Consider the following 56,165-nt stretch of genomic DNA (forward strand, 5'->3'; position numbering starts at 1 on the left):
AAGATCACTCGCTCAGAAGCTCTGCTTTCTTCGCGTCCGTCATCAAACGGGAGGCGAATTATGCGATGCGACCCGCACCCTCGTCAACCCCCTCATGCAATTAATTTCAAAAAGTTGAGAAGCCTCTTTTTCGCCGCGTCGAGTCTTGCAGTAGTCCTGATGATTCAGCAATTGAGCGTCGCGAGTTGCACGCGAAGAAGGGTGGCCGAAAAGATGGGTAACACCGGCAATATCCAACAGGCGAAAGCAACCCGGCCACAGCTCAATCGCCGTGAGCGAAAGCTATGCCTGAAACCCGTGTGTGGAGAAGCGCAGACCGACGCGCGAAAGGAATTGCGGAAAAACTCAGGGAGCTAGAAATAGCTAAAACCTTGGTGGGCCGGGTCGGAGTCGAACCGACGGTGTCCTTTCGGAGGCGGATTATGAGTCCGCTGCCTGCAACCAGCACGGCGTCCGGCCCTAACAAAAAGACCCGGTCTGAAGGCCGGGCCTATTCGCTGATGGGTGCACATACTACACGAAAACGGGAATCCGTGACCGCTTCGCTTCGCCTCAGCAAAACGACCAGGAAACCCTATCCGCAACAACTGCCGGATGCCCTTCGATCAATTCCCTTCAAGGAACGACTTCAGCTTGTCCGAACGGCTCGGGTGACGCAGCTTGCGTAGCGCCTTCGCCTCGATCTGACGAATCCGTTCACGCGTCACGTCGAACTGCTTACCGACTTCTTCGAGCGTGTGATCGGTACTCATCTCGATACCGAAGCGCATGCGCAGCACCTTAGCCTCGCGCGGCGTCAGTGAGTCGAGCACGTCCTTCACGACATCGCGCATGCTGGCGTGCAACGCGGCGTCAGCTGGCGCAACCGTGTTCGTATCTTCGATGAAGTCGCCCAGATGCGAATCGTCGTCGTCACCGATCGGCGTTTCCATCGAGATCGGCTCCTTCGCGATCTTCATGATCTTACGGATCTTGTCTTCCGGCATTTCCATCTTTTCAGCCAGGGTTGCCGGATCCGGCTCGAGACCGGTTTCCTGCAGGATCTGACGCGAGATGCGGTTCATCTTGTTGATCGTTTCGATCATGTGAACCGGAATCCGGATCGTACGCGCCTGGTCCGCGATGGAACGCGTAATGGCTTGACGGATCCACCACGTGGCGTAGGTGGAGAACTTGTAGCCGCGACGGTATTCGAACTTGTCCACCGCCTTCATCAGGCCGATGTTGCCTTCCTGAATCAGGTCGAGGAACTGCAGACCGCGGTTCGTGTACTTCTTCGCAATCGAGATCACGAGACGCAAGTTCGCCTCGGTCATTTCACGCTTCGCCTGACGCGCCTTCAATTCGCCAGCCGCCATCTGACGGTTGGTTTCCTTCAGGTCCTTCAGCGGCAATACGACGCGCGCTTGCAGGTCGAGCAAACGTTGCTGCTGTTCGCGGATCGCCGGAATGTTCCGTGTGAGGATCCCGCTATACGCGGGACCTTCGCCCACGATCTTGTCGGCCCATTCGAGATCCGTTTCGCTGCCCGGAAAACGCGCGATGAATTCGGCACGCGGCATGCCGCACTTGTCGACCACCGTATGCAGAATCTGACGCTCGACCTGACGCACTTCGTCCACTTGCGCGCGCAGCGTGTCGCACAGACGCTCTACGGTACGCGCGGTGAAGCGGATCGTCATCAGCTCGTTCTGGATCGTTTCCTGCGCTTTCAGATAGGACTTGGACTTGTAGCCTTCCTTCTCGAACGCACGACGCATCTTGTCGAACCATTCGCTGATGAGGGCAAACTTCTCAAGCGACGCACGCTTGAGCGCTTCCATCTGCGCCGCGTTGGCCGTGGCTTGCGCCGTACCGTCGTCTTCTTCCTCGTCTTCTTCGGCTTCTTCCTCGGCTTCCGCGTCTTCGCTCTCGATCGCTTCCGCTTCCTGCGCCGAGAAGCCGTCCGCGTCTTCCGCGTTGGCGTCGATCAGGCCGTCGACCAATTCGTCGATACGGATTTCCTCGTTCGCGACGCGCTCAGCCATTGCCAGAATGTCGGCGATCGTGGTCGGGCACGCGGAGATGGCCATCACCATGTGCTTGAGGCCGTCTTCGATCCGCTTGGCAATTTCGATTTCGCCTTCACGCGTGAGCAGCTCGACCGTCCCCATTTCGCGCATGTACATGCGGACCGGGTCGGTGGTGCGGCCGAATTCGGAGTCGACGGTAGAGAGCGCAACTTCCGCTTCCTCTTCCACTTCGTCGTCCGAAGAAGCGGCGGGCGCGTTGTCGTTCAGAAGCAGCGTTTCAGCGTCCGGCGCCTGCTCGTACACAGCCACGCCCATGTCGTTGAACGTGCTGATGATGCCTTCGATTGCCTCGGTTTCGGTGAAGTTGTCCGGGAGGTGATCGTTGATTTCCGCGTACGTGAGGAAGCCGCGCTCCTTGCCGAGCTTGATCAGCGCGCGCAATTTGGAGCGGCGCTCCTCGAGTTCCTCGACGGTGCCCGGCTGCGACGACGCGAACGCGTCTTTCAGCAGTGCTTTTTCCTTTGCACGACGGTCGCGAGCCTTGACCTTTTCCACCTTGCCTGGAACGGCCGCAGGAGTTTCTTCGCTCTGGGTTGCCTCGTCATCGACGGGTACTTCGTTCAGCTTTTTCGTCATGGAGTTCGCCGTACCGGCTGTAGTCTCGACTCGCGGCTGTTGGACAACAGCCGGTTGAACCGTGGATACTGGAGTCTCGCGCTCTACCGCATCGTCCTGCGCGGCAGGCGCTTCCCTTGCGCTTCTGACACCCGGCCGTTTTGTGGCCGGTGGTGGTACAGCTTTCGCCGCCCTGACCGGCTCCGCTCGCGCAGCGGAAGTGGTCGAGGATTTCTTCCCGGCTGCAGGTGTGACGCTTGCGGCAGACGTTTTTGTGGGGGAAGAAGCTAACTTGGCCTCAGTGACCTTTCTGGTCGGCTCGTTCGAACCTGTGCCCGTTGCTTTTTTTCCGCCTGGTGTCTTTGCCATCGCAATCGCCTTTTCGCCTTTGCTAGGAAAACCATTGAAAAAACAAACCGCTGGAAACCTTTTATTATAGCACCTAGGCTTCCGCCATCCCGCCTACAGCCCGAGCTGGCGCTTCATGTCAGCCCGCTTCTGATTCAGGCCTGTCAGCTCCGCAAACTCCTCCGGCGTGTGCCGGGATTGCCGCGAAAGCTGCTCGAGACGATCGCAGTAAGCGTCGTATCGCATCTTCAGGATCGCCGCTTTCAATTCCTCTCCGACGATCCGCTCCTGCTCGCGCCGCTCCTCGATAACGGTCGCATCTTCCGGATCCTTCAGCAGCAAATCCCGGACGTTTTCATCATAGTCCAGAATTTTGCGAAAGATTTCCTCGAAAGTTGGGGCGTTTGCGCCGTTTCGCAATAGATCGGACAGCAACTGAAATTCCGCCGAATCGCCCAGTGCGCGCGCATGCGTCGTCACTTCTTCGAACAGTTCGCCGTGACGGGTAACGGTCAGAAGCGCCTGTTCTGCCTCCTCGTCGAGCACCGCCACCGTCCGCGGATACATCACCAGATTGCGCAGCGTTTTTTCTTCGATCCCGGTCACACTGCGCCGGTCTTTGCGGGCCGGCGCTGAACGGGCTGCCGCCGCGATGCGCGCGTCGACTTCGCACAAAGCGGCCACTTCATCGAACGGCACGTCGAGCCGGTCGGCGAACATGTGCATGATCTGCGCACGCAGCGCGTTGGCCGGCAGTTGCTGCAACAGAGGCTTCGCGTCGAACAGCGCGCGGGCCCGGCCTTCCGGCTGATCCAGCTCCTTGCCGGCCAGCACCTCGTTCAGCATGAATTGCGACAGCGGCATGGCGCGCTCGACCTGCCCGGCGAACGCCTCGCTGCCGAATTCGCGCACGTAGCTGTCCGGATCGTGCTCGGACGGCAGAAACAGGAACCGAATGGTCCGGTTGTCCGCCGCGTGGGGCAGGCAGGCATCCAGCGCGCGGCGTGCGGCGCGGCGGCCGGCGGAATCACCGTCGAAGCTGAAGATGACCGTGTCGGTCTGGCGCATCAGTTTCTGCACATGAATCGGCGTGCAGGCCGTGCCGAGCGTGGCAACCGCGTTCTGGAACCCCAATTGCGCCAGCGCGACCACGTCCATATAGCCTTCGACCACCAGCACATAATGCTGTTCGCGGATTGCCAGACGCGCCTCGAATAGGCCATATAGCTCGCTGCCCTTGTTAAATAAGGGCGTTTCGGGCGAATTCAAATATTTAGGTTCGCCGCCGTCCAACACACGGCCGCCGAAGCCGATTACCTGCCCCTTCACATTGCGTATCGGGAACATGATCCGCTCGCGAAAGCGGTCGTATCGGCGGTTCTGCCCCTGCACATCAGACTTTTCGCTGACGATGACAAGACCCGCTTCGACCAGCGAATCGTCCCGATAGTTGGGGAATGCGGGCTCAAGGTTCTGCCAGCCGTCCGGAGCGTAGCCAAGGCCGAAGCGGGCGGCGACCTCGCCGGTCAGGCCTCGTTTCTTCAGATACTGAATCGCGACCGGTGCGCTGCGCAGCTGCTTGCGATAGAAATCGCAAGCAGCCTGCATGACATCGGACAGGGCGGTGGTAACCGCCTTGGATGCCGCCGGCGAATACCCGCCGGAACCACCACCGCCATATCCCGGCGAAGGCTCATTCGGCACCGTCAAGCCGACCGACTGCGCCAGTTCGTTAACCGCCTCTGGAAACGTGGAGCCGACGTGTTCCATCAGAAAGCCGATGGCCGTACCATGCGCGCCGCAGCCGAAACAGTGATAGAACTGTTTAGTCGGACTAACCGTAAACGAAGGGCTTTTCTCGTTGTGAAACGGGCACAGTCCCATGAAGTTCGCGCCGCCCTTTTTCAACTGCACATACCGGCCGACCACGTCGACGATATCGACGCGGTTGAGCAGGTCCTGCAGGAATGACGGTGGAATCACAGTGAATGGCGCTACCTGAAAGGCTCAAGGCTGCGCCCCGTCGAGCGACGGCGCGCGCAGACCGGAAATAGGGGAATTACTTCGCGAGCGCGGCTTTGACTTGCGCCGAGACGGCGGTCATGTCGGCACGGCCGGCCAGCTTCGGCTTGAGGACGCCCATCACTTTGCCCATGTCTTGCGGGCCGGCGGCACCCGTTTGCGCGACCGCGGCCTGGACTTCGGCAACGATCTCGGCCTCGGACATCTGCTCCGGCATATAGGCGGACAAGATGGCCAGTTCAGCCTTTTCCTTGTCTGCCAGATCCGTGCGGCCAGCGGCTTCGAACTGGCTGATCGAGTCTTTGCGTTGCTTGATCATCTTGTCGATGACGGTGGTGATCGCGGTGTCGTCGAGCGTGACGCGCTCGTCGACTTCGCGTTGCTTGATCGCGGCCAGCAGCAGGCGGATGGTGCCGAGACGCTCGGTCTCGCGCGCCCGCATGGCAGCTTTCATATCGTCGTTGATCTGGTCCTTGAGACTCATCACTCACCTGAATGCGTTGAAATTGAAAAACCGGCCGGCTCATTGCACCAGCACGCCGCGTACAACACGAATACCCGCTTGGGACTGCTTCCTCAAGCGGGTTGGCGCAATTTTGCGTAGTGAATGCGACCCTGCCGGCTGGCCCGAAGGGCCGTGTTTTCCGTGATGGCACTTGCTGTGCCGTCACCCGTTGAATGTCGCCGCTCCGTTTGACAGGAACCGCGGCAACGCCAGAATCAGTAGAACTTCTTTGGCAGCATCTGGCCACGCAGACGCTTGAAATGACGCTTAACCGCCGCCTTCTTGCGCTCGGCCGTAGGCTTTTCGTAAAACTCGCGGGCGCGAAGTTCCGTCAGCAACCCGTTTTTCTCAATCGTGCGCTTGAAACGGCGCAAGGCACCTTCAAACGGCTCGTTGCCTGCTCGCTGTCTCGCTGTCTTTTACGCGGATGATCGTCATTTTTCAATAACGAAACTTTGTAAAGGTTCAGGAGTATAGCAGAGCTTTCTCACAAAGCCACTCCGCCGTCAAGCCCCCAGAGCATACTCCGCGGCCGCCTGGCCGGCTGCCACGCCCGAGGCCCACGCCCATTGAAAATTGTAGCCGCCGAGCCAGCCAGTCACGTCAACCGCTTCGCCGATGAAGTACAGCCCCGGCGCGCGGGCGCTCATCATCGTCGACGACGACAGGTCGCGCGTGTCGACGCCGCCGCGCGTCACTTCGGCCTTGCGATAGCCTTCCGTGCCGTTCGGGGTGAGCGTCCAACGCGACAAAGCCTCACCGACGCGGCGCAAGGTCTTGTCTGGCAGATCGGCCACGCGCGCCTCGGCGGGAATCTGGTGGGTTTCCAACCAGACATGGGCGAGCCGTTGCGGCACCCATTCCGACAGCAGGTTGGCGATCTGGCGCCTGGTGGCGGTTTTCGCTTCGAGCAATGCGGTCGTGGCGTCCTGCTCGGGCAGCAGGTTGATTTGAACCGGCTCGCCTGGCTGCCAGTAGCTCGATATCTGGAGAACCCCCGGGCCCGACAGGCCGCGGTGCGTGAGCAACAGGTCTTCATTGAACTCGGCGCCGGTCTTTTTGTTGCCGGTCGCCAGTTGCACTTCGAGCGATACGCCGGATAGGGCCGAAAACGGCTCCCAGTCGGCTGCGGCGAACGTCAGCGGAACCAGCGCGGGACGGGTGTCGATCAGCTTGTGGCCGAATTGCCTGGCGAGCCGGTAAGCGAAATCCGTGGCGCCGATCTTGGGGATCGACAGGCCGCCGGTCGCGACCACGAGCGCACGCGCCGTGATCGGACCCGACTGGGTGTCCAGCGTGAATCGTCGGTCCGCATCCTGACGAACTTGCTCGACCGACAGCGGCGTGCGCCACGCGACGCGGCCCGCGTCGCATTCGTTCTTCAGCACATTGATGACCGCGTCGCTCGACTGATCGCAGAACAGCTGTCCTTTGTGCTTCTCATGCCACGTCACGTGATGACGCTTGAGCAGCGCCATGAAATCGCGCGGCGTATAGCGCGCCAGCGCCGAGCGGCAAAAATGGGGATTGGCCGACAGATAATTGGCCGGGCCGGCATACAGATTCGTGAAGTTACAACGACCGCCGCCAGAGATGCGGATTTTCTCCGCGAGACGCTGCGAGTGGTCGATCAGCACCACGCGACGACCGAGTTGCCCGGCCACGGCCGCGCACATCATGCCGGCCGCACCCGCGCCGATTACTGCGATATCGAAGGATTCCATGGGGCCGCATTGTACCTGCGCGCCTGCGGCCCCCCTGCCCGCACTGCTATACTTTCAAGCTTGCCTTTTCACTTTTTGGACGTGCCCACGCGTCCGATCAAGCTCATCCATCATGCTCGTTCTCGGCATCGAAAGCTCCTGCGACGAAACCGGTCTCGCGCTCTACGACACAGAGCGGGGGCTGCTCGCGCACGCGCTGCATTCGCAAATTGCGATGCACAGGGAGTACGGCGGCGTGGTGCCTGAACTGGCGTCGCGCGACCATATCCGCCGGGCGTTGCCGCTGCTCGAAGAGGTGATGGAGCGAGCCGGCACGGTGCGCAGCGACATTGACGCGATCGCTTACACGCAAGGCCCGGGGCTCGCGGGCGCGCTGCTGGTCGGCGCAAGCGTCGCGAATTCGCTGGCAATGGCATGGGACAAGCCGACCATCGGCATCCACCATCTCGAAGGGCATTTGCTTTCGCCGCTGCTGGTGGATGAGCCGCCGCCGTTTCCGTTCGTTGCCCTGCTGGTGTCGGGCGGCCATACACAACTGATGCGCGTGACGGATGTAGGCGTCTACGAAACGCTCGGCGAAACGCTGGACGACGCCGCCGGCGAGGCCTTCGACAAAACCGCCAAACTGCTCGGCCTAGGTTATCCGGGCGGCCCGGAAGTCTCGCGGATGGCTGAATTCGGCACGCCCGGCGCAGTGGTCCTGCCGCGGCCCATGCTGCATTCCGGCGACCTCGATTTCAGCTTCAGCGGACTGAAGACCGCTGTTCTCACCCATGCCAGAAAGCTCGGCGGCGCGAACATCTGTGAGCAGGCGAAGGCCGATCTGGCGCGCGGCTTCGTAGACGCGGCCGTGGAGGTGTTGGTGGCGAAATCGTTGGGCGCGCTCAAGCGGACCAAGCTCAATCGGCTGGTGGTGGCAGGCGGTGTGGGCGCGAACCGGCAACTGCGCGAGGCGCTCTCCGCTGCAGCGAAGAAACGCAATTTCTTCGTGCACTACCCGGATTTGTCGCTGTGTACGGACAACGGCGCGATGATCGCGCTGGCCGGCGCTTTGAGGCTGCAGCGCTGGCCCGATCAATCGGCCAAAGACTACGCATTCACGGTGAAGCCGCGCTGGGATCTGACTTCCCTCGCCCGCTGAACTTCGCGACGCGATGACGCAAAAAAGCCGCTTTGAAAGCGGCTTTTCATTTGCAGCAGGCAAGCGAAAGCGCGCTCAACCCACCCGCTTATCCCGCTCGATCACGGCATACGCGCTGTGATTGTGAATCGATTCGAAGTTCTCGGCTTCGAGCACATACGCGACGATGCGCTCGTCGGCATTCAGACGCTGCGCGACATCGCGCACCAGGTCTTCAACGAACTTCGGATTTTCGTAGGCACGCTCGGTGACGAACTTCTCGTCCGGGCGCTTGAGCAAGCCCCACAGTTCGCACGACGCTTCTTCTTCAGCGATACGAACCAGCTCTTCCACCGCCACATCGCCCGCGAGCTCGGCGTTGATCGTGACGTGCGAGCGCTGATTGTGCGCACCGTACTGAGAAATCTTCTTCGAGCACGGGCACAGGCTCGTGACCGGCACCAGCACCTTCAGGAAGAGACGCGTCGTACCATTGCGGGTCTCGCCCGTCAACGTCACTTCGTAGTCGAGCAGGCTTTGCACACCCGACACCGGCGCGGTCTTGTTCACGAAGTACGGGAACGACACCTCAATGCGGCCGGCCTCGGCTTCGAGCTTTTCGAGCATTGCGGCGAGCATCGTTCGGAACGTGGCCGCCTCGAGCGGCGCCTTGTTCTCTTCAAGCAGCGCGACGAAGCGCGACATGTGCGTGCCCTTCTGATCGGCCGGCAGGTGCACGTCGAGATTCCACGTGCCGACAGTCGGCTGCACCTCGCCGTCTTGCGTGCGCACCATCAACGGATGGCGCACGGCCTTGACGCCGACACGTTGAATCGGGATCTGACGCGTATCGGGCGTGCTCTGCACGTCGGGCATCACAAAGGCGGGATTCATCTGGTTCATATTCTTGTCCTTTCAAGAAACCGCCGGGCCGCCCCAAGTTTTCCGCTCCGCAGGAAGTCCGCCCCGAAAGAAGTCCCCTTGGGGGATTGGCGGATTGCCCCAGCGGGGGCTGTCGCGAAGCGACAGGTTTGAGGGTTCTCGGCGACCGTGCGGATCAGGCTGCGCAACGGCAAACGCCGGCCCCTGCCGGCGCTGGATGATGGACCCGAAGGTCCATCGATTCAAGTTGGAGATTGCTATGTCCGCCGTAGCCGCGGCGTGGCGCGCGGCAGAGCGGTTAGCGACGCAACTAGGCGACGCGCTTCACCGAGGATTGACCGGCGACCGCACCGCTGGAAAGAAAGCGTTCGCGAATCGACCTGGCAATGCCCGCGCCGTCCAGACCACACGCGGAGAGCAGCTTGGCCGGATCCCCATGATCAATGAAGCGATCCGGGAGGCCCAATTGTAGTACGGGTCGCATAACCCCTCTCTCAAGCAGGGCTTCGACGCAAGCCGAGCCCGCGCCGCCCATCACGCAACCTTCTTCAACCGTGACTACGGCGTCATGCGTTTCAGCCAGTTGACGGACCAGCTCGGCGTCCAGCGGCTTCACAAAGCGCATGTTCGCGACCGTGGCGTCCAGTTGCTCGGCCGCGGCCAGCGACGGCGCGACCATCGTGCCGAACGCCAGAATCGCAATACGCTTGCCGGCCGGTTGCGACGTTTCGCGACGGATCTCGCCCTTGCCGAGCGGCAGCGCAGTCATCTGCTTGACGGTTGCCACGCCCGTCCCGGCGCCGCGCGGGTAGCGCACCGCCGTCGGATTCGGCTGCTGCAATGCGGTGTACAGCATCTGGCGGCATTCGTTTTCGTCCGATGCAGCCATCACCGTCATGTTGGGGATGCAGCGCAGGAACGCCAGATCGTACGCGCCCGCATGCGTTGCGCCGTCCGCGCCGACCAGACCCGCGCGGTCGATCGCGAACACTACAGGCAGGTTTTGCAGCGCGACGTCATGAATCAGCTGATCGTAAGCACGTTGCAGGAAGGTCGAGTAGATCGCGACCACCGGCTTCATGCCGTCCGCAGCCAGACCGCCGGCGAACGTCACCGCGTGCTGTTCGGCGATGCCGACGTCGAAGTAGCGATCCGGAAAGCGCTTCTCGAACTCGACCATGCCCGAGCCTTCACGCATTGCCGGTGTAATGCCGATCACGCGCGCGTCCAGTTCGGCCGCGTCGCACAGCCATTCGCCGAACACCTGCGTGTAGGTCTTCTTCGACGGCGCCGTGGACGGCTTGATGCCTTCAGCCGGATTGAACTTGCCTGGGCCGTGATACAGCACCGGATCGGCCTCGGCCAGCTTGTAGCCCTGGCCCTTCTTCGTGACGACGTGCAGGAATTGCGGACCGCGCAGTTCCTTGATGTTCTGCAGCGTCGGGATCAGCGAATCGAGGTCGTGTCCGTCGATCGGGCCGATGTAGTTGAAGCCGAACTCTTCGAACAGCGTAGCCGGCACGATCATGCCCTTCGCGTGCTCTTCGAGCTTGCGGGCCAGATCCAGCATAGGCGGCGCGACGCGCAGCACGCGTTCGACGCCCGCACGGGCCGCGGCGTAGAAGCGGCCCGACATCAGGCGCGCCAGATGGCGATTCAGCGCGCCGACCGGCGGCGAAATCGACATGTCGTTATCGTTCAGGATGACCAGCAGCGGCACGTCGTCTTCGACACCGGCGTTGTTCATCGCCTCGAAAGCCATGCCGGCCGTCATCGCGCCGTCGCCGATCACGGCAATGCCCATGCGATTGTCGCCCTGCAGCTTGCTCGCGACCGCCATGCCGAGCGCGGCCGAGATCGAGGTGCTGGAGTGCGCGGTGCCGAAGGTGTCGTATTCCGACTCGTCGCGGCGCGGGAAGCCCGAGATTCCGCCGAGCTGACGCAGCGTGTGCATCTGGTCGCGCCGGCCCGTCAGGATTTTATGCGGATAGGTTTGATGGCCGACATCCCAGACGATCCGGTCACGCGGCGTGTCGAACACATAGTGCAGAGCAATGGTCAACTCGACCGTGCCGAGGTTGGACGAGAGATGGCCGCCCGTCTGCGATACGCTGTCGAGCACAAAGGCACGCAACTCGTCGGCAAGCGGTTGCAATTGGCGGCGATCGAGGCGGCGCAAGGCTGCCGGGTCGTCGATGGTTTTCAGCAAGTCGTACATCGTCGTTCCATTGTAGGAAAACTTACGCGCCCGCACTTCATACATGCACCTCCTGGCAAAGGTGCGCGGCGGCGGGCTTTCGCGTTCAGCTAACCCGGTTCACCACCAGGTCCGCCAATTCGGAAAGACGCTGCGCGCGCGCGCCAAACGGCGCAATCGCAGCGTGGGCGTCGCCGCGCAGTTGCGCTGCGAGCGCACGCGACGCATCTAGCCCAATAATCGACACGTAGGTCGGCTTGCCGTCCTTCGCGTCTTTACCTGCCGTCTTGCCAAGCGTCGCGGAATCGGTCGTGACGTCGAGAATATCGTCGACGACCTGAAACGCGAGGCCGACAGCGGCCGCATACGCGTCGAGCGAACGCATCGCGTCCGCACTCGGCGTTTCGCCCGCCAGCGCGCCCATGCGTACCGCAGCACGCAGCAAGGCGCCGGTTTTCATCCGGTGCATGGTTTCCAGTTGCGCGCGCGTCAGCGTGTGGCCGACGCTCGCCAGGTCGATCGCCTGGCCGCCGCACATGCCGATCGAGCCGCTCGCCAAGGCCAGTTCACGCACGAGCGATGCCTGCTGCGCCGATGCCAGAGCGTCCGACGTCAACGCGACGAATGCTTGCGATTGCAACGCGTCGCCGACCAGCAGCGCCGTGGCTTCGTCATATTTGATGTGTACGGTGGGTTTACCGCGACGCAGTGCGTCGTCGTCCATGCAAGGCATGTCGTCATGCACGAGCGAGTACACGTGGATCATTTCCAGCGCCGCCGCTGCCGCATCGAGGCATTCGGCGCGCGCGCCGGTCAGCTCGCCGGCCGCGTGGCATAGCAGCGGGCGAATCCGCTTGCCGCCGCCCAATACCGCATAGCGCATGGCTTCATGCAGTTTGGCGGGTTCGGTCGCCTCGCTGGGCAGGTAATGTTCCAATGCCGCTTCGACGCGCTCGAGTACCGAGCGGGTCCATTGTTCGAATGTCATAGGTCGTCCCCGCTTTCCGTAGCGGCTGTGCCTGCGCTATTCATTGGCAACGGCTTGAGCGTCTCGCCATCGAGCACGCGCACCTGCTGCTCGACCTTCTCGAGCTGCTGCTGGCAAAACGCCACCAGAGCCGCGCCGCGCCGGTAGGCGGTGAGCGACTCCTCGAGACTCAGGCTGCCGCCTTCCATGCGCGCGACCAGCCCTTCCAGCTCGGCCTGGGCAGCCTCATAGTTCTCCGGCAACGGCGTGGTATCGACGCCTTCCGCAGGCGCGGCAGCAGTATCTTTCGATGCGGTCTTCGCCATGAATAGTCGCAAAATTAAAACAAGTCGAACATTCTACGGCAAAAGAGACATTTCCGATCCGCTCGCCGCCCGGAGCGGCGCCGCAGCCATCCGCTCCGCTCTAGCAGTCTCGCAGAAAAAAATCGATCGGTCTGCGGCGAAAACAGCGAACTTTCCTGACATTTTTGACCCAAATCAGGCACTTAAGCGCCCCACGAAAGGGGAAACGGGTATAATCGCGGGCTCCCTAAATCGAATCTTCGATGGTTGGGTTGTTCACTGCTTTCACGTCTTCATCGGGAGTGGGAATGTCCAATCTGAGCAATGCATTGCAGTTGCGGTCTGTTCACAGCCAGCTGCCAGTCACGGCTTACTTTGACGAAGCGCTTCTAACGCGCGAAATCGACACCCTTTTCAAGAAAGGTCCTCGCTACATCGGCCACGATCTCATGGTGCCCGAAGCGGGGAATTATTTTGCTTTGCCGAGCGAGAGCGAAGGGCGTGTGCTCGTCCGTAACCAGCAGTCGCAAGTCGAGTTGCTGTCGAACGTGTGCCGCCACCGGCAAGCCATCATGCTCAACGGCCGCGGCCAGACGGAGAATATCGTCTGCCCCCTGCATCGCTGGACCTACGACCTGAACGGCCAGCTTCTCGGCGCACCTCATTTTGCGGATAACCCCTGCCTGAATCTCGGCGCCACGTCGCTGCAGAACTGGCAAGGCTTGCTGTTTGAAGCGCAAGGGCGCGACGTCGCCCGGGATCTGGCGCGGCTCGGCACGAAGCAACACTTCGATTTTTCGGGCTTCATGTTCGATCATGTCGAGGTGCACGAGTGCAACTACAACTGGAAGACCTTCATCGAGGTCTATCTCGAGGATTACCACGTCGCGCCGTTCCATCCTGGCCTCGGCGGGTTCGTCAATTGCGACGACCTGACGTGGGAGTTCGGCGACTGGTACAGCGTGCAGACCGTCGGCGTCCACAAAGATCTGGAGCAGCCGGGCAGCCCGACCTACCGTAAGTGGCACGACGAAGTGCTGCGCTTCCGCGGCGGCAATCCGCCCGAGTTCGGCGCGATCTGGATGGTGTACTACCCCGGCATCATGATCGAGTGGTATCCGCACGTGCTGGTCGTGTCGTGGCTGATTCCGCGCGGTCCGCAGAAAACCACCAACGTGGTGGAGTTTTATTACCCTGAGGAAATCGCGCTGTTCGAACGCGAGTTCGTTGAAGCCGAGCGCGCCGCCTATATGGAAACGGCCCGCGAAGACGATGAAATCGCCGAGCGCATGGACGCAGGCCGACGCGCGCTAATGGAACGCGGCGAATCGCAGGTCGGCCCGTATCAGAGCCCAATGGAAGACGGCATGCAGCACTTCCACGAGTTTTTGCGGCGCGAACTCGGCGCGATCTGATCCGCGCGCTCCGCACTTGATCCACGTTAGATCCGATTCTTGCGCGAGCTGCACCCAAGCATGGAAAGACGGGCTTCGACCCGTCTTTTTTTTGTTTAGACTAACAACATAGCTCGGCCGTCCGCGCGCCGCACCAAGCCGCCGGCCCGCAGTCGCAATCGTCCGTACCGAGGAGACGTCATGCCCCACACTCACTACACCACACTCATTTCCGCGACGAACCTCGCGGAACGGCTGACCGCCGCGCCGGGCAGCGTGTTCGTCATCGATTGCCGTTTCGATCTGGCCGACACCGATGCGGGTGAGAAGGCCTATCTGGCCGGGCACCTGCCGGGCGCACATTACCTGCACCTCGATCGCGATCTGTCAGGTCCGAAGAACGGTACGAACGGCCGCCATCCCTTGCCGGATCGCGCGCGGCTGGTGGAAACGCTGGAGTCTCGTGGACTCAAGCAGGGTCAGCAAGTGGTCGCCTATGACGCGCAGGGCGGCATGTACGCCGCTCGTGCATGGTGGCTGCTGCGCTGGCTCGGCCACGACGCCGTTGCGCTGCTGGACGGTGGACTGCAAGCCTGGCAGGCCGCCGGTCAGCCGCTGATCCAGGACACGCCGGCGCAGAATACCGGCGACTTCAAAGCGGGCGCGCCGCTTTCGGTCACGGTCGATGCCCAGACCGTCGAACGCAATCTCGGTACGAAGGAACGCGTCGTGGTCGATGCACGCGCGAACGATCGCTACCGCGGCGAAAACGAAACGCTGGATCGCGTCGGCGGCCATATCCCCGGCGCGCTCAATCGCTTCTTCAAGGACAACTTCACCGCGGACGGCCGCTTCAAGCCGGCCCATACGCTGCGCGAGGAATTCCACGGGCTGCTGGCCGATACGCCGCCGGAACATGTCGTGCTGCAATGCGGCTCGGGCGTGACGGCATGCGTGAACGTGCTCGCGATGGAGATCGCCGGGATGCATGGCGCGGCCCTGTATCCGGGATCGTGGAGCGAATGGACATCTGATCCGAAGCGGCCGGTTGCAACGGGTCCGAATCCTTAAGCGATAGGTCAAGCGGTACGATTAGCGAAAAGGCCATGGCCGCTCGAAAGCGGTCACGGCCTTTTTTATTCTTCCAGCCAGGCGCATGCCCTCAAGCCACGCCATGCCGCTTGAACCACATCAGCACGCGGCGCCAGCCATCCTCGGCATCGGCCTTTTTGTAGCTCGGCCGATAGTCCGCGAAAAACGCATGGCCCGCGTCGTCATACACGACGAATTGCGAACCGCGTCCTGTCTGCGGACCTTGGGCGATGGCCTGCTTCATCTGCTCGAGCGACCCGGACGAACAGATCCGGCGCGATCGCCAGATAACCCAGCTTGGCAAAGCGCCGGCAGACGTCGGCAATATGCTCGTGCACGCCGAACGTCTCATGGATAACGATGATTACCGGCAGGTGCGTCTTACCCTTGGGCTGCGCACGATACCCCGGCACCAGCATGTCGCCCGAACGCACGCCGGTCTCGCCGGCTTCGAGACCGTCGCTATCGGTATGAATGGTTTGCGCCGACACCGGCAGAACGGCTGCGGCGAAACCTGTGCCGAGCGCAGCCTTGATGAAGATTCGTCGATTGAACGGAACGTGCGGGACCAGGCTGTCGATGTCAGGTTTTCAGCATGCGGCGCTCCTCGGGTGAAGGTCGGTGGCAACAGGATACGCTTCACAGGCATCCTGTTGCACATGCAACCTTCTCACGCGCCTTCAGTGCAGCTTGACCCGCGGCAGCGTGGTGCGCCGCAACCAATGCGCGAAGGTATCGAGCACCATCCGCGCGTAGCCGTGCAGCGCGGCGATATGTAGCCGGTACAGCGACATGTACATGAAGCGCGCGAACAACCCTTCGATCAGCATATTGCCGCCGATCACGCCGCCCATCAGATTGCCGACCGCGCTGAAGTGCCCGAGCGACACCAGCGAGCCGAAGTCGCGGTAGGTAAACTCCGGCAGCGGCTTGTTCTCGAGCCGCGCTGCGAGCGCCTTCATCAGGAAGCTCGCTTGCTGATGAGCCGCTTGCGCACGCGGCGGCACGTTGCGCTCGTTGCCCGGCCACGGACACGCCGCGCAGTCGCCGAGCGCGAAGATTTCGTCGTCGACTTCGGTTTGCAGCGTGCGGCGCACGATGAGTTGCCCCAGCCGATTGACCGGCAGGCCGTCGAGCTGGCTCAGGATGGCGGGCGCCTTGATGCCCGCCGCCCACACGGTCAGATCGGCACGCACGGTTTTACCGCTCGCGGTGCGGATCATGCCGGGCGCGACCTCCGCCACCGTCTCGCCGATCAACAGCCTCACGCCGAGCTTGGTGAGCAGCTCGGCGGTGGCCGTCGACACACGTTCCTGCAAGGCGGGCAAAATGCGCGGCCCCGCCTCGATCAGCACAATGCCGACGTCATGCCGCGGATCGAGCTTATGCAAGCCGTAAGCGGACAACACCTGCGCCGTATTGCGCAACTCAGCCGAGAGTTCGACGCCCGTCGCGCCGCCGCCGACGATCGCTACCTGGATGCGCGGCTCGGAGGAAGGCGACGTACCCGATCCCGATTCGACGGGCTCATGCACCTGATGCTCGGCGCGCATGCACGCCGCGATCAACCGTTTGCGAAAACGCTCAGCCTGGCTGACGGTATCGAGCGCCAGCGAGAACTCAGGCGCGCCCTTCACCCCGAAGAACGCCGTGGTGCTGCCGATCGCGATGATCAGCGTGTCGTATTCGAGCTCGCGCGCGGGCAGCAGCTCGGCGCCATCTTCGTCGAGCACGGTGCCGAGCGTCAGACGTTTGCTCGCACGGTCCAGACCGGTCAGCTCGCCTTGCTGAAACTCGAAGCCGTGCCAACGCGCCTGCGCCGCATATTCGAGTTCCTGCGTGAACGGGTCCATGCTGCCTGCCGCCACTTCATGCAGCAGCGGCTTCCAGATATGGGTTGGATTTCGGTCGACGAGCGTCACTTGCGTGCGCACACCGCCTTTGTTCTTCTTGGGCGCATAGCGGTCGCCTAAGCGTGTCGCCAGCTCCAGCCCTCCCGCGCCCCCGCCAACGACGATAAAACGATGCATTGAACTCTCCGTGTTTGCCGATGGGTTATGCGTCGCGACAGCGCGCATGAAACGAAACGCGCGCGCCGTCTGTCTTAGCGATTGTCCGCGAGCGGCACGGGTTGTCACAAGCCGTCAAAACGCATGTGTGACATGCGCACGACGATATCGCCCATCAAGCGCTCCGTCACATCAGTGTCAATGCGCTTCTTCCCAGTTCAGGCCGGCGCCCACTTCGGCGACAAGAGGCACTTTCAGCGCGGCGACACCGCACATGAGCTCCGGCAAGCGTTTGCGTACCTCTGACAGTTCCGCATCCGGCACTTCGAGAATCAGTTCATCGTGCACCTGCATGATCATGCGCGTGCCGATCTTCGACTCTTCGAGCCACTTTTGCACCGCAATCATGGACAGCTTGATGAGGTCGGCGGCCGTGCCTTGCATCGGCGCGTTAATTGCCGCGCGCTCGGCTGCCTGACGACGCGGACCATTGCCGCCATTGATCTCCGGCAGCCACAGACGACGGCCGAACGCCGTTTCCACGTAACCCTTGGCCTTGGCGCTCAGACGCGTTTCGTCCATATAACGCGCGACGCCCGGGTAGCGTGCGAAGTAGCGGTCGATATACAGCTTGGCCGCATCGCGTGTAATGCCGAGGTTCGCGGCGAGGCCAAACGCGCTCATGCCGTAGATCAGCCCGAAGTTGATGACCTTCGCCACACGCCGCTGATCGTTCGACACTTCAAGCGGCGTCACGCTGAAAATTTCCGCCGCAGTGGCGCGGTGAATGTCTTCGCCTTGCGAGAACGCACGCAGCAACGATTCGTCGCCGGAAATGTGCGCCATGATGCGCAATTCGATCTGCGAGTAGTCCGCGGAGACCAGCTTATACCCCGGCGGTGCAATGAACGCCTCGCGGATACGGCGCCCTTCGCCGGTGCGCACGGGAATGTTCTGCAAGTTCGGATCGTTCGACGCCAGACGACCCGTGACCGCGACCGCCTGCGCATAGTTCGTATGCACGCGACCCGTGGTGGCGTTGACCATGCGCGGCAGCTTATCCGTATAGGTCGATTTCAGCTTCGACAACCCACGGTGTTCGAGCAGGATCTTCGGCAGCGGATAATCTTCGGCGAGCTTTTGCAGCACTTCCTCGTCGGTGGACGGTGCGCCGCTCGGGGTTTTCTTGACCACCGGCAATTCGAGCTTTTCGAAGAAAATCTGGCCGATCTGCTTCGGCGAACCGAGATTGAATTCGCCACCCGCCAGCACGTACGCTTCGCTTTCCAGCTGAATCAGACGCGTGGCGATTTCGCTGCTTTGCGCGCGCAGTTTCTCCGCGTCGATCAGGACGCCGGTGCGCTCCATCTTGCGCAATACGCGCGAGGTCGGCACTTCGATGCCGCGATACACGTGGTCGAGCGTCTTCTCCGCGGCCACTTGTGGATACAAAGCCTGATGCAGACGCAAGGTGATGTCGGCGTCTTCCGCCGCGTATGCGGCGGCCGTTTCCAATGCGACTTCGTCGAAGCCGATCTGCGACGCACCCTTGCCTGCCACCTCTTCGTACTTGATCGTCTTGATGCCGAGATGGCGCAGCGCGAGGCTGTCCATATCGTGCGTGCGATGCGATTCGAGCACGTACGATTCCAGCAGCGTGTCGTGTTCGACGCCGCGCATTTCAATGCCGTAGTTCGCCAGCACTTGCTCGTCGTACTTCATGTGCTGGCCGACCTTCTTGTGCTCGGCACTTTCCAGCCACGGCTTGAGCTTCGCGAGCACTTCATCGCGCGGCAACTGTACGGGGGCGTCCGGGCCGCGATGCGCGACCGGCACATAAGCGGCATGGCCAGGCTCGACCGACAACGAAAAACCCACGATTTGCGCGGTCATCGGATCGAGCGCGGTGGTTTCCGTATCGAACGCGGTGAGTTCGGCCGCGTTGATCTTCTCGAGCCACGCGTCGAACTGCTCCCACGTCTGCACGGTGTCGTAATGGCGTTCGATATCCACGGTGAGCGCCGGCGGCACATCGGTCTCCGGACCTTCCACCGCATCAGCGATTTCTACTTCACGCAGCCACGTCTTGAAGCCGTGGCGCGTGAACACCTCGCGCAGTTCCTCACGCGATTCCGGCCGGCTCTCCAGGCTGTCTTCGATCGACACGATATGGCCGGTCAGATCGCAATTGCGCTCGACGGTGACGAGCTTTTTCGCCATCGGCAGAAAATCGAGCGCACGGCGCAGATTGTCTCCTACCGCACCTTTGATCTCGTCCGCATGTGCGACGATGCCATCAAGCGTTTCGAATTGCGTGAGCCATTTGATTGCGGTTTTCGGCCCGCACTTCTCGACGCCCGGCACGTTGTCGACGGTATCGCCGATCAACGACAGGTAGTCGATGATGCGCTCCGGCGGCACGCCAAATTTGGCGATGACACCGGCGCGATCGAGTTTTTCGTTCGTCATCGTATTGATGAGGGTGACATGATCCGACACGAGCTGCGCCAGATCCTTGTCCCCAGTCGACACGATCACGTTCATGCCGCGCTTTTCCGCCTCGGTGCTGAGCGTGCCGATCACGTCGTCGGCTTCGACCCCTTCGATCATCAGCAACGGCCAGCCGAGCGCGCGCACGGCGACATGAATCGGCTCGATCTGGCGCGAGAGATCGTCCGGCATCGACGGGCGGTTCGCCTTATAGTCGGCATACCAGTCGTCGCGAAACGTTTTGCCCTTGGCGTCGAACACGCACGCGCTATACTCTGCTGTGACTTCCTTGCGCATGCGCCGCAGCATGTTGATCATTCCGTAGAGCGCACCCGTTGGGCCACCCTCGGGCCCGCGCAGATCAGGCATCGCATGATAGGCCCGGTACAGATAACTCGAACCGTCGACCAATAGCAGGGTCTTACCTTCAAGGTTTCGTTCTTCAGGCATTATGACTAAGAGAAAAGTGATTCCGAGTCTGCGATCACTCGCAGATCAAGAGCGCGCAACGGCTAAGAAGGCCCGCGCATCGTGGCAGATGTTCACGATTATGGCAGAGTTTATCGAGGCGACCGAGTACCTCTCGGAGATTCGCCCGGCTGTCAGCATCTACGGTTCAGCGCGCCTGAAACCGAACTCGCCCTACTACAAACTCGCCACGCAAATCGCGCGCAAGCTGTCGGACGCAGGCTTCGCGGTGATCTCGGGTGGCGGCCCCGGCATCATGGAAGCGGCCAACAAGGGCGCTCATGCAGGCAAGGCGCCTTCGGTCGGTTTGAACATCGAACTGCCGCACGAGCAATCGGGCAATCAGTGGCAGGACATTTCGCTGCGCTTCCGCCATTTCTTCACGCGCAAAGTCACGTTCGTCAAGAACTCGGATGCCGTGATCGTAATGCCGGGTGGATTCGGCACGCTAGACGAACTCGCCGAAGTCCTCACGCTGATTCAAACCAAGAAGTCGCGACATGTGCCCATTATTCTGGTCGGCGCCGAGTTCTGGGAAGGCCTGCTTGCGTGGTTCAAGAACTCGCTCACGCCGATGGGCCTGATCAATCCGGCGGATATGGACTTGATGCAGGTGATCGACAATCCGGACCAGGTGCTCGAAGCGGTGTTGAAGTTCTACGAAGACCGCGAAGAAGCCGAACCGCATCCGGCCAAGTCGGATGAAGACCGGATGTTCTACCTGTGATGCCGCGCTTCGCGCTTCGCGCTTAGTGCGCGAAGTGAATGGGTAATGAGCAGCGTACGCAGAATCTAACGGGTGGCCTCCTGGCCGCCCGTTTCCGTTTCATCGGTCTGATCGCCTTGCGCTTGCAACCATTCGCAGAACTGCGCCACCAAAGGCGCATGCGCGACCTCGCGCCTCGCCACCCACCAATAGCCGCGCGCATCGATACGCGGGCCGGCCAGCGGCACGACGAGCCGCCCCGATGCCAGCTCATCCGCCAGCAACGGCAACGGACCTAGCGCCACGCCGAGTCCATCGACCGCTGCCTGCAAAGCCAGATAGAAGTGATCGAACGACTGCTTCTTCCGGCATTTCGCCGTCACCCCTGCCGCCGATAACCAGTTGCCCCACGCATCGGGCCGCGTGTCCGAATGCAGCAGCACGTGCTTCGCGAAATCGTCGGCCGCCTTGATCGGCGAGCGTTGCAGCAGCGCGGGACTGCATACCGGAATCTCGCTCTCGCCAAGAAAATGGGCACCCACGCAGTTCGGCCAATGGGCCGGCCCGCGCCGCACGGCGACGTCGAAGCTGTCCAGCGTTTCGACGGGCGCGTTTGAGGTCGAAAGTCTTAGCTCCACATTCGGCACCTTGCGCTGGAATTGATGCAGCCGCGGCAGCAGCCACTTCATCGCGAAGGTCGGCAGCGCATTCACGCGCAGCACGTGAACGACGCCGGTGTCGCGCAGTTGATCCGTGGCGAGCGCGATGCTGTCGAACGCGGCCTGCACGGTGGTCAGATAGCGGCGGCCGTCGTCGGTCAAACGCACGCGTTTGCCACGCCGATGGAACACCTGCACGCCGAGCCATATTTCGAAAGCCGCGACTTGCCGGCTGATTGCACCGTGCGTCACATGCAATTCATTCGCCGCAGCGGTGAAGCTTTCATGCCGTGCCGCGGACTCGAAGGCGCGCAGCGCTGGAAATGGAGGAAGATTACGAGCCATGCTTGTGATTCTAGATCACAAAGACGCGCTCAAAAATCGTTTTGCTCACCAACGGTTCGGCGCTACCCTTCTGAGCTTGAACTGGAAGCTTAACGATATGGATCACGATCTCACCGCGTCGGAGGCCGCCCTGGCACCCACGCCCACATTGCGGGAAATCTTCGGTGGCTTTCTCGGCCTTGGGCTGATCTCGTTCGGCGGCGCGCTGCCGCTGGCGCGGCGCGCACTGGTCGAACGGCGGCGCTGGCTGACCGGCGCGGAATTCACCGACTTGCTCGGCCTCTGCCAATTCTTGCCAGGCGGCAATGTGATCAATCTTTCGGTAGCGATCGGGATGCGCTTTCGCGGCGTGCCGGGTGCGCTGGCGGGATTGCTCGGGTTGATCGCGGGGCCTTCGCTGGTGGTGATCGGCCTTGGCGTGCTGTATGAACACACGCAAAACGACCCTCACGTTCGACATCTGTTTGCCGGTCTCGCCGCGGCGGCGTCCGGTCTGCTGATCTCGATGGCCGTGAAAATCCTGCTGCCGTTGCGCAATAGACCGATGGGCGCCCTCATCGCGGCGCTCGGGTTCATCGCGATCGCGGTCATGCGCCTGCCGCTTCTGCCAACGATGCTGGTGCTCACGCCGCTCAGCATCTACATCGCGTCGAGGGCCGCACGATGAACGACACGCTCATTTCGCTCGCCGTCATTTTCAGTCAGCTTTCCCTGCTGGCGTTCGGCGGCGGCAATACGATTCTTCCGGAGATGCAGCGTCAAGTGGTGGATGTGCATCACTGGATGCCGGCCAGCGAATTCAGCGCGCTGTTCGCCCTCGCGCAAGCCGCGCCGGGACCGAATCTGATGATCGTCACGCTGGTCGGTTGGCACGTGGCGGGCTGGGCCGGGATGCTGGTGACTTCGGTGGCGAAGTTCGGACCGTCGTCGCTCGTGACGATACTCGCGCTGCATGCGTGGGATCGGTTCAAGGACCGTCCGTGGCGGCGCTACGCGCAATTGGGACTCGTGCCGGTGACGGCCGGCATCGTCGCGGCGAGCGCGGCGCTGATCGCAGAAGCATCGAATCCGACGGCAATTGCGTGGGCGATTACCGCTTTTACCGCCGTGACGGCGCTGAAAACCCGCATTCATCCGCTGTGGCTGCTGGCGGCTGGAAGCTTGATTGGGTTGACGGGGTTTGGGCAGTTCTGAAATTCTCCGGGGGACGGAAACAGCCAACAGGTCACCGCGCAGGAGACAGAATAGGTAGCTCGTGAACTGCGGAATGCAACCCTCAACCTGACGCGTCACCAACTTGGCGTGATGAAGTGCCTGGCGCACAAAACTCCTGCAAACATAGCAGATCGAGAAACGCATTGACCAAACGCAATGTGGCGCCAAAAACCCGTACGGTCAGTGTCGCGGGATTGCGGAGCACAGCTATGCTTATGGATTCAGCTACTGCGCCATCTGCTTATGACCTACCATGCCATTACTGTCACACTTGAAAACATCGGAGGGATAGTCGTCGACAAAGACAAATATGGCAGGAGAACAATCGGAACCGCCTTTAATGTCACAGTTGCGGGAAAACGTCAGTACGCTGTACAAATGCGCGGTGCACCTCGACTTGAAAACGGCATGGTCGTGACGGCTGTACTGCGCGACACGGATAACTGGCAAACACTGGTTGGATGGTTAAACCACTCCACGGGCGAGATTTGCGGCGTCGACTCTCCCGAGACTTCCTTCTGGTGGGTTGTGGCCGGTATCCTGATGTCAACCTTGCTTTATCTTAAATGGATAAACGAAGCTCACAGCGGCGACACTAGCGCGCGCGTCGTAGTTTGGACTATCGCGGTTCTAGCGATAAACGCCTGGTCGCTGTTCTCCTGGCGGAGGTCGGTGAAGGTCTACAGGTTGCTGAAACCCTAAATGTCGGGGTAATTTCAACATCACGGGATAACCATGGCAAAAGTTTCTTCCATCACTTACCGCGCAATGCGGTAAGTGATGGAAAAATAGAAAGGCCGTTTATTCGGAATTCATTAAAGCCACTGCAAACCGTCGCCTGTGGTAGTCGTTTCGATCCAATCTTTCACCGCCTTGCGCCGCAATATGAACAGCGCGCCGAGCCGAAGCCACACACTAAGAGTAATTAGCAAGATAGCCCACAATCCCAATGCTTGCAAATACGGGTGGCCAAATATAGCCCATACAAGACCAAAGGCTCCGATCCACTTAAGCAGATCGCAAGCCCATCTCCGTCTCTTTATTCCATACACAAGCGCCAAGGGATTCGCCACAAGACTTGCGAACACGGCCAGACACCCCTCCCAAGGCAAGAAGCCAGATTGAAGTAAGCCGATTTCCACCCAAGCCTCGCACAGGAAGGCGAGAAAGAATCCGACAAGTGAAACCCAAATACAACGCGGTATTGCTTTCATAGCCATCAGAATTTTACGTTTTTGCAATAATCCATTCCGCTAACTATATCGCTCCAACCCTGCTCTACACTTAGATATCTGCAGTAGTTTTCTTTGTATTGATCCTCGTTGACCGGTGTGAAGCTGCCTGGGACGGGGGTCGCCATAGGCATCAAGCCTTTACCTGAAACACCCTTATCGCTCAGACAAATGAACAACCCCTTTTGTGTCAATATTTCGTCATATGACGCAAGGATGTATCCGCTCCCAGTTTGGAGACTTGACCAATACAGCGATGCACTAGCAACCGACACAGGCTGCGAAATTTGCAGCAAGTTTGACATATAATTACCCAACCATATTGTCGCAGAGTTTATATATGGTTGAAAGGCGGATTGCAAGTCGGCGACGAGGACAAGTCCGCTGATTACTGCTGCAGCGCCAGGACCGATTTCAGCCAAAACAAGCACTGTAACTGCGATTATTCCAGCGGCACTGACGATGGTCAGCACGTCGCCTGTTTGGACCTTTTTGTCCGGATTTTTCCAGTCTGTCACAACCCTTATTAATGCAGACGTCGCATTCATTAGGTTTGTCTGAATACGTATCGGCTTCAGTATCGGAGTGACATTTGTTATGGTCGCAACGACGTTGATGCCGTTCTGCATCACTGACAGCGAATCATTCGGGCTATTTGCTGCGGACATAAACGTCTGAAAAGTAGTCATCGAGTTCGAACCGTTTTCGATAAACTGAAACGCCATTTCTGCTTTTGCCATTTTATTCAGCCTTTGACTCTGTATTCCACGGAGCAATTGAATTCACTGAGGAACTGACGGATGGTGCGGTAGACGGACTCGATCCGACAACATAGCGGTAATAGAGCTGTGTATTGCCTGTTTTGGGCGCATACACCGGCTGGGCGATAAATGATTTTGTCTTTGTGAGAATGACAGGCAGGACATCAATAATCTGTGAAAACCCTTTATCCGTCGCAACCTGGAGACTCGCTGTAATATCACTATTCGGGTCTTCATAATTTATGATGCGCACCCAGAATACCCATGACCCGTCGTCGCGCCTCAATGCAGTCGCGCCGTTTGTTAACGCATATCCGCGCAGCGAAGTGGCTGTAATTTGGGGGGACGGTGGAGCCGCCTTTGCGATTGCGACGTGATGCCAACAAGAGACCATGCACTTGCTCGCAAAAATAATCGTCTGGTAGTCATCGTGTTTATTTAGTTTGGTGGATGTCGCCGTTTGTAATGTAGCTTTCACTACATTTAAAATGTATCGTTGCCGGCGAGGTAATTGACATCAGACAATTCCGAAAGAATTGACGGCTATTGCGGCGGATAGACAGGGCGATCGCATGAATCGTTACAGATAGTGAAGAGCACCCCGTAAGCTTTGTTGAAGGCGCGTGTACTCTTGCTTTTGCGGCCAAGAAAAAACGATGCAACAATGCGTGCTGAAGCGATCCGCGCAGCCGGACGCCGGCTCATGATCTGACGGAGATGCTGGTGGTGGCGCTGCGTGCAATTCTGTCGAGCGTCGATAGCTGGGTAGCGATCCAGACATCCGCCGAAGCGAAGCTGGAGTGCGCATCTGTTCCCGGCGTTGGCCGATCAGGTGGTAACCCCCGACGGCAAGACGGTGCGCGGCGACCAGCGAGCGCTCAACCTGATGTCGGCCTACGGCAATGGCTTGGGCGTGGGACTGGGACAGGTGGGCACGGCAAACAAAAGCAACAGGATCACGGCGATCCCGGAGTTGGTCGACCCTCTAATGGGATTTCCTTCAGGGCGTCGAAAACAGCATGCGCTGGGTACTCGACATGGTCTTTGGCGAAAACGAGTGCCCTATGAGAGTCGAGAATACGGCGCAGAACTTCGCAATCCTGTGCCGTATCGCTTGAATCTGCTCAAGCGCGATACAAACACAAGCGCAGAACTGAAAATACGCCGCCTCAAGGCCCGCGCCAATGATCAATGTCGCGCCACAGCCTGGTCGGCGTGAGAGCTTCATGCGATCGCCCTAGCGCAATCCTCCATATGGCCGATCTGTTCACAGTCGTATTCCGCGAAGCCAACGCAGACTGCTCACTGAAACGCCACTTCCGCAAAACTGCGCAGCTTGCGACTATGCAAACGATGCAGCCCGTTCATCCGTAACAACTCCATCGCCTTCACACCGATCTGCAGATGCTGATCGACCTGCGCGCGATAGAACTGATCCGCCATGCCGGGCAGCTTCAACTCGCCATGCAGGGGCTTATCCGACACACATAGCAACGTACCGTAAGGGACGCGGAAGCGGAAACCGTTCGCGGCGATCGTCGCGCTTTCCATATCGAGCGCAACCGCGCGGCTTTGCGACAAGCGCTGCACCGGCTCGCGATGATCGCGCAACTCCCAGTTGCGATTGTCCACACTCGCCACCGTGCCCGTGCGCATTACGCGCTTCAGTTCGACGCCGTCCAGTTGCGTAACCTGCGCGACCGCGCGTTCCAGCGCCACTTGCACTTCGGCGAGCGCGGGAATCGGCACCCACAGCGGCAAATCGTCGTCGAGCACGTGGTCCTCGCGCACATAGCCGTGCGCCAGCACGTAATCGCCGAGACGTTGTGTATTACGCAGGCCCGCGCAGTGGCCGAGCATGATCCATGCATGCGGACGCAGCACGGCGATGTGATCGGTGATCGTCTTCGCGTTCGACGGCCCGACACCGATATTGACCATCGTGATGCCGCTGCCGTCCGCGCGCTTCAGGTGATATGCAGGCATTTGCGGCAGACGCGGCGGCGCCGTCCCTTCCTGCGCCTGCTCGCCAAGATTTTCGTTGTACGTGATCACGTCGCCCGGCTCGACGAACGACGTGTATTCGCTGCGGTAGGTGCGCAGCTCTTCGTCGTCGGTATGCGCCATCATCGTGCGGCCGAGTTTGACGAACTCGTCGATATAGAACTGGTAGTTCGTGTACAACACATAGTTCTGGCAATGCGTGGGCGAGGTTGCCGTGTAATGCTTCAACCGATGCAGCGAGAAATCCACCCGCGCCGCCGTGAACAACGCCAGCGGATGCGGCTCGCCCGGCAGCGGCTCATACGTGCCGTTGACAATGCGGTCGTCGAGCAGCGCGAGGTCTGGGGTGTCGAATACATCACGCATCAGGAACAGACGTTCGCGATCCAGATCGCCCTCGAGGTGAATGCCTTCAGCGAATGCGAAGTGAATCGGAATAGGCTGATCGGACACGCCGACTTCGATCTGCACGTGATGATTTTTGGCCAGCAGGCGCAATTGCTCGCGATAGTAGTTGCCGAACAGATCCGGCCGCGTGACGGTGGTTTCGAACACGCCCGGACCCGCGACGAAACCGTACGAGCGGCGCGAGTCGATATGCGTGTTGACTTCGGTGCACACTCTGACGAACGGGTAGCAGGCGCGTACCCGGCTTTCGAACAGTTCGTTGCGGCGATAGCGCGCGAAGGCGTCGCGCAGGAACGAGGTGTTCGCTTCGTAGATGGCCGACAGACGCGTGACGGCCTCGGTAGCGTCGTCAAAGGATTCGGTTGGGAAGCTGTTGGCGGGAGTCTGCACCACGCGTTGATTGGTATCGTCGTTCATCTTCATTCACCCCTATTGATGAGACGACATTACCACGGAACCCGTGATCGCCAAATGAGCGCGCCGCGCCTACCACAACTGCCGTAAGAGCGGCCGCAAGTTTGCGGGCACGCCGTGCGAAAGCAGCGCAAAATAAGGCGATCGCGCCCGTGGGCAAGGCTGGATTTGCTAGAATCGGGGCACCATATTGGAGAATCACCATGAAGCCGCTCCTTCCCGTCGCCGTTGCACTGGCCTTGGCCTTTGGCAACGCCGCGATGGCTGCCCAGCCTGTCGATGACACTCCGGCCGCCGGCGCGCCCCAGTCCGCCAACGAACGGGCGGGTCTGCCTGACCTGGAGAAGATCAATCGTCCGGCCGCCGAGGTCAGCTCGAAGGTCGAAATCAACGTCCCGCGCACGCCGAGTTTCCACGAGCGCAGCGGCAACGGCACCGAAATCACCGAGTATCGCGACAAAGGCAAGCCCGTTGAAATCAACGTGCATTCGAACCTCGGCACGCGCTATCAGATGAGCGCGCCGCTCGACACATCGCCCACCGTGCGCGACAACGGCCGCGCCAGCACGCGCTTGCCGTCGGTGAATCTGACCTATTGATGCATGCCGGGGCGGCGGCCCAGCGCAGGCCGCTCTCCTGGATTTGCGCGGCGCGCGTGCGTCGCCTCGGGCTTTCCTCAGCCTGCTTGCCGGTTTTCGGCATCGCGTTGCAACTCGGCGATGCAGCGTCGGAATGCCGCAGCAGTCCTGATTTGCCGTCCTGATCGACCGCGCTTTCTGCAACGCATTTGCCACGCATTTGCCACACTTAGCACTGGCCGCACCGCGCCAGCCCGACCAACCTGACCCGACGTTTCCCGCATGGCTGTCTTCACCGCTGTCACCGAACCCCAACTAGCAGCATGGATGCGTCATTACGATCTCGGCGAAGTCGTCGAGTTTCGCGGCATCCCGTCCGGTATTGAGAACAGCAACTTCTTTCTGACGACGACGCGCGGCGAATACGTCCTCACGATTTTCGAAAAGCTGACGGCCGAACAACTGCCGTTCTATCTCGATCTGATGCAACATCTGGCCGCGCACCGCGTGCCCGTTCCGGACCCGATGCCGCGCGAAAACGGCGCGCTGTTCGGCACGCTGCACGGCAAGCCCGCCGCCATCGTAACCAAGCTTGAGGGCGCGCCGGAGTTGGCGCCTCGAGTCGAACACTGCGTCGAGGTCGGGCACATGCTCGCACGCATGCATCTGGCGGGGCGCGATTACGCGCGCCATCAGCCGAATCTGCGCAGCCTGCCGTGGTGGAAGGAAACCGTGCCGACCATCCTGCCGTTCCTGGAAGGCGCGCAGCGCGACTTGCTGTCGTCCGAACTGGCGCATCAGGAGGCTTTCTTCGCGTCGGCCGATTACGCCGAACTGCCCGAAGGCCCCTGCCACGCCGACCTGTTTCGCGACAACGCGCTGTTTGCGCATGCCGCGCCGGAAACCGGCCATGAGGTACGCCTGGGCGGCTTCTTCGACTTCTATTTCGCCGGCTGCGACAAGTGGCTCTTCGACGTCGCGGTGACCGTCAACGACTGGTGCGTCGACCTCGCCACCGGCAAGCTGGACGAGGCGCGCACCGAGGCCATGCTGCGCGCCTACCAGACCGTGCGCCCATTCACCGTCGAAGAAAACCGCCATTGGGGCGACATGCTGCGCGCTGGCGCATACCGTTTCTGGGTCTCGCGCCTGTATGATTTTCACTTACCGCGCGCGGCCGAGTTGCTCAAACCGCACGACCCCGGCCATTTCGAGCGCATCCTGCGCGAACGCCTGGCCGGCGTTGCACTTCCAGGCATCCATACCTCATGCAACTGATCGAAGTCCCCGCGAAAACCGGCTATGTCTGGTTCCGGCAGGGTATCTGGCTGTTCCGCAAGAACCCGCTCGCTTTTCTGACGCTGTTCTTCACCTACCTGCTGGTCATGACGCTGGCGTCGCAGATTCCAGTGATCGGCGGCGTGCTGCCGCTGATGTTCATTCCGGGCGTCGCGGTCGGGTTTATGGCGGCGTGCCGCAACACCATCGCGGGCAAGCCGGTGTTCCCCACCATTCTGGTGGACGGTTTTCACTCGTACGGCGCCGTCGCCGCGAAACGCCTGCTGGTGCTCGGCGTGCTGTATGTCGTCGCAATGGCGCTGGTGCTGGCCGGCTCGGCGCTCGCCGACGGCGGCATGCTGCTGAAGGTCATGCTCGGCGCCGCCACGTTGGATCAGGAGGCGATCGCCAACAGCAATATCCCGCTGGCGGTGCTCGCCGCATTTGCCTTCTATATTCCGGTGGCGATGATTTTCTGGTTCTCGCCGATTCTTATCGCGTGGCACGACGTGCCGCCCGTTAAGGCGATGTTCTTTAGCATTGTGAGTTGCTGGCGCAATCGCGGCGCGTTCATCGTGTTCGGCGCATTGTGGTTCGCGGTGGCGACGACGGTCTCGTTTGGCTTGTCAGCGCTGATGCAGGCGCTGGGCGCGGGCGACTTCGCATTCGCGATCCTGATGCCCGTCACGATGATCGTTACAACCATGCTGTACTGCTCGTTCTACGCGACCTATCGCGGCTGCTTCGGCGTGCAAACGCCCGAGGCGCCGGACCTGCCGACCACTCCGGCGGCGTGAACCCAAGCTTGCAAGTTCTGCAGGCGCGGGCGCTTTTCTGGTGCCCGCGCCGTTCCACCTCGGAACACAGTCCACATCCGCATTAGGGCGCCGCGCACTCCGGTCGCAGGACACTGCCCGTCTCCCCTGGTTCGTCGAATCCCCAGCCGCACTCGTCAATGCGCCTGGAATTACGGCACAATGGTTTGCGCGCAATCGATTTGCACGCTCTTTTTAAACGAGATGCATCATGACCCAGCGCCCCGCCTTGCCCTTCACGCTCGACGAGCAACTCTGCTTCGCGCTCTATTCGACCTCGCTCGCGATGACGAAAGCGTATAAGCCGCTGCTCGACAAGCTCGGTCTCACATATCCGCAATATCTGGCGATGCTGGTGCTATGGGAAACCGACGACGTCACGGTCAAAGACCTCGCCGCGCGTCTGAATCTCGACTCGGCAACGGTCACGCCGCTGCTCAAGCGCCTCGAGACGCAAGGCCACCTGGAACGGGTCCGCGGCGTCGAAGATGAGCGGCTTGTGTATATCCGGCTCACGAAAGCCGGCACGGCACTGAAGCGCCAGGCACGCGAAGTGCCGGCAGAAATCTTCTGCGCGACCCAGCAAACGCCGGAATTCCTGCTCCGTCTGCGCGACGATCTGATGCGCCTGCGCTCCACCCTCAACGATTACATGGACCACTAGCCGGCTTACCTTGCCTTCAAAGCACGCTATCGGTCTGATGCAAAAATTCATTTGTACACAAATGATTAGTGTACTATCTTTGTCACACGCCGCTTCGATAGAGCTCCCCCCGAATGGCGAGCAAACAGCTAGCGGCAAATAGGCAAATCCTGACAACCCAGACAAAGGAGCAGCAAATGAACATTCTGTACAAAGCAAGTGCAACGAGCACCGGTGGCCGTGACGGCCGTGCAGTGTCGTCGGACAATGCTCTCGACGTGAAGCTGGCCGCACCGCGTGAACTGGGCGGCAACGGCGCAGCGGGTACCAACCCGGAACAACTGTTTGCAGCGGGCTACTCCGCCTGTTTCCTGAGCGCGATGAAGTTCGTCGCCGGCCAGCGCAAGCAGGCTTTGCCGGCCGACACACACGTCGCGGCGGAAGTGGGCATCGGCCCGAACGACAACGGTGGCTTCGCGCTAGATATCGATCTCCGCATCTCGCTGCCGGGCCTCGCCGCGGACGCGGCCAAGGAGCTGGTCGATGCAGCGCATCAGGTCTGCCCGTACTCGAACGCCACGCGCAACAACGTCGCGGTCCGTCTGCAAGTCGCGTAAGCTGCGGCCTTGATGAAGCTGATGATAGGGACGTGAGCGGCGAAGCCGCGCCGCCATGAACAGCGCCCGCACCTTGCAAACAGGTGCGGGCGCTGTGCCGTTTTGCGGATGCGGCACGTAATGTGCGGCGCCGAACCATGCCGTCATTTACCGTCGCCAACCCTGTGAATAACCGCGCAGTTCAGTAATATCGTCGCCTGACAGTTCATTGCGACGGTCGATGCTTCGCCGCGCAGCCATCCACCTCGACTCACGATTCCGATGACACGCGTCCGACGCCTGAACGACACCTTCGATACCGGTCTGGTCTGGTTTCGCCGCGACCTGCGCAGCACGGACAACGCCGCGCTCTACTACGCGCTCAAGCATTGCGAGCGCGTCTGGTGCGTGTTCGTGTTCGACACGACGATCCTGCAGCCGCTAATCGACGTCTGGCGAGTGCGCCATCCGGGTACCCAGCCGCAGGACCGTCGCATCGAGTTCATTCTTGCAGCACTGGGCGAACTGGATCAGGCGTTGCGCGCGAATGGGGGCGGCCTCATCGTGCTGTACGGCGACCCGGCCGATCTCGTGCCCAAGCTCGCCACCGAACTCGGTGTGGATGCGGTCTTCGCGAATCACGACTACGAACCGGTCGCGATCGAGCGCGACGAGACGGTGCGTGAGCGTCTCGCCGAAGCCGGACGTCAGTGGCTAACGTTTAAAGACCAGGTGATTTTCGAGCGTGATGAAGTGCTGACTGGACAGAGCAAGCCGTTCACGGTGTTCACGCCATACAAGAATGCATGGCTCAAGCAGCTGACGGCCTTTGATCTGAAGCCGTATCCGGTGGAAACCTACGCGAACCATCTCGCCGCACTGCCGCCTAAACTGGCCCGCCAGTTGCCGACGCTCGATCAACTTGGCTTCGCGCCAAGTAACCTCGCAGAGCTAAACTTGCCCACCGGCATGAGTGGCGCACAAGGTCTGCTCGACGACTTCCTGTCCCGCATTGACAGCTATGCGGACCGGCGCGATTTCCCTGCCGTCAAGGGCCCGAGCTATCTATCGATGCATCTGCGCTTCGGCACGGTCTCGATCCGCACCCTCGCGCGATTCGCGCACGAGATGTCACTGCAGCCTAATGGACAAGGCTCGGCAACGTGGCTATCGGAGCTTATCTGGCGGGACTTCTACTTCATGATCCTCTCGCATCATCCGAGGCTGGCGAACGGTGCTTCGTTCAAGGAAGAATACGATCGGTTGCGCTGGGAGCAAGGACCGGAAGCGGACGAGGCGTTTGCCGCGTGGTGCGACGGCCGCACCGGCTATCCGCTGGTCGACGCCGCGATGCTGCAACTGAACCGCACCGGCTACATGCACAACCGCTTGCGGATGGTGACGGCGAGTTTTCTGGTGAAGGATCTGGGCGTCGACTGGCGGCTCGGCGAACGCTACTTCGCCGAACAACTGAACGACTTCGATTTCTCGGCGAATAACGGCGGCTGGCAGTGGGCGGCGTCCACGGGATGCGACGCCCAACCGTATTTCCGGATTTTCAATCCGATCACGCAATCCGAAAAGTTCGACCCCGACGGCCGTTTTATCAAACGCTATTTGCCACAGCTTGCGAAGCTGCCAGCTAAATGGATTCACGCGCCGTGGCTGGCGGGCGCGCAGCGGCTCGCGGAATTCGGCGTGTTATTGGGTAAGGATTATCCGGCACCGATCGTCGACCATGCCGAAGCACGGCAGCGCACGTTGGCCCGGTTCGGCAAGTAAGCGTGTACTCAAACCGATTTGATCAAAAACGTCTGGAGGAGACTAATAGATGCGCCGGTCGGCGTCGCTGCATCGTCACGCTGACGTTTGCATTCTGGCGACGGGACAGTTGGGCAATTCGCGCAGCTTAGTGCTGGCTCATCCACGACGGTTGGCGGGGGTTCGCCTCACGGTCCAGCTTGCGCATACGGAATTCCAGATCGTACAGATCCGTGGCTTCGGAGAGGAATGCGTCGGCGCGTTCTCTCGCGAGTTGGTCGGGCGATTTGGTCAGAAACAGGAACAGGCGGCTAAGCAGATACATGGTCAACCTCAACTATGAAGGTAGGCGTCAACGCCTAGGGATAACCCGTATTATAGGGAAAACCCTAGGATTGCGCCACTGTTCATTTCGAAGTGTCGTCCCAGCATTACCGCGCGCCCGCTGAAGCCGTTGGGGCGGTACTTTCTGCGATCCGACCGGAGCCCGTGCGGCGCTGGTGCTTGAAGAATTCCCACACCATGGCGCTTGCATCCGGCCCTTTGGCGGAATGGAACGGCACGGCGTCGTCGCCGCCGCTCCAGGCATGCGCAAGCCCTTGCACGCGGCACAGGCGCACCACACGCCGACCGCCACGCAAAAAGTCGCGCATCACCACACCGCTCTTGCGTTCTTCCCGCACTTCGCCGGATTTGCGCGCGCCATTCTCGTCGACGATCCGGTTCAGCCGAAGAAACTGTATCGCCAACTGGTCCGCGTTGACCGGCGCGACCACATGGTCGGCGTCGCCGTGGACGATGATCGCCGGCATGCCAGGGTATTCGGCCACATTGGCGATCTCGTCGACGAGTTCGGCCGGTTCACGGCGCGCGCCGCGCCGCATCACGTCCATCGCCGTGATGCCGGAGCGGGCCTCGCCGAAAGCGGGGCCAGAATGCAGCGCGACCGCTGCAAAATGTTCCGGATAGTTGACGGCCAGAAGCGCCGTCAGGCCGGCACCGGCGGAGATTCCGGCCACGTAGACCCGCTCGCTGTCGAAACCATGCTGGGCCACGAGGGCATCCACCAGCGAGACCACCGCACGCGCCTCAGCGCCGCCAGCGTTTTCGCTGGCGTCGTACCAATGCCAGCAGCGGTGAGAATGCACATGTTTCGACTGTTCCGGATAAACCACGGCAAAGCCGAAACGGTCTGCCAGTACGTTCATCCGCGTGCCTTCGGCGAATTCATCGATCGATTGGGTGCAGCCGTGCAACATCACGACGAGCGGCATCGTGTCGAGCGCATGGCCGGACGGGATATACAAACCATACTGAAGGTGGTTGACGAGCCGACCGGGCGCGGCGGGCGCCGAATGGAACGAGCGCGTCCATGAGCCGCTCGCCCATGCCGACGCACGCGGCCGAACGCGCGATTCCCGGGCGACCGCGCGCGGAGCCTCGCGTTTTGCAGGTGCGCGCAGGGCGGCCGCGGGCTTGACCGGACGGACCTTGGTCGACGGCTTGCTGGTGGCGGCCCGCGCCGGCCGCGTGGTGGCGCGCCTGGCGGTTTTGTGAACGTGTTCAGTTTGAATGGCGAGCAGCCGTTTGAGACCGCGCAGCCAGATTTTCGATAGACTTTTTGCCATCGGCGGGTGACCTCGCAAAAAGGGACAGGTGTCATTCGGTAGAGCAACACCTTGTTGTGCAATGCACAATAACATCAATCCTCATGCGATGCTGGAGGTCTAAACTGCTGCCGAGAACCGAATTTTCCGCTCGACGAACCTTGCAGCAGCACCAACGTCAAACCTTTGCAAAGCGTGTTCGCCAGCCAACGTCTCATGACAAAAAGCGCGCGATGCGGCAAGTACGGCCGGTAGCCCCGTTTATACTGACGGTGCAATAGTTGACGCAGACCTTTGCTGCGTCGGCCATTTGCGCCGTTCGCGCGCTAGACCCTTACCAACCCGATTCTACGCGGCCTTAGTCGCGCATTTTCCATGCCCGATTTACCTGCCCATCTGTGGTACTCGATCACCAGCCTCGGCAGCGCCGGCATGACGCTGCCGCTGGCGTTCGCCATCGCACTTTGGCTGGCGGTCGGCTACACGTGGCGCATGGCTGCAGGCTGGTTGCTGCTGCTCGGCGCGGCCATCGGTGTCGTGACCGTGACGAAGCTGGCCTTTCTGGGTTGGGGCATCGGCGTGCGCGAACTGGATTTCACTGGTGTGAGCGGCCACGCCATGCTGTCCACCGCCGTCTATCCAGTCGCGCTGTTCCTGATGTTGCTGCCCGCCCGTCCAGTAATGCGTCTGCTCGGCGTCTTGCTCGGCCTTGCCGCTGGCATCGCGGTCGGCTTGTCGCGCGTCGTGCTGAGCGCTCACTCGCCGTCGGAAGCCATCACCGGCTGCCTGGTGGGCGCGCTGGCGGCGGTGGTCTTCGTGCGCATCGCGTGGAATGCCGAACCGGGCCGGCTGTCAGCATTGCCCGTCGCCGCGAGTCTGATGATCCTGGCGGTGCTGATGCACGGCGTGCATGTGCCGACGCAACGCTGGGTCACGCATATCGCACTGAAGGTCTCGGGTCATGAAAGGCCGTTCATCCGCGCCAAGTGGAAAGCCGTGCGGAGTGTTCGCCCCGCCGCGGCGCCGCTGTCGCAAACGCTCAACACGCTTGTGCCGCTGCGCTCGTCCGACGTCTGAAGCCCACTCCCACCGATTCACGAGCCGCTCTATGCGCGCAACTGGATAATCGTCATGGCTACCGTTATAACCTTTCATATATTACGATAGCGTCTTTAACCCGCCGTGCCGGCCCACGCCGGCCATCCAAGCCTTCATGACACTGTCCCGCCGCCTTGCGAAACATGCGCTGTTCATCGCCAGCGCCGTCACCGTTGCCGTCAGCGCCCATGCCCGCGCAGACGAACTGGTGGTCTCCGCCGCCGCCAGCCTGACCAACGCGTTCAAAGCGGTCAGCGAGGTCTTCGAACAGCAGCATCCCGGCACCAAAGTGCTGCTGAACTTCGGCGCGTCCGACGTGCTGATGCAGCAAATCGCCAAGGGCGCGCCTGCGGACGTGTTCGCCTCCGCGGATCAGAAAGCGATGGATAAAGCCGCTGCGGAAAAAGTGATCGTGTCGGCTTCGCGCCAGGACTTCGCCGCCAATTCGCTGGTGCTGATCGTGCCGACCGACAGTCATTTCATGCCGGCCTCGCTGAACGATCTGGCAGCGGCGAATGTGAAGCGTGTCGCTTACGGTGATCCGGCCTCGGTGCCGATTGGCCGCTATGCGCAAGGCGCATTGCAAGCCGCGGGCGTGTGGGACGCTGTGAGCGCGAAGGCCGTGCTGGCAGCGAACGTACGTCAGAGTCTCGACTATGTATCGCGTGGCGAAGTCGACGCAGGCTTCGTATTCAGCACCGACGCCGCGATCATGCCGGACAAGGTCAAAGTCGCGCTGAATGTGCCGACCCAAATGCCCATCACCTATCCGATCGCGCAAGTCGAAGGCAGTCGTCACGCCGCCGACGCGCAGGCCTTTATGAGCTTCGTGTTGTCGCCGGCCGGCCAGGCAGTGCTCGCGAAGTACGGCTTCATGCCCGCGCATCAACTTCACTGAGATTTCGCACGCTCATGCAACAGGCCTGGATTCCGCTCTTGCTGTCGCTGAAAGTGGCGGGCTGGGCCACCGCGCTCAATCTGGTGTTCGGCGTCGCCGCCGGCTTTGGCTTGTCGCGCTGGCGTTCGGGCGCGCGCGATGTGATCGATTCGCTGCTCATGTTGCCGCTCGTGATGCCGCCCACCGTGCTCGGCTACTACCTGCTCGTGTTGCTCGGCCGGCGCGGTGCGATCGGCGCCTGGCTCGACCGGTTCGATATCCAGCTGGTGTTCACCTGGCAGGGCGCGGTGATCGCGTCGACGGTGGTGGCGTTTCCGCTCGTGTTGAAATCGGCGCGCGCCGCCTTCGAAGCCGTCGATCCGCAACTCGAACGGGCCGCGCGCACGCTCGGCGTCAGCGAAATGGCGGTCTTCTTTCGCGTGACGCTGCCGCTTGCCGCACGCGGCATTCTCGCCGGCGGCTTGCTGGCATTCGCGCGGGCGCTCGGCGAATTCGGCGCGACGCTGATGATCGCGGGCAACTTGCCGGGACGCACGCAGACGCTCTCGGTTGCAGTCTATTCAGCCGTGCAGGCCGGCGACGACAGCACAGCCAATTTCCTCGTGCTCGTGACCTCGGTGACGTGCGTCGTGATTCTGTTGCTCGCAGGCCGTCTGGTGCCGCAGCACACGCTTTTGCAGTCCCGCTGATATGCCGCTCGCCGTCGACATCCGCAAGACCTTCGAGAGCGCCGAGCGCCGTTTCACGCTCGACGTCTCGTTCGAGGCGACCACACAGCGCGTTGTCCTGTTTGGGCCCTCCGGCGCGGGGAAGAGTCTCACATTGCAGGCCATCGCCGGCTTGTTACAGCCCGACGAAGGTTCGATCACGCTGCACGACAACGCATTATTCGACAGCGCACGCGGCGTCGACCTGAAACCGCAAGCGCGCAAGATCGCGTATCTGTTTCAGGACTACGCGCTCTTTCCGCATCTGAACGTGCGGCAGAACATCGGCTTTGGGTTGCAGCAGGGCTGGTTCAACCCGCGAGCGCGCATCGCGCATCCGCAAATCGAATACTGGCTCGATGCGCTTGAGTTGAAAAGCGTGGCGGGCAGCCATCCGGCGCAGCTTTCGGGTGGCCAGAAGCAGCGCGTGGCGCTGGCGAGGGCGCTTGTTGCGCAACCTCGGTTGCTGTTGCTGGACGAGCCGTTTTCGGCGCTCGATAGCGCGCTGCGTCAGCGCATGCGGCGCGAGCTGTCGGACCTGCAAACGCGGCTCGATATTCCCATGGTGTTGATCACGCACGATCCCGACGACGTCGCCGCCTTCGGCGATCAGGTGGTGCAGGTCAGCGACGGCTGCGTGCGTGAGAATCAGCCGTTCGCCGGGTACGCGCGCAGCGTGCCTTAACGCAAGCTCGCGCTCAGAGCGTGAGCGATCCTCAAAGCCCCTGAGCATTCCGAGCCCTCAGCGCATTCAGTCCTTCACGCCGAGAATCACGCTCGATGCCTTGAATGCCGCGACCGCGGTCCCACCTTCCGCGAGCCCGAGTGTGTCGACGCTCTCATTCGTCACGACCGCGGTGATAACGGTGCCGCCTTCCAGCACCAACGATACTTCCGCATTGACCGCACCGCGCTTCACGCTTTGGACCGTGCCGCGCAACTGATTGCGCGCGGAAAGTTTCAGCGGTGCGCCATCCTCATGCTCGACAAGCAGCACCACCCACGACGCCTTGATCAACGCGAACGCCGCCGAGCCCACCGCCAGCCCCAGCGTCTCGGTACTTTCATGCGTGACGACCGAGACGATCGGGTGGCCGCCGGTCAGCGTCAGCGACACTTCATCGTTGACCGTGCCGCGCGTGATCGCCGACACCGTGCCATAAAGCTGATTGCGCGCGCTCGTTTTCACGCCGATACGCCCGATCAGCTCCCAATCCGTCGCAAAGCCTTCGACAGCAGCGCCCGCGCGTTCGAGAAAGCGCCGATGCTCGCGTTCGACCGCCCGAAACGTACCGATCAGCTTCACGGCGCGTGGCGTGAGCGTGGTGCCGCCACCGCCTTTGCCGCCGGTCGAGCGCACCACGAGCGGCTCGCCGGCGAGGTTGTTCATCGTGTCGACGGCGTCCCACGCGCCTTTGTAGCTCATGCCGACGGCTTTCGCCGCGCTGGTAATCGAACCGGTCTCGCCAATCGCCGCGAGCAGCGCGATTCGCGACGCGCCGCCGAGCGTTTGCCCGCCCGCCTGAAACCAGACTGAACCGCCGAGTTCGAGGGGTTCGTGGGGCGATTCGGTGCGGTCTGGTGTCATGGCGGCCAAGGGTCGATGGGCGAGGAGAGGACAGCGAACCATTATAGCGACGCAGGCGCGGTGTTTATCTCGTCGGAGTGGGAGTCGAAGTCAGCGTTGAATATTCCGGCAGATAGGCTCGCCCACGGATTCTTTAAGACCGCGCAGTTAAGCATCGCGCGCGGCATCGCCAAACAGCCGGCGGGCAGCGGCATGCCAGTGAATTCAGTGCTGCCCGGGCCGACCTTTTACACCGCGTACTGCGCAATCCCATTCCCGAACGACCAATTTTCCTTCAGCACTTCGACGAGATTGATGAACACATCCTCTCGTCGCAATCCCGGCGACTCCGCCAGTTCATCCGCCATGCGCTTATATAGCGCTTTCTTCTGCTCGAGCGTGCGCGTGTTGTTGAGCGTGATCTGAATCAGCACGAGATCGTCGCTTCGCTCGATGTTCAGATACTGCTTGTCGCACACAAAATTGCTCTCCTCGTGTTCGGTGATCAGCATGAAGATGTCGTCTTTCGGCACATTAAATGTATCCACCAGCGAACGCTGAATGCTGTCCGTCAGCGCCTTCCGGTATTCAGCCGGCTTGCCGGCGCGCAATGCGATTCGTGTGAGCGGCATGATGAAACTCCTTGGTTGCAGTTGATTGGGTAAAGACAGATTAGGCCGACTCGGTCATAATTAAAAGCCATCATTGGCTATTTCATCTATATCCATCTGAAATGAAAGTCCTCGATCTCGATGCAGTGCGCGCCTTTGTGCTGGTCGCCGATCTGCACAGCTTTACTCGCGCCGCCGATGCGCTCGACACCACGCAATCGGCGGTCAGCCTGAAGCTGAAGCGGCTGGAGGCGCATCTGGGTAAGCAGTTGGTCGAACGCACGCCGCGCGTCGTGCGCCTTTCCGCGCACGGCAACGCATTTCTTGGTGCAGCACGCGATCTGTTGAGCGCGCATGAGCGGGCGCTGGGTTCGCTGTCGGTGGAACGACGGCGGCTCGCGTTGGGGCTGAGCGAGCATGTCGCAGGAACGGACCTGCCGCAGCTGCTCGCCAGGCTCAACGCCCACGATCCGGCTCTGGTGGTCGAATTGCACCTGGGCACGTCCGCCGCGCTGCTCGCGCAATTCGACGAACGGCGCCTCGATGCGGTGATCGTTCGCTATGGCGCCGATGAACCGCCGCGCGACGACGCCCAGGGGCTTTTTAGCGAGCCGCTTGGCTGGCTCGCCACGCCGGAATGGCTGCCGCGCATCGGCGAGCCCTTGGCGTTGGCGCTGCTGAGCCCGCCGTGCAACGTGCGCGACATCGCACTGCAAATCCTGAATGAAGCGGGGGTTGCATGGCAGGAGGTGTTCGTGGGCGGTGGTGTGGCGGCCGTCGGGGCGGCGGTGGCGGCCGGTCTGGCCGTGGCGCCGCTGGCGCGCAGAGTAGCGCCGCGCGGTTTGGTCGATGTCGGCGCGCGGCTGGGCTTGCCTCAGCTGCCGGAATCGCGCGTGACCTTGCATTCCCGGGTACGGGATAACCGGTCGATGGAGACGTTACGGCTGATGGCAAATGGGTTGGCAAGCGCTTGAGACATTCGGACGCGCCGCTATAAAAAACCCAAGCAGCTACGGTATATAATTGTCGCCATGCCCATCATTGCCCGGATCGACGGGCTGATCGTGGTCATCTACCCTCACGATCACGCTCCGCCTCATGTTCATGTTCTCGGTCCGGATGGTGAGATTATCTTTATCTTGAATTGTCCCAACGGCCCGGTGTCCATCCGCGAGGCCCGAGGATATTCAGAACGCGAAGCGCGCCGGCTGGCAAAACGCATTAACGAAATGGTGCCGTTCCTGTGCTCCGCCTGGAAAGGAATCCACTCATGAACAGCAGCGAAGAATGGCGGCTTGCGCGGGAACGTGGCGCCGAAACCGCCCGGCGTCCTGCCGCGCGCAGCGCATGCTATAAGCCGCGCACGAAGCGGCTCGAAATCACGCTGACCAATGACATTTCGTTGTTGGTGCCAGTCGCCTATATCGAGGGTTTGCGCAACGCATCGGCAGCGGATTTGCGCTCGATTGAGATCTTCGGTCTCGGTTCGGCGCTCGTTTTTCCGGCGCTCGACGTGGTGGTCTCGGTGCACGGACTCATCGATGGCGTCTTCGGTTCGAAAGCCTGGATGCGCGATATTGGGCGTACCGGCGGCAGCGCGAAATCGGAGGCGAAATCGGCAGCCGCACGCGAGAACGGCAAGAAAGGCGGACGTCCGCGTAAAGTCGCGTGAGGCTGCGCACAGCGGCAACCCTGCCGCGCTGTGAACCGGCGCACACGCGCTGGTTGAGTTGGACCTCAGTGCAGAATGGGCGGGAGCGAGCCGCTGCTGGCGGTGGCAGGATTGGCGGTTGCGTCCGCGGGACCGGCCTTTATGGGTGCCGACCTGGCCGGTGCGCTCGTGTGGACTACAGCCGGTTTAGCCGGGCCTGTTCTAGCCGCGACCTTCTTCACGCTGCCATGCGCTGATGGCCCGGCACCGCTCTTTGACGCCGACGCAACCCGCTGCGCACCATGTCGATCATGCGCCGCGTGCTTCGAACCCGCCTTCGCACCGGCGGGAGACTTGACCTTCGCGTCACGCGTCTTTTTCTTGGCGTGCTTCGCGCTATGCCCGCTCGCCTCGGGCGGATTCCACACTTCCGTATAACCCGCGGCCATTGCCGCGCCCGACACACACCACACGGCAACTGCCGTTGCTATTACTCGAACCCACATTGCATGCTTCTCCTGATCTTCGGCTTCATCGCGAGCCAGGATTATATTCTCTTGTAAAAATCCACATTTAGACTAATATCAATTTACAGTACAGATAAGGACTCACTCGCTCATGGTTCACGCTGCTCGCGCCACCCAACCCGAATCGCCGATCCGCCGGCCCGTTCCGGAACCCACGCTGACGGAAATGTCGGCGGCAGGTCTTCGCGCATTCTTCAATATCGCACGAGACTGGGACTTGAGCGCCGAAGAGCAGATCGTGTTGCTCGGTTCGCCAGGCCGCTCCACCTACTTCAAATGGAAGGCAGCGCCGGAAACGGCGCGCCTCGCGCGCGACACGCTCGAACGGTTGTCGCTGCTGCTCGGCATTTATAAGGCACTGCAGATTCTGCTGCCGCAACCCAGCGCCGCCGACACCTGGATCAAGCGTCCCAACAGCGCGCCGCCGTTCGGCGGCCGCCGTGCGCTGGACCGGCTGCTGGGCGGCAACATCAGCGACCTCGTGGCCGTGCGTCAATATCTCGACGCGATGCGAGGCGGCTGGGCGTGACACAACCGCATTGGCAGCACCGCTGGCGCAGCGCGTCGCTCGACTGGTCGCCCGCGTATCGCGTGATTCCAACACGCTTTCCGGCCGTCAATCTGTTTGACCGGGTCGCCTCGCCGGCAGATTTCGACGCCCTGTACGCGCTCGAAGCGATGACCAACGACCGTCTGCGCACCGAGGTCGGCGAACTCGATCTGGTGCCGCGCAAAGAGCGCCGTTTCGGTCCGGGATATGGACCGATCATGGCCGCACTCACACACCTGAATCCGCTCGGCAGCCGCTTTTCCGACGGCACCTACGGCGTGTTCTACTGCGCCCATTCGCGGACCACCGCAATCGCCGAAACGCGCTACCACACGGGGAAATTTCTGGAGGCGACCGCCGAGCCGCCCATGCGGCAGCAGATGCGCCTGTACACCGTAGCGGCACAAGGCAACGTGGTCGATCTCCGCGGCGATGCGTCACTTGATCTCGCGGTGCTGTCGCCCGACGACTATCTTGCCGGACAATCGCTCGGCCGCGCCGTGCGCGAGGCCGGTGCGCCGGGCATCGCGTATCCGTCGGTGCGGGATGACGAAGGGGAATGCCTCGCCGCGTTCAGAACGACACTGCTGCGCGACTGCCATCACGCGGCGTATCTGGAATACAACTGGAACGGCACGAGCGTCGATATGGTGTTCGAGCTCAATCAGGTCGGCTGAGATCAAGGCAGCGCCAACGCCGCCGCCCCGCTCTCACGCGCCGCCTCGACCGAGATCGACCAGCGCCGCAGCGCTAGGGGCTCCACGATCGTCAGCGTGCCACCCGGCCCAAATGCGCCGGTGTCGATGAACACCTGCGAGCCGACCTGCCGGATGTCGCGCATGGGCGTATGGCCGCAATAGGTCAGCGAAAGGCCACGCTGCCGCAACGGATCGCCATTGCCCAACGCCAGATCGCGGCCCCACAGCAATTGTTGCCGCGCTTCCGCGGAGAAATTCCCGGCGTCGAGCTCGGCGTCCGTGCCAAAGAATTCGGCATGCAGAATATTGAAACGCTCCTTGCCGCTGCCGACCACGCGCACGAGCGGTAGCGTCCGCAGATGCTCGGCGTAGCGCTGCAATTGTTCGTCGGATAAATTCGCCGCCCAGATCCCGCCGATTCCATACCACCACTGGCGCCGCAAGCGCCCATCGGCGACCCCGCATAGCGTGTCTTCGTGATTGCCGAGCACGGCGTAAAACCACGGCTTGTCGAGCAGCGCCAAAGCCTGCTCGGAATGTTCGCCGCGGTCCACCAGATCGCCGACCGAAAAGAGCCGGTCGTGCGCCGGGTCGAACGCCACCTCGCGCAGGAGATAGCGCAATGCATCAACGCAGCCATGCAAATCGCCGACGACAAAGTCGCGGCCGCTGAGGTTGGCCGGGTGATGCTGAACAGAGTTATCGAGTACGGTAGCCATGCGCTCATGATAGTGCGGCTTCCGAAAGTGCGTATGCGCGCCGCCTATCTCTTCCGCGCGTCCCGCGCACCGAAAATGACGCAAAAACGGCGTGTTCCCGGCAGGACTTACCGAAAACACGCCGTCAACGCGGTCGTTATTGCTGCGTGCGCAGCTTGGCGACCTGATCCACCGTCACGGTCGACTGCGGATTGCCGAACTGTTTGGTCACGTAGTTGGTGATGGCGGCCACCTGGTCGTCGGTGAGGTGGGTGCCGAATGCAGGCATCAACACATCCGTCTGTTTTGTCGTACGACTGACGCCGTGCAGGATCACCATCGCCAGATTGTTGGCGTCGCTCGCGCCCACCGCCGAATTGTGAATCAGCGACGGATACGCGCCCGGCGCACTCGCGCCCACGCCTTGCCCGGTCCAGCTATGGCAGGTCGCGCAATTGGCGATAAACAGTTGCGCGCCGTTCACCGCGTTGATCGTGGTGCCGCGCAGCGCGGTGACGTCGTCGGCGGCGGGATTGCCCCACTGGTCGCGCGGACGCGATTCCCCGCCGCTGATCGGCGGCACCGAGTGCAGATAAATAGCGATCGAGCCGACGTCTTCCCGCGTCAGATACTGCGTGCTGTCCGTGATCACGTCGGCCATCGGGCCCGCCGCATTGGCGCGGCCCGGCACCGCACCGGTCGACAGATAGGAAACCAGTTGGTCGTCGCTCCAGTTGCCTACGCCGCTGTTCTTATCAGGAGTGATGTTGTACGCATGCCAGCCGGCCTGCACCGCACCCGAGAACCGCGAACTGGTCTTCAAACCCTGGGTGAAATTGCGCGGCGTATGGCACTCCTCGCAATGCGCGAGACCTCCGACCAGATACGCGCCGCGATTCCACTCGGCACTTTGCTTCGGGTCGGGCACGAAGCGGCCTTCGGTGAAATTGAACATGTTCCAGAACACCATCAGCCAGCGCTGGTTGAACGGGAATTTCAGATCGCTGCGCGGCGGCGCGTAGTGGATCGGCGTGAGCGTCTTCAGGTACGCGCGAATCGCCAGCACGTCCTGATCGGTGACCTTGGTGTACTCCGCATACGGGAAGGCCGGATAAAGCCGCTCGCCGCTCTTGCCGATGCCTTCATGCATCGCACGCAGAAAATCGGCGTCGGTCCATTGGCCGATGCCGGTGTCCGGATCGGGCGTGATGTTCGGCGTCACGATCGTGCCGAACGGCGTGTTGATCGGCAAACCGCCCGCGAACGGGCGCGCCTTGTTCGCGGTGTGGCAAGCGACGCAATCGCCGGCGCGGGCGAGGTATTCGCCGCGTTTCACGAGATCGCTGCCGGCGGACGTGGACGTGGCCGCCGCTGCGGGTTGCGAGGCATCGTCGGCGTGCGCTTGCGTGATCGGCAGTTCGTCGTTGCGCTGCGTAGCGGGCCCATGCGCTTCATGCCAGGCCACGTAAAGCGCGGACACGGAAAACAGCGCCGCCAGCGTCGCCACCCTGAAACGGCGGCGCCGTGCATTCTGCACAAGCGCATTGGCCGGCTGCACGCGAGAGGTGTTCTTCGTCATTGTGGCTCTCCGTTCAGGGCTCAGATTTCACGCTTGAGCTTGTCGGCCAGTTTCATCGACAAAGCCGCGATCGTCAGCGTGCAATTCACCGATGCAGCGGTGGGCATCACGCCGCTGCTGGCGACGAACAGATTGGAGTGATCGTGCGTGCGGCAGTCCGCATCGACGACCGAATCCGCAGCATCGTTGCCCATGATCGTGGTGCCCATGATGTGATTGTTCGGCGCGAAGGTATCGTCGAACGAAACCTCGGCGCCGCCGAACAGCGAGGCGATCTGTGCATACAGTTCGTGCGTGTTCGCGGCGCTCTTCTTCACGTAGTCGTTGATCGAGTAGTAGATCTCGGGCTGCGGAATGCCAAGTGCATCCTTGTGATCCGCCGAGGGCACCACACGGTTCTGCGGTTCCGCCAGATGCTCGTGAAAGCTGTTGATGTTCAGCGTGCGCGCCGCGCGGTCGCGGATCTGCCGGTCGAGCTCGGCGCCGGTGAGACCTTTTTTCAGCAGGTCGGCGGCCACGCCCATAGTCGGCACGCCGTTCGACAGATGCAGCTTCTTCGCTGCGTAATCGGAGCGGAACGCGCCGTCGCGGAAGTTGACGATCGAGGTCATCTCCATCGGCCCGCGTCCCGGCCACAGCGGTTCGTTGGCGAGGAACGTGACACCCGTGCCCGGATGGTCCATCAGGTTGCGGCCCACCTGGTCGGAGCTGTTGCCGATGCCGTGCGGGAATTTGTCAGAGGTCGACATCAGCATCAGCTTCGGCGTTTCGATGCCGTTCGCGGCAAGCACGAACAGCTTGCCCGTCACGCGCGTGCTGTTGCCGTTCGGGTCCTTGTAGTGGACCGCCGTGATCAGCCCTTTGTTGTCTGCTTCGACGCGGTACACCACCGCCTCGGGAATCAGTTTCGCGCCTGCCTGTTCGGCCTTCTCCGCGTGCACCACGCCGTTGTACATCGCGGCGATCGGGCAGATCGGCATGCAGTTATTGTTGCCGCAGCAGGTAGGGCGCGCGTCGTACGGACGGCTGTTGCGCGCAACCGGTTCGGGCACCACCTTGAAGCCCTGCGCATTGAGCACGTCGCTAAAGCGCTGATCCATGTACGAGAGCGGAAGCTGGCTCATCGGATAGGGCCTGGAGCGCGGCGAGCCGAGATCGATCGTGTTGTCCGGGCCCGATACGCCCAATTGCACTTCAGCCGCCGAATACCACGGCTCCAGCGTTTCGTATGGATATGGCCAGTCGCGTCCCACGCCATACAGCTTGTGCAACTGAAAATCCGACGGCAACAGCCGCCAGGCCGCCGCTGCCCAGTGCCACGTCGTGCCGCCCACCAGCCGCAGATACTGTGAGCTGTACGGATAGTCGCCCTTCTGGATCAGGTAATTGTTGGCGGGTGTGTACTCGGGATGCGGCGCGTAAGGCGTCGACGGATACGGCGTCGCGAAGTCGGACTTGGCCGGCGAATTGCGGAAGTTCTCGACAATCTGCCAGCGCGGAATGCGCGGCCCGGCTTCGAGCAGAATCACCGACGCACCGGCCAACGCCATCTGATGCGCGACCAGCCCGCCCGCCACGCCCGAACCGACCACGACGATGTCGGCGGAATTTGAGTTTGCCATTGTTGCCCTCTTCTATGTCGACCGGAGTTGACGCTTTAGCGCGTTACTCCGGTCCCATGCACGCTGATTGTGCTGGCTTATCGTTGCTTGCTGGTTTCGCGTGCCGACGTTTCGTTCTGGTCAACTCAAGCAGGCGACATGGCACGCGCGAGAAGAACGTCGTTCACGCGCCCACCGGCTTCTGCGTCCAGTAGAACGGCACGTCGCGGCAATAAGACGGAATCGTCAGCACGTCCTTGACCGGGTCGAACATTAGCGCTTTTTCATAAGCGACCACGTCCACATGCGGCATCTCGCCTACGAGACCGAGATACCACGCGCGCATGATCGCGCTCACGGATTTCGCGAGCGCCGGCTGGTCGACCTGCAATGCCTGCGTGACGGTATCGGACGGAACGCCGCCATGGCCTTGCAACCACGTATTGAGCGCGGCGACGTTCTGGGTGAACTGGCTATCGGATTTCGCGAGGGCGGTGTAGACGCGTTTGCCGAGCACGGCGTCGAAGCCCGAGCGGCCGGTGAGACGCTGCGAGAGCGCAAGGAAGGCGTCGAGTCCGCCGCCGGCGGGCGCATCGGCGAACGCCGGGGTGATCCACGAGAGCGAGCGGCCCGCACCGGCAAACGCGAGCGCGGCGGCGGTGGCACATGCGCCCAGCACCCATGCCCGGCGCGTGGCCGAAAACGAAGCTTGAAACGAAGACGACTGCGGAACAGGCCGCGAGAGCGAAGTTGACGACGAAAACCCGGCTGAATGCGTCACTTCGTGGTGCGCATCATTGTTCTCCGGAACATCTGTCATGGGGACTCCAGATGGTGAGTCATTCTCAACAGGCAACGCGGCCACGGCGTGATACCGCTGGCGCGCTACATCGATTTCTCTAACCCCAAACCTGGTCTGGTGCCGCTTACGCGGTCTTGTGAACTCGCATAATGCTGATATGAGCCGCATTACGTTGTGCTGATGACAAGCTTGTGAAAACGGCTTATTGCGCGGCTTACTGCGCGGCACGAACTGCGGGAAGCCTGTCCACCTGCCAATCACCTTTCAATTGAAAGCGGCGCGCAAGGCCGTTGCGAAAGACTATAGCCTGTGATGTACCGATTCGACAAATGGTGCTCGAAGCGCGAGTAGAATCCGCGACACAGTCGACCCTCCACTCTTGATTCCATGCTCACAAAATATTTTCCGCGGGTTTTGCGCAATCGGCCGCGCATGCTGATCGCCCTCACCATCGGCGTCGTGGCCGCGCTGGTCGTGCCGGCGCACATGCGTCCCATGGTGCGCGTGCTGGCCGGTTGGGACGCCGCGGTATGGAGCTATCTCGTGCTGATCTGGGTGCACATGGCCTTCGCCGACGAAAGCCGGGTGCGCGAATTCGCAGTGCGAGACGACGAAAACGCCGGTGTGGTGCTGTTCGTGATCTGCGTCGCGACGATCGCCAGTATTGCCGCGATCGTGCTCGAACTAGCCTCGGCGAAAGGCACCGCCGGTGCGTCGACTGCGTGGCACTACCTGTTGACCGGCTTCACGTTGATCGGCGCGTGGTTCATGATCCCGACCATGTTCACCATGCACTACGCGCGGCTTTACTACGACCCTCACGTGAAGGAGACCGCGCTCCTGTTTCCCGATCACCATCTTCAGCCCGACTACTGGGACTTCCTGTACTTCTCGTTCACCATCGCAGTGGCCTCGCAAACCTCGGACGTGGTGCTACGCTCGCGTTCGATTCGCCGCGCAACGCTCGCACAATCGATCCTGTCGTTCTACTTCAATGTCGCCGTGCTCGGCTTGTGCGTGAACATCGCGGCGGGCTTGCTCGGCTCTTAGCCTTTCTTAGCCTTCTTAGCCTTCTTGGCTCTCGTAACGCCTGGCGCCGCTTCGCCTTTTGCGGTCATCGCCGCGCCCTCTCCACGCCCCGTGTAAAACCCGGACGACGCCGCCCGATTTACACGCGGGCCGTCCGCATCCACGGTCGATCCGGCCTTTGGCCGCCCTTCCGGCCTTCCTATACGGCGTAAGCTTTCGTCCCCCTCGCTTCAATCCAAATCGCACTGGCACACCGTTTGCTGTGTCTTGCGAATAGTTCTGGCCGGCTCCCTGCCCTCGACGCCTGGCGTCAAAGCACCCGCTGCTGGCCAGCGGCGTGACGATCTTTGCACTACATTGACCAGTACGCGCCTCGCTTCACGCATCGCGCGGTATCCGGCTCTGGAAGCCAATGAGCGCTGTGATCGCATGCCACTTGCATCCACACCGCAGCAGGACGAATCTGGAAACGACCGATGGAATCTCCAAACGGGTACGCGCCGCGGATCTACTTTTTTCATTCACTTCTCGTTGGACCGCTCGCTGCATGGCCTGCGCAGTTCGCTCACGCGGCCGCGCTGGGCTTCGATCATGCGCTGATCGGCAGCCTCTTCGAGCCCGGGCAAGCCAGTCACGGACAGGTGGTGGGCAACCATGCCCGGCTGCATCCGGTGTTCGAGACCCAGCAACCAGCCACCGAGGCGATCCGCACGCTGGCGGACGCTGCCCGCCAGAACGGCTTGACCTTGCTGGTCGATCTGGTGGTCGATCGCATGGCCGCCGATGGCGCGCTGTACGCCGAACACGCCGGCTGGTTCCATCCATTCGAGTCTGACGAGGCGCGGCTCGATCCGCGCCATGTGCATCGCGAGGACAACGTCGCGTACGCGAATTTCAACGACGCAGGCAGCCGCGCGGCGCTGGTCGACTGGTGGACGCGGCAACTGCTGGCGCTCGCCGATGCGGGTGTCGGCGGCTTCCGGTTCGATTCGCCGCATCGCGTGCCGTCTGCCGCCTGGCGGCAACTCGGCGACGCGGTTCGCGCGAGGCACCCCCACGTGCGTTTCCTCGCCGCAACCCCGGGTCTCGCCCGTGACGATCTGCTCAGCCTTGACGGCGCGGGTTTCGACAGCGTCTTCTCGTCGGTGCGCTGGTGGGACTTCCGCTCGAGCTGGATGGTCGAAGAGCATGCCGCCCTCGCACGCCTCGGCGCACCGATTGCCTTTCCCGAGGCGCCCTACGGCACGCGCCTCGCCGCAGAGTTAAGCGATGTGCACGACGCCGCCATCGTCGAGCGGGCTTACCGGCGCGCGCTGTTCGCGTCGGCTTCCGTCGGCACCGGCTGGATGATGCCGATGGGCTTCGAGTACGGCATCACTGAGCCGATGTCGCAGACGCGCGGTGACGCTTCGCAGTTCGCCGTGGCCTGTCAGTCGAAGCAATTCGATCTCTCGGAACCGATCAGCCACGCGAACGCGGTGGTGCGCACTACGAAGGCGCTACACGCCAACGGCGAATTGCGCCCGCTAAGCGGGCCCGGTGCGCCCGCAGCCGTCTTGTTGCGCGCCGACACACCCGATCTGCGCGATGCCGGCGAAGCCATTCTGATCGCCATCAATCCCGAACTCGGCGCACCCCTGCGTGTCGATCCGGCGCGCTTTCTCACGGGCGTGCCGGGCAATTTCACGCGCTTTGTCCCGCTCGATGCACCCGGGCATGCCTCGCCCGCCACATTGATACCGTTCACGCTCGCCCCCGGCGCGGTCCGCCTGTTCCGCGCGGCAGCCGACAAGCCGATCCGTCTCGCGCCGCCGATCGACAAGGGAAACAGCAAGCGCAGCGGACGCAAGACCGTGCTCGAAGCGATCAACGCGCCGCGCGTGGCGATCGAGAGCGTGACGCCGTCAGTCGATAACGGACGCTTTCCGGCCAAGCGCACGGTGGGCGAGCGTGCCGAGATCAGCGCGGCGATCTTCGCAGAAGGTCACGACAAGATCGCCGCCGCCGTCATCTGGCGCGCCGCCGACGAAACCGCCTGGCACGAAGTACCGATGAGCCCGGCACAGCCGGCCGGCCTCGACATCTGGAAAGCGCGCATTCCGCTGGAGCGCCTCGGCCGCCACGAATTCACCGTGATCGCATGGCGCGACGACTTTGCCTCGCTGGTCGAACATATCCAGAAGAAGCTGAAGGCAGGCCAAACCGTCGAACTCGAACTCGACGAAGCCACGCATCTGTTCGCGCTGGTGCTCGCCGAAGTGGAAACGGCGGAAGGCGCCGTGACCGAACCGCTCGAACATATCGTCAAGGCCTTCACCAAGGCCGATGCCGAAACGAAGCTCGCGTTGATCCTCGCACCGACCACGGCGAAGGCGATGACCGCCGCGCGTCACCGGCCGTTCCTGAGCCGCGATCCGGTCATCTACAAGATCGACGCCGAACGGAGCGCCGCGCGCTTCGCCAGCTGGTACGAAATCTTCCCGCGTTCGATGAGCGACGACGAATCGCGCCACGGTACTTTCGCAGACGTCGTCACGAAACTGCCGCGCATCCGCGACATGGGTTTCGACGTGCTGTACTTCCCGCCCATCCACCCCATCGGCCTCGCGAACCGCAAAGGCCGCAACAACACGCTGAACGCGCAACCGGGGGACGTAGGCAGCCCGTACGCGATCGGCGGGATAGAAGGCGGCCACACCGCCGTGCATCCCGAACTCGGCACGCTCGACGACTTCAAGAAAATGCTGGCCGCCGCGCGCGCGCACGGCCTCGAAATCGCGCTCGACTTCGCGATCCAGTGTTCGCCGGATCACCCATGGTTGAAGGAGCATCCGACGTGGTTCGCCTGGCGCCCCGACGGCACGCTGCGTTACGCGGAGAATCCGCCGAAGAAGTACCAGGACATCGTCAATCCCGACTTCTATGCGCACGATGCCAAGCCCGATTTGTGGCTCGCGCTGCGCGACGTATTCCTGTTCTGGATCGAAGCGGGCGTGCACATTTTCCGCGTCGACAATCCGCACACCAAGCCGCTGCCGTTCTGGGAATGGGCGATCGGCGACGTGCGTGCGCGCTATCCCGACACGATCTTCCTCGCCGAAGCCTTCACACGGCCACGCATGATGAACCGGCTCGGCAAAATCGGCTTCTCGCAGTCTTATACGTACTTCACGTGGCGTGAGTCGAAGCGCGATTTCATCGAGTACATGACCGAGCTCACGCAAACCGGTGCGCGTGATTTCTACCGGCCGAACTTCTTCGTCAATACGCCGGACATCAATCCGCGGCATTTGCAGTCACAGGGACGCTCGGGCTTTCTGATTCGCGCGGCGTTGGCATCGACGCTGGCCGGTTTGTGGGGCGTGTATAGCGGTTTCGAGCTATGCGAGGCCGCCGCGCTGCCGAACAGCGAGGAATATCTCGACTCCGAGAAGTACCAGTTGCGCGCGTGGGACTGGAACCGGCCCGGCAACATCGTCGGCGAGATCAGCGCGTTGAATCGGATTCGCCGCGCGAATCCGGCGCTGCAAACGCATCTCGGCCTGACGTTCCTGCCCGCGCACAACGCCAACATCCTATTCTTCGAGAAGGCAACCGAAGCGCGCGATAACGTGATCCTGGTTGCAATCAATCTCGATCCGTTCAACGAACAGGGCGCGGACATTGAATTGTCGTGGGACACTTTCCAGCAGTGGAACCTGCACGACCATGGCGCGCTGGAAGTGACCGATCAGATGACCGGTGCGCGCTTCGAATGGCACGGCCGCTGGCAGCACGTCCGGCTCGGCTCGGGCCAGCCGTTTTCGATCTGGCGCATCGCGCCGCTCGGCGGCCTGCCCGCGGAGCGCCCGGATGACGCCGACAGCGACTATCACGCAGACGCTGGCAACCCAACCCCCACGGAAGGTGCGACATGAAGCGTGAAGATCCAGCACAAGCAACGTCGCAAGCCCATACGAGCGCCACCACCGGCAGCGCCGCCAAAGCACGTTCGCATCGGCGCGGCAAACCCGCCGCCCTGAGCGACGATCCGCTCTGGTACAAAGACGCGATCATTTATCAGGTGCACATCAAGTCGTTCTTCGACGCGAATAATGACGGCGTGGGCGATTTTCCGGGCCTGATCGCGAAGCTCGATTACATTGCCGAACTCGGTGTGAATGCGATCTGGCTGCTGCCGTTCTATCCGTCGCCGCGCCGCGACGACGGCTACGACATCGCCGATTACCGCAACGTGCATGCGGACTACGGCCAGCTGTCCGACGTGAAGCGCTTCATTCAGGAAGCGCACGCGCGTGGCATTCGCGTGATTACCGAACTGGTGATCAACCACACGTCGGATCAGCACCCGTGGTTTCAGCGCGCGCGCCGCGCCAAGCCGGGATCGAATCATCGCAACTACTACGTGTGGTCCGATACCGATCAGAAGTACCAGGAAACGCGGATCATCTTCATCGATTCGGAACCGTCGAACTGGACGCATGATCCGGTCGCGGGCGCTTACTATTGGCACCGTTTCTATTCGCACCAGCCCGACTTGAACTTCGACAATCCGGCCGTGCTGAAGGAAGTGCTGCAGGTGATGCGCTTCTGGCTCGACATGGGCATCGACGGGCTGCGGCTCGATGCGGTGCCGTATCTGGTGGAACGTGAAGGCACCAACAACGAGAACCTGCCTGAAACGCACGCGGTGCTGAAGAAAATCCGCGCGACCATCGACGCCGAATATCCGAACCGGATGCTGCTTGCCGAAGCAAACCAGTGGCCGGAAGACGTGAAAGAATATTTCGGCGACGAAGACGAATGCCACATGGCATTCCACTTTCCGTTGATGCCGCGCATCTATATGTCGATTGCAAGCGAGGATCGCTTTCCGATCACCGACATCATGCGGCAAACGCCGGATTTGGCCGAGTCGAACCAATGGGCGATTTTCCTGCGCAATCACGACGAACTGACGCTGGAAATGGTCACGGATTCCGAGCGCGATTATCTATGGAACACGTACGCAAGCGATCGCCGCGCGCGGCTGAACCTCGGCATTCGCCGGCGCCTCGCGCCGCTGATGGAGCGCGATCGACGGCGCATCGAGCTGATCAATTCGCTGCTCCTGTCCATGCCTGGCACACCCGTGATCTATTACGGCGACGAGCTCGGCATGGGCGACAACATCCACCTCGGCGACCGCGACGGCGTACGCACGCCGATGCAATGGTCGTCGGATCGCAACGGCGGCTTTTCGCGCGCCGATCCTGAACAACTGGTGCTGCCGCCGGTGATGGGCTCGCTGTATGGCTTCGATGCGGTCAACGTCGAAGCGCAAAGCCGCGATCCGCATTCGCTGCTGAACTGGACGCGGCGCATGCTCGCCACGCGCCGCGCGAAGCAAACCTTCGGACGCGGCACGATCCGCTTCCTGAAGCCGGAAAACCGCAAGATTCTCGCGTATCTGCGCGAGATGCCGGGCGAGCCGCCGATTTTGTGCGTGGCGAATCTGTCGCGCGCACCGCAAGCGGTCGAACTCGATCTATCCGAATTCAATGGCTCGGTGCCGATCGAAATGACCGCCGATTCGGTGTTCCCGGCGATCGGCCAGCTGACTTATCTGCTGACCTTCCCGCCCTACGGCTTCCTGTGGTTCATGCTGTGCGAAGGCGGCCAGCGTCCGACGTGGGCCCAGGCACATTCGGAACCGCTGCCGGAATTCGTCACGATCGTGATCCGCGAAGGCCAGGTCGGCCCGACCCCGGAGAACGTGCGCCTGCTCGAATCCGAAGTGTTGCCGTCGTGGCTGAGCCGGCGCCGCTGGTTTGCATCGAAGGATCAGAAGATGCATGCGGTGCGCCTTGCCGCGCTCACTACGATTCCGAACGGCGGCTTCGCCTTCACTGAAATCGAAGCGGACGTCGGCGATCACACCGAACGCTATGTCGTGCCGATCGCGATCACGTGGGGCGGCGAAACGACCTTCCCGCTGTTCATGCAACTGGCGCTGGCACGCGTGCGCCGCGGCCGCAACGTCGGCCATCTGACGGACGCTTTCGCGCTGCCGATCTTCGCCCATGGCGTGCTGCGCAAGCTGCGCGAACGCGCCGTCGTGACGACCGTGCAGAAGAGCGACATCAACTTCATTCCGACCGAGCGTTTCGCCGAACTCGACGATCTCGGCGAGCGGCCCGAAATCCGCTGGCTGGCGGCCGAACAAAGCAACAGCTCGCTGATCATCGCCGATGCGGCAGTGTTGAAGCTGGTCCGTCGTCTGGTGAGCGGCATTCATCCGGAAGCGGAAATCAGCCGCTATCTGACCCAGCTCGGCTACGCGAATACCGCGCCGCTGTATGGTGAAGTGGTGCGCGTCGATCCCGAAGGCGTGCCGCATACGCTCGCCATCTTGCAAGGCTATATCGACAATCAGGGCGACGCCTGGAACTGGTCGCTCGACTATCTGCGCCGCTCGGTGGACGAGCTCGCCATCGCCGTCGATACGGAAGCGCCATCGCCGGATCGCGACAACGAAGCGATTCTCGTGGAAGGCTACAGCGCGCTGGCGGGCATCATCGGCAGGCGGCTTGGCGAATTGCACGTGGCACTCGCGTCGCCTTCCGACGACCCGGCGTTCGCGCCGGAACCCGCCAGTGCCAAGCAGGTGAAGGCGTGGGTCGACGGTACGCAATCCATGCTCGCCGGCGCGCTAGATCTGCTCGCGCCGCGCGTCGAGCAGATGAGCGATCCGGACACCAAAGCGTTGGCACAAAGCCTGATCGACCGCCGCGCCGCGCTGGTCAACGCCGTCGGCAAGCTGGTGTCGGGCGATGCGGGCGCCCTGCGTACGCGCATTCACGGCGACTTCCATCTGGGTCAGGTGCTGGTGGCGCAAGGCGACGCGTATCTGATCGACTTTGAAGGCGAGCCCGCGCGCACGCTCGAAGAGCGGCGCCAGAAGTCGAGCCCGTTGCGCGACGTGGCCGGGTTGATGC

General features: G+C 61.7%; 50 protein-coding genes, 1 tRNA gene and 3 pseudogenes (1 of these 54 running past the window's edge). 27 read left to right on the plus strand and 27 right to left on the minus strand.

Features of this window, described 5'->3' with window-relative positions; translation table 11 throughout:
- Positions 1 to 372: 372 nt before the first annotated feature.
- From ACAX43_RS00005 to ACAX43_RS00030, 6 genes and pseudogenes are all read right to left on the minus strand, one after another.
- Positions 373 to 460: transfer RNA gene (locus ACAX43_RS00005), tRNA-Ile, on the minus strand.
- A 145-nt stretch (positions 461 to 605) separates the two neighbouring features.
- The gene (gene rpoD, locus ACAX43_RS00010) at positions 606 to 2,996 is read right to left on the minus strand and encodes an RNA polymerase sigma factor RpoD (protein WP_370706380.1); all 2,391 of its coding nucleotides are present in this window, start codon (positions 2,994 to 2,996) and stop codon (positions 606 to 608) included.
- Positions 2,997 to 3,089: 93 nt separating this feature from the next.
- On the minus strand, positions 3,090 to 4,958 hold the full coding sequence (gene dnaG, locus ACAX43_RS00015; protein ID WP_370706381.1) for a DNA primase: 1,869 nt from the start codon (positions 4,956 to 4,958) through the stop codon (positions 3,090 to 3,092).
- Between the two features lie 76 nt (positions 4,959 to 5,034).
- Positions 5,035 to 5,481 carry a GatB/YqeY domain-containing protein gene (locus ACAX43_RS00020; protein ID WP_370706382.1) on the minus strand — a complete coding sequence of 149 codons (447 nt, stop codon included), beginning with the start codon at positions 5,479 to 5,481 and terminating at the stop codon, positions 5,035 to 5,037.
- A gap of 236 nt (positions 5,482 to 5,717) precedes the next feature.
- Positions 5,718 to 5,897: pseudogene (rpsU, locus tag ACAX43_RS00025) on the minus strand (30S ribosomal protein S21); the annotation flags it as partial.
- A 111-nt stretch (positions 5,898 to 6,008) separates the two neighbouring features.
- Positions 6,009 to 7,226, minus strand: a complete 1,218-nt coding sequence (locus tag ACAX43_RS00030; protein ID WP_370706383.1) for an NAD(P)/FAD-dependent oxidoreductase — start codon at positions 7,224 to 7,226, stop codon at positions 6,009 to 6,011.
- Between the two features lie 112 nt (positions 7,227 to 7,338).
- Between ACAX43_RS00030 and tsaD the strand changes: the two genes are divergently transcribed.
- A complete protein-coding gene (gene tsaD, locus ACAX43_RS00035; RefSeq protein ID WP_370706384.1) occupies positions 7,339 to 8,367 on the plus strand; it encodes a tRNA (adenosine(37)-N6)-threonylcarbamoyltransferase complex transferase subunit TsaD in 1,029 nt (342 codons plus the stop codon).
- 75 nt (positions 8,368 to 8,442) lie between these two features.
- On the opposite strand, the gene folE2 is transcribed toward tsaD, so the two are convergent.
- From folE2 to ACAX43_RS00055, 4 genes are all read right to left on the minus strand, one after another.
- The gene (gene folE2, locus ACAX43_RS00040; protein ID WP_370706385.1) at positions 8,443 to 9,249 is read right to left on the minus strand and encodes a GTP cyclohydrolase FolE2; all 807 of its coding nucleotides are present in this window, start codon (positions 9,247 to 9,249) and stop codon (positions 8,443 to 8,445) included.
- A gap of 289 nt (positions 9,250 to 9,538) precedes the next feature.
- A complete protein-coding gene (gene dxs, locus ACAX43_RS00045; protein WP_370706386.1) occupies positions 9,539 to 11,446 on the minus strand; it encodes a 1-deoxy-D-xylulose-5-phosphate synthase in 1,908 nt (635 codons plus the stop codon).
- Between the two features lie 85 nt (positions 11,447 to 11,531).
- The gene (locus tag ACAX43_RS00050; RefSeq protein WP_370706387.1) at positions 11,532 to 12,413 is read right to left on the minus strand and encodes a polyprenyl synthetase family protein; all 882 of its coding nucleotides are present in this window, start codon (positions 12,411 to 12,413) and stop codon (positions 11,532 to 11,534) included.
- On the minus strand, positions 12,410 to 12,718 hold the full coding sequence (locus ACAX43_RS00055) for an exodeoxyribonuclease VII small subunit (protein WP_370706388.1): 309 nt from the start codon (positions 12,716 to 12,718) through the stop codon (positions 12,410 to 12,412). The genes ACAX43_RS00050 and ACAX43_RS00055 overlap by 4 nt, the downstream gene beginning before the upstream one ends.
- Positions 12,719 to 13,005: 287 nt before the next feature.
- Here ACAX43_RS00055 and ACAX43_RS00060 point away from each other — a divergent pair, with 287 nt between their 5' ends.
- Both ACAX43_RS00060 and ACAX43_RS00065 read left to right on the plus strand, forming a co-directional pair.
- Positions 13,006 to 14,112, plus strand: coding sequence for an aromatic ring-hydroxylating dioxygenase subunit alpha (locus ACAX43_RS00060; protein WP_370706389.1), 1,107 nt, complete (start codon positions 13,006 to 13,008; stop codon positions 14,110 to 14,112).
- A gap of 180 nt (positions 14,113 to 14,292) precedes the next feature.
- On the plus strand, positions 14,293 to 15,162 hold the full coding sequence (locus tag ACAX43_RS00065; RefSeq protein ID WP_370706390.1) for a sulfurtransferase: 870 nt from the start codon (positions 14,293 to 14,295) through the stop codon (positions 15,160 to 15,162).
- 91 nt (positions 15,163 to 15,253) lie between these two features.
- On the opposite strand, the pseudogene ACAX43_RS00070 reads toward ACAX43_RS00065, so the two are convergent.
- The 3 genes and pseudogenes from ACAX43_RS00070 to polA form a co-directional block, all read right to left on the minus strand.
- Positions 15,254 to 15,764: pseudogene (locus tag ACAX43_RS00070) on the minus strand (dienelactone hydrolase family protein).
- Between the two features lie 99 nt (positions 15,765 to 15,863).
- Entirely contained in the window at positions 15,864 to 17,213 is a 1,350-nt protein-coding gene (locus tag ACAX43_RS00075; protein WP_370706391.1) for an NAD(P)/FAD-dependent oxidoreductase, read from the minus strand.
- A 177-nt stretch (positions 17,214 to 17,390) separates the two neighbouring features.
- The gene (gene polA / locus ACAX43_RS00080; RefSeq protein WP_370706392.1) at positions 17,391 to 20,132 is read right to left on the minus strand and encodes a DNA polymerase I; all 2,742 of its coding nucleotides are present in this window, start codon (positions 20,130 to 20,132) and stop codon (positions 17,391 to 17,393) included.
- A 1-nt stretch (position 20,133) separates the two neighbouring features.
- On the opposite strand from polA, the gene ACAX43_RS00085 reads away from it, so the two are divergent.
- Complete coding sequence (locus tag ACAX43_RS00085; RefSeq protein WP_370706393.1) at positions 20,134 to 20,877, plus strand: TIGR00730 family Rossman fold protein; 744 nt, start codon at positions 20,134 to 20,136, stop codon at positions 20,875 to 20,877.
- A 65-nt stretch (positions 20,878 to 20,942) separates the two neighbouring features.
- Here the strand turns inward: ACAX43_RS00085 and ACAX43_RS00090 are convergent, their stop codons facing one another.
- Positions 20,943 to 21,860 carry a transcriptional regulator GcvA gene (locus tag ACAX43_RS00090; RefSeq protein WP_370706394.1) on the minus strand — a complete coding sequence of 306 codons (918 nt, stop codon included), beginning with the start codon at positions 21,858 to 21,860 and terminating at the stop codon, positions 20,943 to 20,945.
- Positions 21,861 to 21,957: 97 nt separating this feature from the next.
- On the opposite strand from ACAX43_RS00090, the gene ACAX43_RS00095 reads away from it, so the two are divergent.
- The 3 genes from ACAX43_RS00095 (at position 21,958) to ACAX43_RS00105 (ending at position 23,777) form a co-directional block, all read left to right on the plus strand.
- Positions 21,958 to 22,527 (plus strand): chromate transporter, encoded by a 570-nt coding sequence (locus ACAX43_RS00095; RefSeq protein ID WP_370706395.1) that lies wholly within the window; start codon positions 21,958 to 21,960, stop codon positions 22,525 to 22,527.
- Positions 22,524 to 23,054, plus strand: a complete 531-nt coding sequence (locus ACAX43_RS00100) for a chromate transporter (protein ID WP_370706396.1) — start codon at positions 22,524 to 22,526, stop codon at positions 23,052 to 23,054. Before ACAX43_RS00095 ends, ACAX43_RS00100 begins: the two co-directional genes overlap by 4 nt.
- A 264-nt stretch (positions 23,055 to 23,318) precedes the next feature.
- Positions 23,319 to 23,777: a hypothetical protein gene (locus ACAX43_RS00105; RefSeq protein ID WP_370706397.1), complete on the plus strand. Its 459-nt coding sequence runs from the start codon at positions 23,319 to 23,321 to the stop codon at positions 23,775 to 23,777.
- Positions 23,778 to 23,890: 113 nt separating this feature from the next.
- On the opposite strand, the gene ACAX43_RS00110 is transcribed toward ACAX43_RS00105, so the two are convergent.
- The 3 genes from ACAX43_RS00110 to ACAX43_RS00120 are packed head-to-tail and all read right to left on the minus strand — an operon-like array spanning position 23,891 to position 25,546.
- A complete protein-coding gene (locus tag ACAX43_RS00110; protein WP_370706398.1) occupies positions 23,891 to 24,316 on the minus strand; it encodes a hypothetical protein in 426 nt (141 codons plus the stop codon).
- Positions 24,295 to 25,047, minus strand: coding sequence for a hypothetical protein (locus ACAX43_RS00115; protein ID WP_370706399.1), 753 nt, complete (start codon positions 25,045 to 25,047; stop codon positions 24,295 to 24,297). The genes ACAX43_RS00110 and ACAX43_RS00115 overlap by 22 nt, the downstream gene beginning before the upstream one ends.
- Position 25,048: 1 nt before the next feature.
- Positions 25,049 to 25,546 (minus strand): hypothetical protein, encoded by a 498-nt coding sequence (locus tag ACAX43_RS00120; protein WP_370706400.1) that lies wholly within the window; start codon positions 25,544 to 25,546, stop codon positions 25,049 to 25,051.
- 354 nt (positions 25,547 to 25,900) lie between these two features.
- Here ACAX43_RS00120 and ACAX43_RS00125 point away from each other — a divergent pair, with 354 nt between their 5' ends.
- Positions 25,901 to 26,287: a hypothetical protein gene (locus ACAX43_RS00125; RefSeq protein ID WP_370706401.1), complete on the plus strand. Its 387-nt coding sequence runs from the start codon at positions 25,901 to 25,903 to the stop codon at positions 26,285 to 26,287.
- 83 nt (positions 26,288 to 26,370) lie between these two features.
- On the opposite strand, the gene ACAX43_RS00130 is transcribed toward ACAX43_RS00125, so the two are convergent.
- Positions 26,371 to 27,897, minus strand: a complete 1,527-nt coding sequence (locus tag ACAX43_RS00130; RefSeq protein ID WP_370706402.1) for an AMP nucleosidase — start codon at positions 27,895 to 27,897, stop codon at positions 26,371 to 26,373.
- A 200-nt stretch (positions 27,898 to 28,097) separates the two neighbouring features.
- On the opposite strand from ACAX43_RS00130, the gene ACAX43_RS00135 reads away from it, so the two are divergent.
- From ACAX43_RS00135 to ACAX43_RS00160, 6 genes are all read left to right on the plus strand, one after another.
- Positions 28,098 to 28,493, plus strand: a complete 396-nt coding sequence (locus tag ACAX43_RS00135) for a hypothetical protein (RefSeq protein WP_370706403.1) — start codon at positions 28,098 to 28,100, stop codon at positions 28,491 to 28,493.
- A 261-nt stretch (positions 28,494 to 28,754) separates the two neighbouring features.
- Positions 28,755 to 29,750 (plus strand): homoserine kinase, encoded by a 996-nt coding sequence (locus ACAX43_RS00140; protein ID WP_370706404.1) that lies wholly within the window; start codon positions 28,755 to 28,757, stop codon positions 29,748 to 29,750.
- On the plus strand, positions 29,741 to 30,547 hold the full coding sequence (locus tag ACAX43_RS00145) for a BPSS1780 family membrane protein (protein WP_370706405.1): 807 nt from the start codon (positions 29,741 to 29,743) through the stop codon (positions 30,545 to 30,547). The genes ACAX43_RS00140 and ACAX43_RS00145 overlap by 10 nt, the downstream gene beginning before the upstream one ends.
- 229 nt (positions 30,548 to 30,776) lie before the next feature.
- A complete protein-coding gene (locus ACAX43_RS00150) occupies positions 30,777 to 31,229 on the plus strand; it encodes a MarR family winged helix-turn-helix transcriptional regulator (RefSeq protein ID WP_370706406.1) in 453 nt (150 codons plus the stop codon).
- Positions 31,230 to 31,405: 176 nt separating this feature from the next.
- Positions 31,406 to 31,825 carry an organic hydroperoxide resistance protein gene (locus ACAX43_RS00155; protein WP_370706407.1) on the plus strand — a complete coding sequence of 140 codons (420 nt, stop codon included), beginning with the start codon at positions 31,406 to 31,408 and terminating at the stop codon, positions 31,823 to 31,825.
- A gap of 261 nt (positions 31,826 to 32,086) precedes the next feature.
- The gene (locus ACAX43_RS00160) at positions 32,087 to 33,586 is read left to right on the plus strand and encodes a deoxyribodipyrimidine photo-lyase (protein WP_370706408.1); all 1,500 of its coding nucleotides are present in this window, start codon (positions 32,087 to 32,089) and stop codon (positions 33,584 to 33,586) included.
- Positions 33,587 to 33,713: 127 nt separating this feature from the next.
- Here the strand turns inward: ACAX43_RS00160 and ACAX43_RS00165 are convergent, their stop codons facing one another.
- The gene (locus tag ACAX43_RS00165) at positions 33,714 to 33,890 is read right to left on the minus strand and encodes a DUF3563 family protein (RefSeq protein WP_370706409.1); all 177 of its coding nucleotides are present in this window, start codon (positions 33,888 to 33,890) and stop codon (positions 33,714 to 33,716) included.
- Between the two features lie 106 nt (positions 33,891 to 33,996).
- A complete protein-coding gene (locus ACAX43_RS00170; RefSeq protein WP_370706410.1) occupies positions 33,997 to 35,193 on the minus strand; it encodes a PHB depolymerase family esterase in 1,197 nt (398 codons plus the stop codon).
- A 354-nt stretch (positions 35,194 to 35,547) separates the two neighbouring features.
- Between ACAX43_RS00170 and ACAX43_RS00175 the strand changes: the two genes are divergently transcribed.
- The 4 genes from ACAX43_RS00175 (at position 35,548) to ACAX43_RS00190 (ending at position 38,560) form a co-directional block, all read left to right on the plus strand.
- Positions 35,548 to 36,249 carry a phosphatase PAP2 family protein gene (locus ACAX43_RS00175; protein ID WP_370706411.1) on the plus strand — a complete coding sequence of 234 codons (702 nt, stop codon included), beginning with the start codon at positions 35,548 to 35,550 and terminating at the stop codon, positions 36,247 to 36,249.
- Between the two features lie 136 nt (positions 36,250 to 36,385).
- On the plus strand, positions 36,386 to 37,168 hold the full coding sequence (gene modA / locus ACAX43_RS00180; RefSeq protein ID WP_370706412.1) for a molybdate ABC transporter substrate-binding protein: 783 nt from the start codon (positions 36,386 to 36,388) through the stop codon (positions 37,166 to 37,168).
- Positions 37,169 to 37,182: 14 nt separating this feature from the next.
- The gene (gene modB / locus ACAX43_RS00185) at positions 37,183 to 37,857 is read left to right on the plus strand and encodes a molybdate ABC transporter permease subunit (protein ID WP_370706413.1); all 675 of its coding nucleotides are present in this window, start codon (positions 37,183 to 37,185) and stop codon (positions 37,855 to 37,857) included.
- Between the two features lies 1 nt (position 37,858).
- Positions 37,859 to 38,560, plus strand: a complete 702-nt coding sequence (locus ACAX43_RS00190; protein WP_370706414.1) for a sulfate/molybdate ABC transporter ATP-binding protein — start codon at positions 37,859 to 37,861, stop codon at positions 38,558 to 38,560.
- Positions 38,561 to 38,626: 66 nt separating this feature from the next.
- Here the strand turns inward: ACAX43_RS00190 and ACAX43_RS00195 are convergent, their stop codons facing one another.
- Positions 38,627 to 39,463: a TOBE domain-containing protein gene (locus ACAX43_RS00195; RefSeq protein WP_370706415.1), complete on the minus strand. Its 837-nt coding sequence runs from the start codon at positions 39,461 to 39,463 to the stop codon at positions 38,627 to 38,629.
- Here ACAX43_RS00195 and ACAX43_RS00200 point away from each other — a divergent pair.
- A pseudogene (locus ACAX43_RS00200) lies at positions 39,449 to 39,688 on the plus strand (oxidoreductase); the annotation flags it as partial. The gene ACAX43_RS00195 and the pseudogene ACAX43_RS00200 sit on opposite strands and share 15 nt — an antisense overlap.
- Before the next feature lie 2 nt (positions 39,689 to 39,690).
- Here the strand turns inward: ACAX43_RS00200 and ACAX43_RS00205 are convergent.
- Entirely contained in the window at positions 39,691 to 40,074 is a 384-nt protein-coding gene (locus ACAX43_RS00205) for a tautomerase family protein (RefSeq protein ID WP_370706416.1), read from the minus strand.
- Positions 40,075 to 40,175: 101 nt separating this feature from the next.
- On the opposite strand from ACAX43_RS00205, the gene ACAX43_RS00210 reads away from it, so the two are divergent.
- The 3 genes from ACAX43_RS00210 to ACAX43_RS00220 are packed head-to-tail and all read left to right on the plus strand — an operon-like array spanning position 40,176 to position 41,725.
- On the plus strand, positions 40,176 to 41,027 hold the full coding sequence (locus ACAX43_RS00210) for a LysR family transcriptional regulator (protein WP_370706417.1): 852 nt from the start codon (positions 40,176 to 40,178) through the stop codon (positions 41,025 to 41,027).
- 57 nt (positions 41,028 to 41,084) lie between these two features.
- On the plus strand, positions 41,085 to 41,327 hold the full coding sequence (locus ACAX43_RS00215) for a DUF4160 domain-containing protein (RefSeq protein WP_370706418.1): 243 nt from the start codon (positions 41,085 to 41,087) through the stop codon (positions 41,325 to 41,327).
- Complete coding sequence (locus ACAX43_RS00220; RefSeq protein ID WP_370706419.1) at positions 41,324 to 41,725, plus strand: DUF2442 domain-containing protein; 402 nt, start codon at positions 41,324 to 41,326, stop codon at positions 41,723 to 41,725. Before ACAX43_RS00215 ends, ACAX43_RS00220 begins: the two co-directional genes overlap by 4 nt.
- Before the next feature lie 65 nt (positions 41,726 to 41,790).
- On the opposite strand, the gene ACAX43_RS00225 is transcribed toward ACAX43_RS00220, so the two are convergent.
- Positions 41,791 to 42,210 (minus strand): hypothetical protein, encoded by a 420-nt coding sequence (locus tag ACAX43_RS00225; protein ID WP_370706420.1) that lies wholly within the window; start codon positions 42,208 to 42,210, stop codon positions 41,791 to 41,793.
- A gap of 112 nt (positions 42,211 to 42,322) precedes the next feature.
- Between ACAX43_RS00225 and ACAX43_RS00230 the strand changes: the two genes are divergently transcribed.
- Both ACAX43_RS00230 and ACAX43_RS00235 read left to right on the plus strand, forming a co-directional pair.
- The gene (locus tag ACAX43_RS00230; RefSeq protein WP_370706421.1) at positions 42,323 to 42,760 is read left to right on the plus strand and encodes an antitoxin Xre/MbcA/ParS toxin-binding domain-containing protein; all 438 of its coding nucleotides are present in this window, start codon (positions 42,323 to 42,325) and stop codon (positions 42,758 to 42,760) included.
- Entirely contained in the window at positions 42,757 to 43,458 is a 702-nt protein-coding gene (locus tag ACAX43_RS00235) for an RES family NAD+ phosphorylase (protein WP_370706422.1), read from the plus strand. Before ACAX43_RS00230 ends, ACAX43_RS00235 begins: the two co-directional genes overlap by 4 nt.
- Positions 43,459 to 43,460: 2 nt before the next feature.
- Here ACAX43_RS00235 and ACAX43_RS00240 read toward each other — a convergent pair whose 3' ends face one another.
- From ACAX43_RS00240 to ACAX43_RS00255, 4 genes are all read right to left on the minus strand, one after another.
- Positions 43,461 to 44,198 carry a metallophosphoesterase gene (locus ACAX43_RS00240; protein ID WP_370706423.1) on the minus strand — a complete coding sequence of 246 codons (738 nt, stop codon included), beginning with the start codon at positions 44,196 to 44,198 and terminating at the stop codon, positions 43,461 to 43,463.
- A gap of 136 nt (positions 44,199 to 44,334) precedes the next feature.
- Positions 44,335 to 45,756 carry a cytochrome c gene (locus ACAX43_RS00245; RefSeq protein WP_370706424.1) on the minus strand — a complete coding sequence of 474 codons (1,422 nt, stop codon included), beginning with the start codon at positions 45,754 to 45,756 and terminating at the stop codon, positions 44,335 to 44,337.
- Between the two features lie 20 nt (positions 45,757 to 45,776).
- A complete protein-coding gene (locus tag ACAX43_RS00250) occupies positions 45,777 to 47,378 on the minus strand; it encodes a GMC family oxidoreductase (protein WP_370706425.1) in 1,602 nt (533 codons plus the stop codon).
- 163 nt (positions 47,379 to 47,541) lie between these two features.
- Positions 47,542 to 48,177, minus strand: coding sequence for a sugar dehydrogenase complex small subunit (locus tag ACAX43_RS00255; protein WP_370706426.1), 636 nt, complete (start codon positions 48,175 to 48,177; stop codon positions 47,542 to 47,544).
- 369 nt (positions 48,178 to 48,546) lie between these two features.
- On the opposite strand from ACAX43_RS00255, the gene ACAX43_RS00260 reads away from it, so the two are divergent.
- The 3 genes from ACAX43_RS00260 to treS all read left to right on the plus strand — a co-directional run.
- A complete protein-coding gene (locus ACAX43_RS00260) occupies positions 48,547 to 49,209 on the plus strand; it encodes a DUF1345 domain-containing protein (protein WP_370706427.1) in 663 nt (220 codons plus the stop codon).
- Positions 49,210 to 49,664: 455 nt separating this feature from the next.
- On the plus strand, positions 49,665 to 53,105 hold the full coding sequence (locus ACAX43_RS00265) for a maltotransferase domain-containing protein (protein ID WP_370706428.1): 3,441 nt from the start codon (positions 49,665 to 49,667) through the stop codon (positions 53,103 to 53,105).
- Positions 53,102 to 56,165 carry the 5' portion of a maltose alpha-D-glucosyltransferase gene (treS, locus tag ACAX43_RS00270; RefSeq protein WP_370706429.1) on the plus strand. The gene runs 383 nt beyond the window's last position, so 3,064 of the gene's 3,447 nt are visible here — the first part of the coding sequence; the start codon lies at positions 53,102 to 53,104; its stop codon lies beyond the right edge, outside the window. The genes ACAX43_RS00265 and treS overlap by 4 nt, the downstream gene beginning before the upstream one ends.

It is taken from the genome of Paraburkholderia sp. IW21, assembly GCF_041321145.1.
Taxonomy (GTDB): Bacteria; Pseudomonadota; Gammaproteobacteria; order Burkholderiales; family Burkholderiaceae; genus Paraburkholderia.

Excerpts from the sequence above, each read along its gene's own strand:
- rpoD (WP_370706380.1), bottom strand. The coding sequence starts at position 2,996 with ATGGCAAAGACACCAGGCGGAAAAAAAGCAACGGGCACAGGTTCGAAC.
- ACAX43_RS00020 (WP_370706382.1), bottom strand. The coding sequence starts at position 5,481 with ATGAGTCTCAAGGACCAGATCAACGACGATATGAAAGCTGCCATGCGG.
- ACAX43_RS00030 (WP_370706383.1), bottom strand. The coding sequence starts at position 7,226 with ATGGAATCCTTCGATATCGCAGTAATCGGCGCGGGTGCGGCCGGCATG.
- tsaD (WP_370706384.1), top strand. The coding sequence starts at position 7,339 with ATGCTCGTTCTCGGCATCGAAAGCTCCTGCGACGAAACCGGTCTCGCG.
- folE2 (WP_370706385.1), bottom strand. The coding sequence starts at position 9,249 with ATGAACCAGATGAATCCCGCCTTTGTGATGCCCGACGTGCAGAGCACG.
- dxs (WP_370706386.1), bottom strand. The coding sequence starts at position 11,446 with ATGTACGACTTGCTGAAAACCATCGACGACCCGGCAGCCTTGCGCCGC.
- ACAX43_RS00050 (WP_370706387.1), bottom strand. The coding sequence starts at position 12,413 with ATGACATTCGAACAATGGACCCGCTCGGTACTCGAGCGCGTCGAAGCG.
- ACAX43_RS00055 (WP_370706388.1), bottom strand. The coding sequence starts at position 12,718 with ATGGCGAAGACCGCATCGAAAGATACTGCTGCCGCGCCTGCGGAAGGC.
- ACAX43_RS00060 (WP_370706389.1), top strand. The coding sequence starts at position 13,006 with ATGTCCAATCTGAGCAATGCATTGCAGTTGCGGTCTGTTCACAGCCAG.
- ACAX43_RS00065 (WP_370706390.1), top strand. The coding sequence starts at position 14,293 with ATGCCCCACACTCACTACACCACACTCATTTCCGCGACGAACCTCGCG.
- ACAX43_RS00075 (WP_370706391.1), bottom strand. The coding sequence starts at position 17,213 with ATGCATCGTTTTATCGTCGTTGGCGGGGGCGCGGGAGGGCTGGAGCTG.
- polA (WP_370706392.1), bottom strand. The coding sequence starts at position 20,132 with ATGCCTGAAGAACGAAACCTTGAAGGTAAGACCCTGCTATTGGTCGAC.
- ACAX43_RS00085 (WP_370706393.1), top strand. The coding sequence starts at position 20,134 with ATGACTAAGAGAAAAGTGATTCCGAGTCTGCGATCACTCGCAGATCAA.
- ACAX43_RS00090 (WP_370706394.1), bottom strand. The coding sequence starts at position 21,860 with ATGGCTCGTAATCTTCCTCCATTTCCAGCGCTGCGCGCCTTCGAGTCC.
- ACAX43_RS00095 (WP_370706395.1), top strand. The coding sequence starts at position 21,958 with ATGGATCACGATCTCACCGCGTCGGAGGCCGCCCTGGCACCCACGCCC.
- ACAX43_RS00100 (WP_370706396.1), top strand. The coding sequence starts at position 22,524 with ATGAACGACACGCTCATTTCGCTCGCCGTCATTTTCAGTCAGCTTTCC.
- ACAX43_RS00105 (WP_370706397.1), top strand. The coding sequence starts at position 23,319 with ATGACCTACCATGCCATTACTGTCACACTTGAAAACATCGGAGGGATA.
- ACAX43_RS00115 (WP_370706399.1), bottom strand. The coding sequence starts at position 25,047 with ATGGCAAAAGCAGAAATGGCGTTTCAGTTTATCGAAAACGGTTCGAAC.
- ACAX43_RS00130 (WP_370706402.1), bottom strand. The coding sequence starts at position 27,897 with ATGAACGACGATACCAATCAACGCGTGGTGCAGACTCCCGCCAACAGC.
- ACAX43_RS00135 (WP_370706403.1), top strand. The coding sequence starts at position 28,098 with ATGAAGCCGCTCCTTCCCGTCGCCGTTGCACTGGCCTTGGCCTTTGGC.
- ACAX43_RS00140 (WP_370706404.1), top strand. The coding sequence starts at position 28,755 with ATGGCTGTCTTCACCGCTGTCACCGAACCCCAACTAGCAGCATGGATG.
- ACAX43_RS00145 (WP_370706405.1), top strand. The coding sequence starts at position 29,741 with ATGCAACTGATCGAAGTCCCCGCGAAAACCGGCTATGTCTGGTTCCGG.
- ACAX43_RS00150 (WP_370706406.1), top strand. The coding sequence starts at position 30,777 with ATGACCCAGCGCCCCGCCTTGCCCTTCACGCTCGACGAGCAACTCTGC.
- ACAX43_RS00155 (WP_370706407.1), top strand. The coding sequence starts at position 31,406 with ATGAACATTCTGTACAAAGCAAGTGCAACGAGCACCGGTGGCCGTGAC.
- ACAX43_RS00160 (WP_370706408.1), top strand. The coding sequence starts at position 32,087 with ATGACACGCGTCCGACGCCTGAACGACACCTTCGATACCGGTCTGGTC.
- ACAX43_RS00165 (WP_370706409.1), bottom strand. The coding sequence starts at position 33,890 with ATGTATCTGCTTAGCCGCCTGTTCCTGTTTCTGACCAAATCGCCCGAC.
- ACAX43_RS00170 (WP_370706410.1), bottom strand. The coding sequence starts at position 35,193 with ATGGCAAAAAGTCTATCGAAAATCTGGCTGCGCGGTCTCAAACGGCTG.
- ACAX43_RS00175 (WP_370706411.1), top strand. The coding sequence starts at position 35,548 with ATGCCCGATTTACCTGCCCATCTGTGGTACTCGATCACCAGCCTCGGC.
- modA (WP_370706412.1), top strand. The coding sequence starts at position 36,386 with ATGACACTGTCCCGCCGCCTTGCGAAACATGCGCTGTTCATCGCCAGC.
- modB (WP_370706413.1), top strand. The coding sequence starts at position 37,183 with ATGCAACAGGCCTGGATTCCGCTCTTGCTGTCGCTGAAAGTGGCGGGC.
- ACAX43_RS00190 (WP_370706414.1), top strand. The coding sequence starts at position 37,859 with ATGCCGCTCGCCGTCGACATCCGCAAGACCTTCGAGAGCGCCGAGCGC.
- ACAX43_RS00195 (WP_370706415.1), bottom strand. The coding sequence starts at position 39,463 with ATGACACCAGACCGCACCGAATCGCCCCACGAACCCCTCGAACTCGGC.
- ACAX43_RS00205 (WP_370706416.1), bottom strand. The coding sequence starts at position 40,074 with ATGCCGCTCACACGAATCGCATTGCGCGCCGGCAAGCCGGCTGAATAC.
- ACAX43_RS00210 (WP_370706417.1), top strand. The coding sequence starts at position 40,176 with ATGAAAGTCCTCGATCTCGATGCAGTGCGCGCCTTTGTGCTGGTCGCC.
- ACAX43_RS00215 (WP_370706418.1), top strand. The coding sequence starts at position 41,085 with ATGCCCATCATTGCCCGGATCGACGGGCTGATCGTGGTCATCTACCCT.
- ACAX43_RS00220 (WP_370706419.1), top strand. The coding sequence starts at position 41,324 with ATGAACAGCAGCGAAGAATGGCGGCTTGCGCGGGAACGTGGCGCCGAA.
- ACAX43_RS00225 (WP_370706420.1), bottom strand. The coding sequence starts at position 42,210 with ATGTGGGTTCGAGTAATAGCAACGGCAGTTGCCGTGTGGTGTGTGTCG.
- ACAX43_RS00230 (WP_370706421.1), top strand. The coding sequence starts at position 42,323 with ATGGTTCACGCTGCTCGCGCCACCCAACCCGAATCGCCGATCCGCCGG.
- ACAX43_RS00240 (WP_370706423.1), bottom strand. The coding sequence starts at position 44,198 with ATGGCTACCGTACTCGATAACTCTGTTCAGCATCACCCGGCCAACCTC.
- ACAX43_RS00245 (WP_370706424.1), bottom strand. The coding sequence starts at position 45,756 with ATGACGAAGAACACCTCTCGCGTGCAGCCGGCCAATGCGCTTGTGCAG.
- ACAX43_RS00250 (WP_370706425.1), bottom strand. The coding sequence starts at position 47,378 with ATGGCAAACTCAAATTCCGCCGACATCGTCGTGGTCGGTTCGGGCGTG.
- ACAX43_RS00255 (WP_370706426.1), bottom strand. The coding sequence starts at position 48,177 with ATGACAGATGTTCCGGAGAACAATGATGCGCACCACGAAGTGACGCAT.
- ACAX43_RS00260 (WP_370706427.1), top strand. The coding sequence starts at position 48,547 with ATGCTCACAAAATATTTTCCGCGGGTTTTGCGCAATCGGCCGCGCATG.
- ACAX43_RS00265 (WP_370706428.1), top strand. The coding sequence starts at position 49,665 with ATGGAATCTCCAAACGGGTACGCGCCGCGGATCTACTTTTTTCATTCA.